Raw genomic sequence first — 55,724 nt, 5'->3', positions numbered from 1 at the left:
ATCCAGCCGATCACCCCGATCCACCCCGAGCTCGCCGAACCACTGCTCGAGGTGCTCGGCGGCACCTACGGCCTGATCGTGTACCAAGAGCAGGTCATGTCGATCGCGCAGAAGCTCGCCGGCTTCACGCTGGCCCAGGCCGATCTGCTCCGCCGTGCGATGGGCAAGAAGAAGAAGAGCGAGCTCGACAAGCAGTACGAGGGCTTCTCGAAGGGCATGCACGACAACGGCTACTCCGAGGCCGCGGTCAAGACGCTCTGGGACATCCTGCTGCCCTTCTCCGACTACGCCTTCAACAAGGCGCACTCGGCGGCCTACGGCGTCATCTCCTACTGGACCGCCTACCTCAAGGCGCACTACCCGGCCGAGTACATGGCGGCCCTGCTCACGAGCGTCGGCGACTCCAAAGACAAGATGGCGCTCTACCTCAGCGAGTGCCGCCGCATGGGCATCAAGGTGCTGCCGCCGGATGTGAATGAGTCGATCGGCTTCTTCACCGCCGTCGGCACCGACATCCGCTTCGGCATGGGCGCGGTGCGGAACGTCGGCATGAACGTGGTCGAGCTGATCAAGGGTGCCCGTGAGGAGAAGGGCCGGTTCACCTCCTTCGGCGACTTCCTGAAGAAGATCCCGCTCGGCGCCACGAACAAGCGCACCGTCGAGTCGCTGATCAAGGCCGGTGCCTTCGACTCGCTCGGGAGCACACGGCGCGCCCTCATCGAGGTGCACGAGGCGATGATCGACAACGCGGTGTCGCAGAAGCGCAACGAGGCCAACGGCCAGGTCGGCTTCGACTTCGACGCGCTCTGGGACGCGCCCGAAGAGGTGCACGACATCCCGGTGCGGCCCGAATGGGCCAAGCGCGACAAGCTGGCGTTCGAGCGCGACATGCTCGGCCTCTACGTGTCGGATCACCCGCTGGCCGGTCTCGAGATCCCGCTGGCCAAGGTGGCGTCGACGAGCATCCTGGATCTGCTGGAGAGCGAGCACACGCAAGACGGCGACCAGGTCACCGTGGCCGGGCTCATCACGAGCGTGCAGCACCGCGTCGCCAAGAACTCGGGCAACCAGTACGGCATGATCACGGTCGAGGACTTCAACGGCGAGATCACCGCCATGTTCATGGGCAAGACCTACCAGGAGTTCGGGCCCGCCCTCACCAACGATGCGATCGTGGTGGTGCGCGGCCGGGTGTCTCTCCGCGACGACGGGATGAACCTGCACGCGTTCAGCCTGTTCACCCCCGACCTGGGGCAGGCGGCCGGCGAATCCGGGCCCCTGCAGATCTCGCTGGCCGAGTTCAAGGCGACGACCGACACGGTTCAGGCGCTGAACGACGTGCTGATCCGGCACTCCGGCGACACCGAGGTGCGGCTGAAGCTGGTGAAGAGCGACAACGTGCGCATCTTCGAGGTGCCGTTCGGGGTGAACGTGACGGCCGACCTGTTCGGGGAGCTCAAGTCGCTGCTCGGGCCGAACTGCCTGGCCTAGCCACCGGGGCCATGGGGAGTTCTCCCCACAGACATTCCGTTCGGAGCATGCGAGGCTTCGGATAGGCTCGATGGACGAACCATTCGAGGGGAAGGGTTTGCGCGCATGGCTGCTGGCTACTGGGGTGCGGATGTCGCAGAACTGCGGGCACTCGCGAAGGACTTCGATCAGAAGGCCGCTCAGCTCACCACGATCGCCGGAATGCTGAACGGCTCGATCAATGCGACCACGGCCTGGAAGGGCCCGGATGCCGTCAGCTTCCGCTCCGAGTGGAACGGCACCTACCGTCAGTCGCTCACGAAGGCGACCGACATCCTCCGCTCCGCGTCGACCGCGCTGGTGAAGAACGCCGACGAGCAGGAGACCGCGAGCACCGACGGCGGCACCTTCGGGGGCGGCAGCGGGCCCGGCGGGAACGGCCCGGGTGGCAACGGCAACGGCGGCGACGGATCGGGTGGCGACGGATCCGGCGGCGATGGCGGCACGCCCACCGTGCCGGGCCTCACCGACGACGAGAACAACCTGCTCCAAGACCTCCTCGAGGGCGGGTACGACCTCGCCACGAACCTCTACGACAGCGCCGCGGTGGTCGACCTGCTCAACCGCCTCCAGCAGCTGCGTCTGCTCGGCTCGTTCAGTTCGCTGGATGCCGCTCTGGACTTCCGTGCCTTCGCCAACGGCTTCAACTCGTTCAACGACTTCCTCGGCGGCCAGAACTGGGGGTCTCTCAGCCAGGGCCTGAGCAACCTGCTAGGCGACAGCGCGATGGCCTCACGGGTCGGGTCGGCCGCCGAGTTCCTCGGCGCCGCCGGCAAGTGGGTCGGCCCGGCCGGCGCGGTTCTCGGTGTGGTGACCGTGGGCGTCGACATCGCCGAGGGCAACTACGTGCGCGCCGGCTACGACGCCGTCTCGACGGGGCTCGGCATCGCGGCCATGGTCACGCCTCCGCCCGCGAACCTCGCACTCGGCATCGCGGCGGGCGGGATGGCGCTCGGCGGCCTGCTCTACGACAACGTGCCCGCCTTCGCCAACGCCGTCGACGCCACAGGGGAGGCCATCGGCGACGCCGCAGAGGCCACGGGCGAGTTCCTCGGCGACGCCGGAGAGGCGATCGCCGACGGCGCCTCCGATTTCGCCGACGGGGTCGCCGACGTCGCCGAAGACCTCTGGCCGTTCTGATGGGCACCCGCATCCGAAGCACTGCCCGCATCTGCATCACCGAGCGCATTTGCACCACCGCCCGCATCCGTGACCGTGCTCTGACCGACCGACCCACCAGGGAGCAGAAATGACCGACATCAGCGGCTGGAACACCGTCCCTTCGGCGCCGACGGCTCCGCCCGCCGCCTCCGCACCCGCGGACGGCTCGGGACGAGAGCGTTCCACGACGCCTCCTCCCAGCGACACGCCCACCTTCGGCGCGGGTGAGGTCGCCTACGCCCTCTCGCTCACCGACGGGGTGGCGCGGATGCAGGCCGAGAAGTTCCTGCAGGTGGCGCCCGATTTCGTCACCGATCAGATCGCCGCCCTGGGCGCCTCGAGCCTGGTCGCGCGAGGCGAACTGCTGATCGAGGGCGACGTGCTCCAGCCGCGCGGCGCCCTCCGCCTGTTCATCGGGGTGCTTCAGAATGCGGTGCGCTGGACCGAGATCGGGCTCGTGAACGACGACGGCGTCGAGGCGGCCCTCTACCTGCAGTCGTCCGAGCTGTCGATCTTCCTGCAGCCGGCGGCGATGAGCACCTGGGTGATGGTGGTGAAGGCTCCCGAGGTCGCCGACGCCGCGATGCTGGAGCAGATCGTCACGAGCAACGTCCCCCGTCACCCGAGCGGCACCGCCTACTTCGGCACCGAGGTCGCCGGTTCGGAGAAGACGCACTTCTTCGTGCGGCCGTCCGCGTCGGGCGACGGGCGCTGGGACCTCGCCGACGTCGAGGCGCCGGGCGATGGCCTGGCCGAGGGAGTCGACACCGCCGCCCTGCGAGACCGACTCCGCACGCTCGTCGAGCTGCCGGCGGCATGAGCATCCCTCCGCAGCCCCAGCCCGCGCCGCGCCGCGAGCTCGTCGAGCCGTTCCCGTGGATGAGCAGCAATCGCATGGAGGGCCGCTACAAGTTCACGCTGAAGTCGCCCACCAGCGAAGCCGTGTTCGGCGCCTTCCTCCTGATCGCCGGGATCGTCTTCGCGGTCATCCTGTTCGGTCGCGGCGAGGGCGGAGCGGTCGTGCTCGGCGTCTTCCTGCTGATCGTCTTCGCCGGCCTCGGCGTGTTCCTGCTCATCATGGCCGCAGCCCGCGGGCGCTGGGTTCGCGCGTATCAGGCAGCCCACGGCCGCAAGCCCTACTGATCGCACCTCGCAGCGCGGGCTCCCGGTGTGGCAGGATGACACCATCATCGTGGATCGAAGGGGAAAGCCATGCCGCAAGGGGAATACACCGTCGAGACGTCGCCATCCGGTCTCAGCCGTCGAACGGTTCTCGCCGGCGCAGCGTGGACCGTGCCGGTGGTCGCTCTGGCTGCCGCCGCACCCGGGGCAGCTGCCAGCGGAGGCGGAGGCCTCACGGTCGCCTTCGATGCCACCCTGATCCAGCTCGACTACCAGCAGACGTTCCTGGCTCTCGTGGTCATCCACAACACCTCCGGCGCCGACATCGAGAACGAGCAGGCCGAGTTCGTGTTCACCGGGATCGACACCGACACCCCGTACGACTTCGTCACGGCCTATCCCACCGAGATCGACTCCTCGCTGGAGGGCTGGAACGACGCCCTCCAACCGCAGAACGACCTGTTCCGTTCGGCCGGCTCCGCCAACGGCTCGTTCACCGTGGTCTCCAACGGCGGCATCAGCATCCCCGCCGGTGGCACGCTCGTGTTCGGGCTGTACTTCTCCCGCCCGGTCGAGTCGTCCGAGTTCCTCTTCTGGACGGTGGCGGGGATCTTCCACATCGGCGCGTTCGACGGCGTTGTGGGGGAGACCCAGGTGGAGCTCCCTCCGCCCGTCTAACAGCCGTTCAATCCTGCGGCGAGACGCGGATGAGGTTGCCGTCGGGGTCGGCGATCACGAAGGTGCGGCCGAACACGTCATCGTGCGGCTCCTCCCGCACGGTCACGCCCTTGGCGCTCCAGCGCTCGAACACCCCGTCGACCCCGCCCTCGTCATCCGCCACCATCAGTCCCACTTCCGAGGTGCGCGGCGTGCCGGGGTGGGCGTGCTCGCTGTGCCCGGTCCAGATCGCGAACAGCACGCCAGGGGCCACCGGGAACGCGATGTAGCGCGGGCTCGTGAAGACGGGCTCGATCTCGAACAGATCGCTGTAGAAGGCCGCCGACGCTGCGGCGTCGCTGACGTACAGGAGGAAGAGGTTGGGGGCGGGCATCGGTCGCCTTTCCGGTCGGGAGCGACGGATGCCGCTGACTCATGCCTCCAGTCAACGCCGATAACACGACAGAACCTGTCATGTTTCAGGAGCAGGATGGGGAGGTGAAATCGGCCCGACTGCTGTCTCTGCTGCTCCTGCTGCAGACCCGTCAGTGCTGGACGACGCCCGAGCTCGCCGAGCGGCTCGAGGTCTCGCGCCGCACGGTCCTGCGCGATGTCGAGGCGCTCTCGACGGCCGGCGTCCCGGTCTACGCCGAACGGGGCCGGCACGGGGGCATCCTGTTGCTGCCCGGTGCGCGGCTGAACGCCTCGCAGCTGGAGCCCGCCGAGCTGGAGGCCCTGTCGCTGGCGGGCCTCGACGGTGCCCAGCAGGAGCAGCTCGGGCTCGCGACCGCCCACGCGATGGCCGAGCGCAAGATCGCGGCCCGGCGGGCGGCGGTGTCCGGGTCGGAGTCGTCGGCCAGACCGTGGTCCGCCGCGCCCGGTCTCGCCGATCTCGTGCTGGTCGACAACGCAGGCTGGCTCGCCGCCGAGTCGAGCACCACCGATGTCGCCGCTCTCGCCCTGGAGCTGCGCGCCCGAACCCGGCTGAGCATCCGGTACAGGTCGAGCGGTGCCGCGCGCGCGAGCCGCCGAACGGTCGACCCATATGGCCTCGTCTCGAAGGCGGGCCGCTGGTACCTCGTCGCCGATTCCCGCGGCGAGGCCCGGCTCTTCGCGCTCGATCGCCTCGTCGCCTTCAAGGCCCTGCCGGAGCCCGTCCAGACCCGCTCCGGCGAGACGCTCCGCTCGGTCTGGGTCGCGCTCCGCGACGGCACCGAGACGCCGGGGGAGTTCGTCGTGACCGCGTGGGTGCGCGAGGACCGCGTCGATCTGGCCCGCCGCATCCTGGGTGTCCGGCTGGAGGTCACGGAGACGGATAAGGAGTCCCGGCCCGGCTGGCGGATCGTGACCATCCGCTATCCCGAGCTCGAGGCGGTGCGCCAGCTGCTGCAGTTCGGCGACCACCTCGAGGTGGTGGCGCCGCCGGAGGCCCGCGCGCGCGTCGCCGAGCTCGCGGCCGATCTCCTGCACCGGCACAGCGCATCCTGAACAGCACCTGCGTGTCACAAATGCTTAGGTCGCTGAATAGCTAGACAATCTATAGTTATCTCGGGAACGTGACCGAGAGGCGATCGATGGGCATTCAGACTTCGTTGGACCGACTGCGCGAGGCCGACCGGATCGTCGAGGCGATGCGGGCGGCAGACGACGTGGCGTTCGAGGCGAGCCGCGAGCCGGGACTGCGCACACTGCGCATCCTCGCCCGGACAGTCGAGGGCGACGACGACGTGGCGGCCATCGCCGCCGTTCACGCCTTCGGGCAGATCGTCGACGAGGATGCCGATCGCGTGCTCACCGGTCTGCTCTCAGACGACCGTGGCTTCCTGCGCGAGCACGCCGCCTGGGTGCTGGGCGCCCGCATCCCGCACTTCGACGCGGTCGGCCGGCTGATCGGCATGGTCGTCGACGGCGGTTTCGGCGGCATGATCGCTCAGCGATCGCTCGAGCAGTGGGCGCAGACGGCACCCGAACACGTCGCGGTCGGCCTCGAAGGAGCGCTGCTGGGCATCCACGAGCCCGGGGCGCGCTACCGGCTGATCGAGACGCTGGGGCTCATCCGCGGCGACGAGCCGGCGCGCCGGCTCGTGCAGGCGGCCCGTGATGTCGGCGAGCACGCGCTGGTACGCTCGGCATCCGTGGCCGGGCTGGGGCAGCGGCCGGGTGCGGCGCGCATCGCCGAAGTGCTCGACGACCTCGCGCGAGGCAGCGACGAGTCCCTCGCCCTGCAGGCCCGGCTGGCGCTGATCGACCTCGCCGGCGGATCCATCCGCACCCGGGCGGGCGAGGGCCCGCTCACGGTGGCCCAGCTCTTCCTGCACGCCGACATCGACGCGGGCCTCAGCGCGGCCGGCAGCGGCGACAACGGGGGAGTGGCGACCCTGCTGGTGCGGCTCGGCGACGCGCTCGTCGCGGGCACCGCCGACGGCCCGGCATCCGATCTACTCGAGACCGGCGCCGACTCGGGCATCCATTCCGACGACGTCGCCCGGGTCATCACGATGTCGCGGGGCTCGGTTCCGGATGCCATCGCGAGCGTCGCCGACATCGCCTCGCACTCCGAGGGCCACCACTTCGGGCGCATCCCGGTGCTCACGCCGACGGTGAGCTCGGCAGCCGCCTGGCCGCAGCGGATCGCCGCCCGGCGCGGCATCCGGCGCATCCTGCGCGCCGCCGGGCGGGTCGACGTGCTGCACCTGCGCATGGCGGAGGTGGGCAGTCTGGCCGCCTCCGACGTCGCCCGCGACCTCGACATCCCGGTGGTGTTCACGGTCGCGCCCGACCCGCACGCCGTGATCCAGTCGATGGACTCGGCCGGGTCGCTCACCCGCGCCACCTTCGGCGCGGCCGACGAGCGCGAGCACTTCTGGTTCCGTGCCCGGCTCGTACAACGGCTCGCCTCGAACGCCAACCACACGGTGCTCTTCCCGCGCCCCGAGCTGCGCCGCGACATGCGCACCCTGGTCGGCATCGACATCGACTCGCACCCCGAGCGGCACACCGTCGTGCCCGAAGGCATCGACCTCGGAGTGGTCGACCGGGCCGTGGGCGAAGCCGAGGCGCATGCGGCCGGGGCCGAGCCGACGGCCGGTCTCGCCTCGCTCCGCTCTCTGCTCGAGACGCTTCCCGAGCACCGCCGCGGGCTGCCGTTGATCGTGAGCGTCGGCCGCTTCCACCGGGTGAAGGGGATGGCGCAGATCGTCGCGTCCTGGCAGAACAGCTCGGCGGCGCAGACGGCGAACCTGCTGATGATCGGCGGTGACCTGGCGAATCCCTCGGTCGACGAACGGGAGCAGCTCGACGCGATCGATGCGGTCGTGCCGTTCGCGCAGCACGCCGAACGAGGGCTGCTGCTGCCCGGGCACCGGCCCAACGACACCGTGGCCCGCTGGGTCGCCGCCGCTCGCACCGGCCTGCCCGGGCTCAACGCCGGGGGCGGCGTCTACGTCTGCGGCAGCCTGAAGGAGGAGTTCGGCATCGCCCTGCTCGAGGCGATGGCCACGGGGCTGCTCGTGGTCGCGCCCGACGGCGGGGGTCCGGCCACCTACGTCGACGACGGTGTCACCGGATTCCTCACCCGAACCTGGAACAGGGAGGCGCTCTCCGCGTCGATCGAGCGCGCGCTGAGCGTGGCCGCCGCCGAGACGACTCCGGATCGGCGGGCGCGGTCCCGTGCCGTGGTCGAGAACGACTTCACCATCCAGGCGATGGCGACCTCGCTCACCGGCGTCTATCGCCAGGTGGTGCGCGAGAGCGCGGACCTCCCCTGGGCGGAGGTGAGCGCGTGACCCTGCTGGTGATCAGCCCCGACTACGCCTCGCACCTGCTCCCGCTCGCCACCATCGCCGGTGCCTGGCACGACCGGGGCGAGCGGGTCGTCGTGGCGACCGGTGAGGCGACCGACGGGATCGTGCGGCGGTTCGGCTACGAACGCGCGCCGCTGCAGCTCGGCCGCGGCTCCAATCCCGGTGTCATCCGGGCCGGCGAGCAACCGCGCGAGGAGGGTGACTCGCTCCGCGGCTTCTTCGAGGCCACCCGGCGCGGCATGCTGGCGACTTTGCGCTACCAGGCCGAGGAGCGCCTCACCGATCTCATGTGGCAGCCCGTGCAGAAGGCGCGCGAGACGATCGCCGTGATCGAGGCGGTGCAGCCCGAGGCCGTCCTGGTCGACCATCTCGCGTTCAGTGCACGCCTGGGCCTGGCCGCCGCCGGAGTTCCCTACGCCGACGTCGTGCTGGGGCACCCCTCCGCCCTGCCGGCCGGTGACGAACTGTACGGTTTCCCGGCCGCGTGGCCGGCCGGTTTCGCCCCCGACCGCGCCGAGCTGGCCGAGCTGCGAGCGATCTGCGCGAGGGTGAGCAACTCGTTCACCGCGGAGTGGAACACCGCCCTGATCGAACTCGATCCCTCGGCATCGCCGTCCCGCTCGGCCTTCGCCGAGACCGGCGACCTGCTGCTGTTCAATTACCCGGCCGAGCTGGCCGACCCCGCGCGCGCCGCGCTACTCCCGCAGCACACCCATCTCGGGTCGATGCCGCGTGACGACTCCGGAGACGCCGAGGTCGACGCCTGGCTGGCCGGGTCGCGCGATCCGTACGTCTACGTCAGCTTCGGCAGCTTCCTCTCGGTGCGCGACGACGTTCTCGCGGTCGTGGCGGCCGCCCTGCGCACGCTGGGCGTGCGGGCGGCGATCGCGACGGGATCGGGCGACCCCGCGCGTCTGGGCGCCATCCCGTCGGACTGGCTCGTGCGCGGGTACCTGCCGCAGGTCGCGCTGCTGCGCGGAGCGGCCGTGGCGGTCACGCACGGCGGCAACAACAGCGTCACCGAGGCTGCCGGCTTCGGGGTTCCGATGCTCGTGCTGCCGTTCTCGACCGACCAGTTCGCGGGGGCCGCGGCTCTCGAGCGCGCCGGTGTGGGAGTGGCGCTCGATCCGAACGCGGTGACACCGGGGGAGGTGCGGGATGCCATCGCGCCCCTGCTCGACGGGGAATTCGCCGGCCGCCTCGAGCTGAACCGGATCGCGGCGGGCCTCGCCCGTACGCCCGGTCCCGAGCGCGCCTTCGAAGCGATCGCCACCCGTCTGCCCGCCCGGGCCTGAGGTGCGGCATCCGGCGCGCGTCCGCCCGCACCGGCGCGCCGGTAGGCTTGAACAGCCATGATCCAGACGATTGACCTCCGCGGCCAGACGCCCACCCGAGCAGAGCTGATCACGCTCGTGCCCCGTGCCGACACCGATGTGTCGGTGGCCTCCGAGGCCGCCGCTGCACTGATCGACGCTGTGCGCGAAGACGGCCTCGTCGCCCTGCGCGACCAGGCCGAGCGCTTCGACAAGGTGGTGCCCGAGCACGTGCGCGTTCCCCGGTCGCAGATCGACGAGGCCGTCGCGGGACTGGATCCCGCGGTGCGCGAGGCCCTCGACGAGGCGATCATCCGCGTGCGCCAGGCCACGGCCGCCCAGATCCCGGATGCCCGGCGCACCACGCTCGACGACGGCGCCGTGGTGGAGCAGCGCTGGCACCCGGTCGAGCGCGTCGGACTCTATGTGCCCGGCGGCAAGGCCGTCTATCCCTCGAGCGTCGTGATGAACGTCGTTCCCGCGCAGCTCGCGGGTGTCGGCTCCATCGCCATCACCTCGCCTCCGCAGAAGGAGTTCGGCGGCCGCGTGCACCCCACCATCCTGGGAGCGGCGGGCCTGCTCGGTGTCGACGAGGTCTATGCCATCGGGGGAGCGGGGGCGATCGGAGCCCTCGCCTACGGGGTCGAGGAGATCGGTCTCGAGGGCGTGCAGGTCATCACCGGGCCGGGCAACGTCTTCGTGGCCGCGGCCAAGCGGCTCGTGCGCGGGGTCGTCGGCATCGACTCCGAGGCCGGGCCCACCGAGATCCTGATCATCGCCGACGAGTCGGCCGATCCGGAGTTCGTCGCCGCCGACCTGGTGAGCCAGGCCGAGCACGACGAGCTCGCCGCGGCCGTGCTGGTCACCGACTCCGAGGCGCTGGCCTCGAACGTGAAGGCCGCACTGGAGCGGGTCGCCGGCGAGACCAAGCACGCCGAGCGCGTGGCCGTGGCCCTGGACGGGCCTCAGTCGGCGATCGTGCTGGTCGACTCGATCGAGATCGCCGCCGCCCTCAGCAACGTCTACGGCCCCGAGCACCTCGAGCTGCAGACGGCCGATCCGGATGCCACCCTCGCGCTCATCCACAACGCCGGCGCGATCTTCGTCGGTGCGTATTCGCCGGTGAGCCTCGGCGACTACCTGGCCGGCTCGAACCACGTGCTGCCGACCGGGGGCCAGTCCCGCTTCTCCTCGGGCCTCGGTGCCTACACCTTCCTCCGCCCCCAGCAGCTCGTGCGCTACGACCGCCCGGCGCTCGAGGCGGTCTCGGCGCGCATCGTCGCCCTCTCCACCGCCGAGAACCTCCCCGCGCACGGCGAGGCGGTCACCGCGCGCTTCGCCCGCTAGCCACCGCATGGCCGCAGCAGCCGTCTCCACCGGTGTCGTCACCGCCCTCGCCGTCTACCCGGTCAAGGGATTGAGCGCTCAGCGGCTGGATTCGGTGCGGCTGAACGCGGGCGAGGGCGTTCCGGGCGACCGGGCCTGGGCGCTCGCCCGGGCCGACGGCATCTACCGTGCGGGAACCCGCCGGCCGGTCCCGAAGGCCGAGTTCCACGTGCTCGTGCGCGACGAACGCCTCGCCGGCCTGCAGACGCGGCTCGACGAGGGCTCCGTGCTCACCGTGTCGGTGGGCGGTCATCCGGTGCTGCGGGCCGATCTCGACACGGGCCGTGGGCGCGGGCAGGCCGAGGAGTTCTTCGCGCGCGTGCTCGACCTGCCGGTGGGCGCCGAACCGGTCGTCGCGCGTGAATCCGGCCGCCGCTTCACCGACGTCTCGGTGGTCTCCGACGCCATGATGAACGCGGTCTCGTTCGTGAACCTCGCCTCGGTTCGGGCCCTGGAAGAGCGGATCGGGTCGCCCGTCGATCCGTTCCGGTTCCGCGCCAACGTGTACGTCGACGGCCTGCCCGCCTGGAGCGAGCGCTCGATCGTGGGCGGCCGCATCCGGGTCGGCGAGGTCGCTCTCGAGGCCACGCTGACCACCAAGCGCTGCGCCGCCACCGAGGTGAACCCCCACGACGCGCGGCGCGATCTGCCCGTTCCCCGACTTCTGCAGCAGCACTTCGGGCACGTTGAGATGGGCGTCTACGGCGAGGTGCGCGAACCCGGCGAGGTGCGGATCGGCGACCCGGTCGTCTGGGACTCCGATGCCTGAGACGGTGCGCGCGATCGTGCACCGGCGGCGGATGCTCACGTCCCGGGTGTGCCGGCTCGAGTTCGTGCGAGCGGATGCGACTCCGTTCGCGCCGGTTCCGCCCGGCGCCCACGTCACGGTGCAGACCCCGGATGGGCACAGCCGCAGCTATTCGGTCACCGACGTCACCGCCGAGGGTGCGCTGGCGATCTCGGTGCTGCGCGAGCCCTCGGGCCGAGGCGGCTCGATCAGCCTCGTCGACGGGTTGACCGAGGGCGACGAGGTGCGGCTCGGTGCACCGGTCGACGCCTTCCCCCTCGCTCCGGCCGACGACTACCTGCTGATCGCCGGGGGTATCGGCATCACGGCGATCCGCTCGCACTATCGGCACCTGATGGCCACCGGTCACACCTCCGTGCGGGTTCTGTACCTGGTTCGCACCCGCCGGGAGGCCGCCTACGTCGAGGAGTTCCGCGCCGATCCGCGGGTCACCGTGCACGAGAGCGCCGCCTCCGGCCGCTTCGACCTCTGGCCGCTGTTCGAGACCCCCTCCGACCAGACGCACGTGTACTGCTGCGCCGGCGAGGCCCTCACCGAACAGGTGCGCCGGCTCACCATGCATTGGCGGCCCTCGAGCATCCACTTCGAGTCGTTCCTCGGTGTCGACGCGGTGGGCGCTCTGGCCGCCCCGTTCGAGGCGGTGTGGCAGCCGAGCGGCCGGCGGGTGGCGGTGGATGCCGGCACGAGCCTGCTGCGTGCCCTGCGCGGGGCGGGCATCCCGGTCGCGAGCTCCTGCGAGTCCGGCACCTGCGGAACCTGCGTGCTCGCGCTGATCGCCGGCGAGGCCGAGCACCGCGATCTCGTGCTGGACCCGGGGGAGCGCGAGTCGCGGATCATCTCCTGCACCTCCCGGGCGGTGGGCTCCGAGATCGTGGTCGGCCCGCTCACACGCTGAGCCCGCTCCCACCCTGAGGTCCCTCCCACCCTGAGGTCCCGGCGAGGCCGATACGATGGAGTCGCCATGTACTGCCCCTACTGCCGCTACCCCGACTCCCGCGTCGTCGACTCGCGCACCACCGACGACGGCCTCGCCATCCGCCGCCGCCGTCAGTGCCCCGACTGCGGTCGCCGCTTCAGCACCACCGAGACCGCCAGCCTCAACGTCATCAAGCGCTCCGGAGTGGTCGAACCCTTCTCGCGCGAGAAGATCGTCAGTGGCGTGCGCAAGGCCTGCCAGGGCCGGCCGGTCACCGACAGCGACCTCGCGGTGCTCGCCCAGCGGGTGGAGGAGACCGTGCGGCTCTCCGGCGCCGCCCAGATCGAGGCGAACGACATCGGGCTCGCCATCCTGCTCCCGCTCCGTGAGCTCGACGAGGTGGCCTACCTGCGCTTCGCCAGCGTCTACCAGGGCTTCGACTCGCTCGACGATTTCGAGGCGGCCATCACGCTGCTCCGGGTCGAGCACGAGCAGGCGGCCGCGGATGCCGGCACGTCGTCCGGCTCGGCCGAGTAGCCGCAACATGTACGACCTGCTGTTCCGGCACGTGCTGGCGAAGATGGATCCCGAGCGCGCCCACCACCTGGCCTTCCGGGTCATCCAGGCCATCCCGCAGCTGAAGCTCGACGGTCTCGCGGCCCGCTTCACCGCCGCGCCCGGCGACACCGACCTCTCGGTGCACGCCCTCGGTCGTCGCTTCCCGACGCCGTTCGGGCTCGCCGCCGGCTTCGACAAAGACGGCAAGGCGATCCGCGGCTTCGGAGCCCTCGGCTTCGGCCACGTCGAGGTGGGCACCATCACGGCGCGCCCGCAGCCCGGGAACCCCACGCCGCGCCTGTTCCGGCTGATCCCGGATCGCGCCGTCGTCAACCGCATGGGCTTCAACAACGGGGGAGCGGCGGCAGCGGCCCTGCGGCTCGCCCGCGTGCGCTCGCTCAAGCACTCCCGCCCGGTGATCGGCGTCAACATCGGCAAGAGCCGCGCGGTCGAGGTGGACGACGCCGTCGAGGACTACCTGCAGAGCGCCCGTGCGCTCGCCCCGATGGCCGACTACCTCGTGGTGAACGTCAGCTCGCCGAACACCCCCGGCCTCCGCGGCCTGCAAGAGCTCGACAAGCTCGCGCCCCTGCTCCGCGCGGTCAAGGCCGAGGCCGGCGCCACGCCGCTCCTGGTGAAGATCGCTCCCGATCTCACCGACGACGAGGTGCGCAAGATCTCCGAGCTCGCGGTCTCGCTGGGTCTGGACGGCATCATCGCCACCAACACCACCCTCTCCCGCGAGGGCCTGACGACGGATGCGACCGTGGTCGAGGCGGCCGGCGCCGGCGGGCTGTCCGGCGCGCCGCTGGCCGAGCGCTCGCTCGCGGTGCTGAAGCTCATCCGCACGGTCGTGCCTGCCGAACTGTGCGTCATCTCGGTCGGCGGTGTCGACACCGCCGCCGACGTGCAACAGCGCCTCGACGCCGGAGCCACCCTCGTTCAGGGCTACACGGCGTTCCTCTACCGAGGCCCCCTCTGGGCCCGCCAGATCAACCGAGGCCTCGCCCGCCTCCGCCGAACCCACCCCTGATCCTCCTCGCGACCCGTCGAAAATGGCCCTAAAACCGAGGTCTCAGGGCCAGAATCGACGGGTCGCGATGAGTTACTTGGGGAACTCGCCGCGCTTGACCTGCGGCTTCGGCAGGCGCAGGCGGCGGAACTGCAGCGCGCGCATGGTGGCGTACCAGCGCACCTTCTCCACCTTGTCGGCACCGAACTTCTCGCGCATCTTCTTGGTGAGGCGGAAGCCCATGAACAGGCAGTCGGCGATCACGATCAGCACGAAGGCGTAGAGCGCGAGCATCACGTACTGCTGCACCAGGGCGTTGGGAACGAGGGTGACGATGATCACCACGAACATCGCGGGGATCAAGAACTCACCCACGGTGAACCGCGCGTCGACGTAGTCGCGCACGTAGCGCTTCTGCACTCCGCGGTCACGAGCCGGGAGGTACTTCTCGTCGCCGTTGGCCATGCCGATCCGCGCCTTGTCGCGCAGTTCCTGCTGGCGGCGGCGGGCATCCTTCGACGCGTCTTTACGGTCGCTCGGCACCAGAGGGCGCAGGTTCGCGGCCTCGCGCTCCTTGCGCGTCGGGGTCGCATGACCCTTGCCGCTGGTCGTCTCCACCACAGGGGTTTCGACGGGAGCTTCGGGAGTGCTGGATTTCTTGGCCACGGTGTCCTCGTTCGTTCGTCTCTTAAGATTACCTGCATGACCGACCAAGCACGCCCTCCGTTCTCCCAGCATCCGGATGCCGCCGCCCGCGAGAACGCCCTGGCCGAGGCGGTCGAGCTCGCGCTGCCCGCCTCGATCGCCGATCTCACCGACCTCGTGCGCATCCCCTCGGTGTCGTGGGCGGCCTTCGATCCGGCCCATGTCCTGCAGAGCGCCGAGGCGGTCGCCGAGCTGTTCCGGGGCACCGGAGTGTTCGACGAGGTGCAGATCAAGCGTGCGTCCACTGGCTCCGCTTCCTCGACAGAGCAGGGCGAGCTCGGCCAGCCCGCCGTTCTGGCCCGCCGGGCCGCCAAGAACGGCCGCCCCACGGTCCTCCTCTACGCCCACCATGACGTGCAGCCGCCCGGCGCCGAGGCCGACTGGGAGTCGCCTGCCTTCGAGCCCACCGTCCGCGGCGACCGCCTCTACGCCCGCGGTGCCGCCGACGACAAGGCCGGCGTGATCTCGCACCTCGCCGCCATCCGAGCACTGCAGCAGATCGCCGGCGCCGACTTCGACCTCGGCATCGTCGCGTTCATCGAGGGGGAGGAGGAGTTCGGATCCCGCTCCTTCGCGCACTTCCTCGACGACAACCGCGACGCCCTGGCCGCCGACGTCATCGTCGTGGCCGACTCCGACAACTGGGACACGGTGACGCCCTCGCTCACCATCAGCCTCCGCGGCAACGTCACCTTCCGGCTCACCGTGTCCACGCTGGCGCACGCCTCGCACTCGGGCATGTTCGGGGGAGCGGTTCCGGATGCGATGCTCGCCGCCATCCGCCTGCTGTCGACGCTGCACGACGAGAACGGATCGGTCGCCGTCGAAGGCCTCACCTCTCGCCCCGTCGACACACCCGAGTACACCGAGCAGACCCTCCGCGACGAGACCGGCCTGCTCGAGGGTGTGCAGCCGATCGGCACCGGCTCGATCCTCTCGCGGCTGTGGGCCGGCCCCTCGATCACCGTCACCGGCATCGACGCCCCCACGGTCGCGAACGCCTCGAACACCCTCATCCCCAGCGTGTCGGTGCGGGTGAGTGCCCGGATCGCCCCGGGTCAGGATGCAGGGGAGGCCTACGAGGCGCTGGTCGCCCACCTCCGTGCGAACGCCCCGTTCGGCGCTCAGGTCGAGATCGACGACGTCGACACCGGCAGCCCGTTCCTGGTCGACACCTCGGGCTGGGCCGTCACGGCGGCCAAAGACGCGATGCGCGACGCCTGGGGCGCCGAGCCGGTCGAGGCCGGCATCGGCGGCTCCATCCCCTTCGTCGCCGACCTGGTGCGGGTGTTCCCCGAGGCGCAGATCCTGGTCACCGGCGTCGAAGACCCGCACACGCGGGCGCACAGCCCCAACGAGTCGCTGCACCTGGGCGTCTTCAAGCGGGCGATCGCCACCGAGGCCCTGCTCTTGCTGAGAATGAACGACCGCAGCGGGAATGAATAGGCAGAACCCCCGGTTGGCGGAGTTAGACTTCCGTCATCCTTCCGACTGAAAAGGAGTGCTCATGAGCGACATCACCCTCGAGAAGACCGGCCTCGAGAAGACCGCTGAGGTTCAGGCCCCCGAGGTCGAGTCTCCCGCCCACAAGGTCGGCATCACCCCCGCTGCCGGCGACAAGGTCCGCAGCCTGCTCGAGCAGGAGGGGCGTGACGATCTGCGTCTGCGCGTGGCCGTGCAGCCCGGCGGATGCTCCGGTCTCATCTACCAGCTCTACTTCGACGAGCGAATGCTCGACGGCGACGGCGTGGTCGACTTCGACGGCGTCGAGGTCATCGTCGACAAGATGAGCACCCCCTACCTGGAGGGCGCCACCATCGACTTCGAAGACACCATCCAGAAGCAGGGTTTCACCATCGACAACCCGAACGCCGGCGGAAGCTGCGCCTGCGGAGATTCCTTCCACTGAATCCAGACCCACTCAGATCCGGATCCGCGTGATCAAGGGCCGCTCCTTCGGGAGCGGCCCTTTTTTCGTCCCCTAACACACCCTCATCCGGTGTGCCTGTGGCAGCGACGAGGAATTCCACACAGTAGGCTAGGAGGAGGTCAAATACACTCAGGTGTAGCTTCCCGAAAGGTCTCTGGTGCGCTCTAACCGACGTCTCCGATGGGCCGCGATTCCAATCGCGGTCGTCATGTCTGTTGTCCTTGCTGGCTGCACGCAAGCTCAGCTCCAGGGCTGGCTGCCGACGGAACCGGGAACGACGAACAACGTCGACAAGGTGATCGGTCTGTGGGTCACGTCCTGGATCGTGCTGCTGATCGTGGGTGTCATCACCTGGGGCCTCACCATCTGGGCGATCGTGGTGTACCGCCGCCGCAAGGGCCAGACCGGTCTGCCGGCGCAGCTGCGCTACAACATGCCGATCGAGATCTTCTACACGATCGTGCCCCTGATCCTCGTGCTCGGCTTCTTCGCCTTCACCGCGAAAGACCAGAGCGAGATCGAAGCAGCCTACGACAACCCGGATGTCACCATCCAGGTCTTCGGCAAGCAGTGGGCCTGGGACTTCAACTACGTCGACGAAGACGTCTACTACGCCGGAGTCCAGGGTCAAGACGACCCCGACGACGCGAACGGCAACCTCGTCGAGTCCGAGCTGCCGGTGCTCTACCTGCCCGTCGGCAAGCAGGTGCACATCCAGCTCGAGTCGCGCGACGTCATCCACTCCTTCTGGGTCATCGACTTCCTCTACAAGAAGGACATGATCCCCGGCAAGACGAACGACATGTACGTCACGCCCGAGCGCGAGGGCACGTTCAGCGGAAAGTGCGCCGAGCTCTGCGGCGAATACCACTCGATGATGCTCTTCAACGTGAAGGTCGTCTCGCAGCAGGAATACGACGACTACATCCAGTCCCTGAAAGACGCCGGTCAGACGGGTCAGCTGGGCCACGAGTACGACCGCAATCAGAATCTCCCGGGCATCGGCAAGCCCGCGGAAGAAGAGTAGGAACGCGACATGACTGCAACCGTCGACGTGGCGCCCGCCGGCGCACCGGCCCCCCTTCCCACACCGTCGAAGACCGTCGGGCGCAAGGGAAACATCCTGGTCAAGTGGATCACCTCCACCGACCACAAGACGATCGGGTACATGTACCTGATCGCCTCGTTCATCTTCTTCTGCCTCGGCGGTGTGATGGCCCTGGTCATCCGCGCCCAGCTGTTCGAGCCCGGTCTCGAGCTGCTGCAGACGAAAGACCAGTACAACCAGCTGTTCACGATGCACGGCACGATCATGTTGCTGATGTTCGCGACGCCGCTGTTCGCGGGCTTCGCCAACGTCATCATGCCGCTGCAGATCGGTGCTCCGGATGTCGCGTTCCCTCGCCTGAACGCGTTCGCCTTCTGGCTCTTCCTCTTCGGTTCGCTGATCGCCGTCTCCGGCTTCCTCACCCCGCAGGGTGCGGCGTCGTTCGGCTGGTTCGCCTATGCCCCGTTGTCATCGACGACGTTCACACCAGGAGACGGCGGAAACCTCTGGGTCTTCGGCCTGGGGCTCTCGGGCTTCGGCACCATCCTCGGTGCGGTGAACTTCATCACCACGATCATCACGCTGCGTGCCCCCGGCATGACGATGTTCCGGATGCCGATCTTCACCTGGAACATTCTGGTCACCTCGATCCTCGTGCTGATGGCCTTCCCGGTGCTGGCCGCCGCGCTGTTCGCCCTCGGTGGCGACCGGGTGTTCGGCATGCACATCTACGACGCGGCCAACGGCGGCGTTCTGCTCTGGCAGCACCTGTTCTGGTTCTTCGGGCATCCGGAGGTCTACATCATCGCGCTGCCGTTCTTCGGTATCGTCTCCGAGGTCTTCCCGGTGTTCAGCCGCAAGCCGATCTTCGGCTACAAGACCCTCATCTACGCGACGATCTCGATCGCAGCGCTCTCGGTCACGGTGTGGGCTCACCACATGTACGTCACCGGTTCGGTGCTGTTGCCGTTCTTCGCCCTGATGACGATGTTGATCGCCGTCCCCACGGGTGTGAAGATCTTCAACTGGATCGGCACGATGTGGCGGGGTTCCGTCACCTTCGAGACGCCGATGATCTGGGCCATCGGCTTCTTGATCACCTTCACCTTCGGTGGTCTGACCGGTGTCATCCTGGCCTCGCCGCCGCTCGACTTCCATGTCTCCGACACCTACTTCGTCGTGGCGCACTTCCACTACGTGGTGTTCGGCACCGTGGTGTTCGCCATGTTCTCGGGCTTCTACTTCTGGTGGCCCAAGTGGACGGGCAAGATGCTCAACGAGCGTCTCGGCCATTGGCACTTCTGGCTGCTGTTCATCGGCTTCCACACCACGTTCCTCATCCAGCACTGGCTGGGCGTGCTCGGTATGCCGCGTCGGTACGCGACCTACCAGCCTGAGGACGGCTTCGCCTGGATGAACCAGCTCTCCACCATCGGTGCCTTCATCCTGGCCGCGTCGCTGATCCCGTTCTTCCTGAACGTGTACATCACGGCCCGCAAGGCGCCCAAGGTCACGGTCAACGACCCGTGGGGTTACGGGCGCTCGCTCGAGTGGGCCACGTCTTGCCCGCCGCCGCGCCACAACTTCACCTCGATCCCGCGCATCCGTTCGGAGTCTCCGGCCTTCGACCTGAACCACCCCGAGGCCGGCATCCCGGTCGGCGTCGGTCCGGCGAAGGATGCTCCGGATGCCCCCACCTACGACGTCTCGCAAGGCAAGGTCAAGTAACCCATGAGAGTCAACACCAACCTCTTCTGGATCCTGTGTGGCTTCATGCTGCTGGCGGATGCCGTCTACATCGTCTGGTCGCTGATCTGGTACGAAGGTCAGATCGAGTGGGTCGGCGCACTCGCCATCGGCCTTGCCGCGATCCTTTCCGCGTTCCTGGCGTTCTACCTCGGTCGTGTGCACAAGGCACAGGGTGCGGAGCTTCCCGAAGACCGCCTCGACTCGAACATCGACGACGGTGACCCGGAGATGGGCTTCTACAGCCCCTGGAGCTGGTGGCCGATCATCCTCGCCGGTGGTGGCGCGCTGATGGTCCTCGGCCTCGCGGTCGGCTTCTGGATCTCGTTCATCGCGGTCGCACTCCTGCTCGTCGCGATCGTCGGCTGGGTCTTCGAGTACTACCGCGGCTACTTCGCCCGCTAGCCGCCCGTCGCACCGCCGGAGGGGCCCTCATCCACACGGATGGTGGCCCCTTCGGCATGCAGGCCCGCTTCGCTCACTCGCGTCCTGCGAAGTGTGCACCTGCGCAACGACGGAATCTCTGCGCCGTCGCAGCCAACGACGGACTGATGGCCCGAATCAAGCCCCAGGCTCCGTCGTTGCCGGGCTCCGCCGTCGCAGAGAGGCCCGCCACTCCGAAGAGTGACGGGCCTCTCTGCAGCACCTCAGGGCAGCGTCAGCAGACGGGCAGGTTCTCGAGGTTGGCGTCGAGGCTGTTCGGGCCGCCGAGCAGCACGATGTGCTTGGGCTTGAGTGCCCGCACCTGGTCGGCAACCTCCTGAGCGACGCAGCTCTTCTGCGTGAGAAGGATCGGCGCACCCTTCACTCCGGCCAGCACGCCGCCGGCAAGCGCGTCGGGGTAGTTGGCGCCCGTGGCGAAGTAGATCGTGTCGACCGGCGACGTGTAGTTCGCCGCGGTGACATTCGCCGACACGATGAACCGGTCGTCGCCCTCGATCCGGTCGACCGCACCAGTAACCGTCTTGATGGAGGCAGCCACTCCGGCGGAGAGGGTGTCTTCGCCACCGAACACCGTCGCGCTCGTGACGCCGCGCGCAGTGAGCAGCGCCTTCTCCGCCGCGCTCAGTTCCGTCGCACCACCGTTGACAAGTAGCACCGGCGTCTTCGCCTTGGCAGCAGCCGGGCTGGCACTCAACGCATCCGGAAACTTCAGGCCCGTGGCGACGTAGAGTTTCGTGGACGGCGTCGCCCCGAACCTCGTGTCGCTGATGAGATTTCGAGACACCTCGAAACGGTCGGCCCCAGCAATGCGGGTGATGCTGGCGCCGGACCGCAGCGCTGTGAGCTCCGCTACAACCGAGGCGTTGATGCTGTTCTCACCGCCGACGACCACGATCTGCTTCGACTCGAGGATGGTGATCATCCGCGACGTCTGCGCGGGGAGGTGGCCGGCTGACGTGAGCAGGAGGGGAGCATCATGTTGAGCTGCCACCGCTGACGCACTCAGCGCATCCGAGAAGTTCTCGCCACTCGCCAAGTAGACGATGCCACCCTTCTTGGTGGGGCCGTACGCAAGCATCTGCAGGGCTAGGTTGGCGGCGACGTCATACCGATCATCACCGTCCATGCGTTGCAGAATGGAGTCCGCTGCGACCACGTCCACCCGGCAGGTCTTCGACTGCACGTCGCCGTGGTTCGTGTCCACGGTCTGGTAGGTGAACTGGTAGCTTCCCTTCTGCGTCGGAGTGCCCTGGTAGCGTCCGGCCCAACCGGGGTTGTAGATCGAGATGCCGGGCGGGAGTGCTCCCCCGATTATGGACACATCGAACGTGCCCTCGTGGCTGTCGAAGAAGTCTTCGGAATAGGCAGTGCCAATCTTCTGCACCGTCGGTGGGCACAGTTGAAGGCCCGGGCTGAGGGCGGATGCCGCCGTGGGCGCGGCGAGGGCAGTGGCGAGGCCGACTGCTGCGGCTGCGATGGCGGCCGCGCGGGAGCGCAGCCTGCGGGTTCTGGAGATGGTGATCATGAGGGTCGCTTTCGATAGTGGGTGGGGATCACGATCGATGCTCCCGCATGCAAAGGACCAGCCGTTATGAGCAGTTCTTACTCAATGGCGCCGGGAACGACGAAGGGCCCGGCACTCCGATGAGTGCCGGGCCCTGAGTGAGGGAGCGGGGTGGGCTAGTGGCCCTTGCCGCCCTCGATCTCGCCGGGGGTGTCGTCGTGGCCGTGACCACCCTGACCGAGCTCGCTCTGCTGCGCAGGAGCGATGCGGTCTTCGAAGAACCAGTTCGACATGCGGGCTCGCAGGCGTGCAGCGCCCGTGATCTTGCCCTGCGCGTTCGGACGAACCATGATCGGCTCGTACACCTCGTAGTCCACCAGTCGCCAGCGCTCGTAGTCGTCGACCTGCTCGTGCACCTCGATGTACTCGCCACCGGGGAGTCGAACGATGCGGCCCGACTCGTAGCCGTGCAGAACGATCTCGCGGTCCTTCTTCATCAGCGCGATGCAGACGCGCTTGGTGACGAAGTAGGCCAAGAACGGACCCAGCACGACCCAGGCCTGCACGACATGGATCACACCTTCGATCGACAGCTGGAAGTGCGTCGCTACAAGGTCGGAGGAGGCCGCCGCCCAGAGACCGGCGTAGAAGGTGACACCGGCCGCACCGATGGCGGTACGGGTGGGCGTGTTACGCGGGCGGTCGAGGATGTGGTGCTCGCGCTTGTCTCCCGTGACCCAGCCTTCGACGAAGGGATAGATCGCAACGAGCAGGAGCAGCAACACCAAGGCCACCACGGGGATGATGATGTTGAACGACCAGGTGTGATTCAGCCAGACGAACTCCAAGCCCGGCGGAATCAGACGCAGTGCTCCGTCGGCGAAGCCGATGTACCAGTCGGGCTGCGTACCCGCCGACACCGGGGAGGGGTCGTACGGGCCGTAGTTCCAGATCGGGTTGATCGTGAAGAACGAAGCCATCAGAACGATGACGCCGAACACCAGGAAGAAGAAACCACCGGCCTTAGCCGCGTACACGGGCAGGATCGGGTAGCCGATCACGTTCTTCTCGGTGCGGCCGGCGCCGGCGAACTGGGTGTGCTTGTGCACGACCACGAACACCAGGTGCAGAGCCAGAGCCGCCACCAGGATCGCCGGGAGCAACAGGATGTGCAGCGTGTAGAAACGCCCCACGATCTGTGTTCCCGGGAACTCCCCGCCGAACAGCAGGAACGACGTCCAGGTGCCGATGACCGGAAGACCCTTGATCAGGCCGTCGATGATCCGCAGACCGTTACCGGAGAGCAGGTCGTCGGGAAGCGAGTAGCCCGTGAAGCCCTCGGCCATCGCCAGCACGAACAGGGTGAAGCCGATCATCCAGTTGAGCTCACGCGGCTTGCGGAACGCTCCCGTGAAGAACACCCGCAGCATGTGCAGGCCGATGGCCGCGATGAACAGCAGCGCCGCCCAGTGGTGGATCTGGCGAACCAGCAGTCCACCGCGCACGTCGAACGAGATGTGCAGTGCCGACTCCATGGCGGCCGACATCTCGACGCCCTTGAGCGGAACCCAGGATCCGTCGTAGTGCGTCTCGACCATCGACGCCTGGAAGAAGAACGTCAGGAACGTGCCCGAGAGGATGATGACGACGAAGCTGTAGAGCGCCACCTCACCGAGCATGAACGACCAGTGGTCGGGGAAGATCTTGCGACCGAACTCCTTGACGACACCCGAGATGCTGGTGCGCTCGTCGAGGTAGTTGGCCGCGGCACCGGTGAAGCCGCCGCCCTTGCGGACCGGGGGAGCCGAAGCATCCGTGGTCTCGCTGTGCTCGATGGTGGTGCTCATGTGCGCTCCCAGAAACTAGGGCCGACGGGCTCGTGGAAGTCGCTCTGCGCGACCAGGTATCCCTCGGAATCGACCTCGATGGGCAACTGCGGCAGCGGCCGCTTGGCCGGTCCGAAGATGACCTCGCACTCGTTCACCACGTCGAAGGTCGACTGGTGGCAGGGGCAGAGCAGGTGGTGCGTCTGCTGCTCGTAGAGTGCCACCGGGCATCCGACGTGCGTGCAGATCTTCGAGTACGCGACGATGCCGTCGTACGACCAGCCCTCGCGACCCTCGCTGATGTTGAGGTCTTTGGGGTTGAGGCGCATGAGCAGCACAGCCGCCTTGGCCTTCTGCTCGAGCTTGTCGTGACGCTCGTTCAGACCCTCGGGGATGATGTGGAAGACCGATCCGATGGTGACATCCGAGGCCTTGACCGGGATGCCGGAGGGGTCGAGCGTCAGACGGTCGCCCTTCTTCCACATGGTGTGGCTGAGCAGCTCCACCGGGTCTTGGTCCTGCGGAGCCAGGCCACGGAAGAGCACCAGACCGGGCAACGGGAAGGCGATGATCGCGCCGATCAGGCTATTCCGGATGAGAGTGCGGCGCCCGAAGCCCGACTCGCGGTCGGCTTCGTCGAAGATCTCGACGGCACGGGCCCGGGTCTCGGGCGTTCCCTGAACGGGGTGGCGCTCGTCGATGCCCTCCTTGTCGTACATCAGGGCCTTGCCCCAGTGCACGGCGCCGAGACCGATGCCGAACAGGCCGAGCGCCGATCCGACTCCGATGAAGAGCGTGTTCAGTCGGATGGCGTTGATGGAGCCGTCTTCGATCGGGAAGGCCATGTAGGCGGCCAGGGCGAAGATGCTTCCGGCGATCGACAGGTAGAAGAGCGTGTAGACCGAGCGGGCGGCCTTCTTGGCTTCTTTCGGGTCGGTGTCGGTGATGCGGTGACGGTGGGGCGGCTCGCCCGGGTTCACGACATCGGAAGCAATGACCGCGGTGCCGGTCGATGTGCCTCGACTAACCTCGACGGCCGACGAATCTGAAGCGGCTGTATCGTGGCCGCTCACCTCGTCATGTGCCATTGTTTTCCCTTTCGAGCTTGCTGTTGTGCTGTGCCGTTGTACAAGGCGTCGCGGACTAGTTCGACTTCGCCGTCAGCCAGACCATCAGACCGATGATCGCGCCGAGCCCGAAGATCCACACGAAGAGGCCCTCCGCCACCGGACCGAGCGAACCGAGCTCGTTTCCACCCGGCGAGGGGTTGTTCTCGATGTACTTCAGGTAGGTGATGATGTCGCGCTTGTCTTCGGGGGAGAGGTTGTCGTCGTTGAAGACCGGCATGTTCTGCGGGCCGGTGAGCATGGCCTCGTAGATGTGGGTGGCCAGCACGCCCTTCAGCTCGGGGGCGAACTTGCCCTCGGTGAGCGCACCGCCGGCGCCGGCGACGTTGTGGCACATGGCGCAGTTGACGCGGAACAGCTCGCCGCCGTTCGCGGCATCGCCGTCGGCCTGCAGGAGGCTCTCGTCGGGGATCGCGGGACCGGGGGAGATCGACGCCACGTAAGCGGCCATCGCGGCGGTCTGCTCATCCGTGAACTGGGCGGGCTTCTGCAGCGCCTGCGGGCCCTGCATCGCCATCGGCATACGACCGGTGCCGACCTGGAAGTTGACGGCCGCGGCACCCACGCCGATCAGGCTGGGACCGTCGGGCGTGCCCGCGAGGTCCATGCCGTGACAGGTGGCGCAGTTCGAGGCGAAGAGCTTCTCGCCCTCCTCGATCACGCTCTGGCTGGCGGCGCTGCTGGTGTCGGCGGATGCGGTGGTCGTGCTGCTAAAGGCGGCGTATCCGCCACCGGTGACGACCAGGCCGATAGCAATCAGCACGACGGTCGCCAGGGGGTGGCGTCTGCCTGCTTTCCTGCTCTTGCGGGCCATTCTCTCTACTCTCTGTTCGAACTGGGCGAAACGACGTCGGCGGATGCCAGGTGGCTGCGTGCTACTTGAGCACGTAGATCACCAGGAACAGGCCGATCCAGACCACGTCGACGAAGTGCCAGTAGTACGACACGACGATGATGGACGTCGCCTCTTTGTGACCGAAGTTCTTGACGGCGAAGACGCGGCCGAGCATCAGCAGCATCGCGATGAGGCCGCCGGTGACGTGCAGGGCGTGGAAGCCGGTGGTGAGGTAGAAGGCCGAACCGTAGGCGTTGCCGTCGATGGTGATGCCCTCGGAGACGAGCGTGGCGTACTCGAGCACCTGGCCGCTGACGAAGATCGCACCGAAGGCGTAGGTGAGGAACATCCACTCGGTGACGCCCCACTTGACGGGGCTCCAGCCGGTGCGCTTGGCCTGACCGCGCTCGGCGGCGAAGACGGCGAACTGGCACCAGAAGGACGAGATCACCAGGATGATCGTGTTGACGAGCGCGAACGGCACATTGAGGATCGTGGCCTGCTCGGCCCATGCACCCGGGTTCGTGGAACGCAGGGTGAAGTAGATGGCGAAGAGGCCTGCGAAGAACATGACCTCGCTGCCGAGCCACACGATGGTTCCCACCGCCACGATGTTGGGGCGCTGAACCATGGTGGCACTCTGAGAATGGGTCAATGAGCTGCTCGTCACTGTTCCATTATGTCTGAATTCACAGGCGATTTTTTGCACATACGCGGCTTCGCCCGGGACTACCGGCGTGTCTCGGGTGATGGCACGGCCCAGGAGGCGGGCCAACCGGCCATAGGATCGCTGCTATGGCTGAAACGCACTCCTGGCCCGACACGATCGCCCGTCTGCTGACCGGAGAGGATCTCTCCATCTCGGAGGCCGCCTGGTCGATGGATCAGGTGATGGAGGGTGCTGTCACCGAGGCTCAACTGGCGGGGTTCCTGGTCGCTCTGCGGGCCAAGGGCGAGACCGTCGACGAGATCGTCGGGTTCCGGGACGCGATCCTGGACCACGCCCTGCCCCTGGACGTCGACCCGATGGCGCTGGACATCGTGGGCACCGGCGGCGATCGTTTCGGAACCGTGAACGTGTCGACGATGGCCTCGATCGTGGCCGCGGCCAGCGGTGTCCCGGTGATCAAGCACGGCAACAAGGCCGCCTCGTCGAAGTCGGGCGCGTCGGACGTGATGCGATCGCTCGGCATCGACGTCGATCTCGAGCCGGCGCGGGTCGCGGAAGTGCTCGCCGAGACCGGGATCACCTTCGCGTTCGCCGCGAAGTTCCACCCCGGCTTTAAGAACGCCGGGGCCGTGCGCGGCCAACTCGGCGTGCCGACCGTGTTCAACTTCCTCGGCCCGCTCTGCAATCCGGCGCGCACCGAGGCCTCCGCGGTGGGCGTCGCCCATCTCGACCGGGTCCCGCTGATCGTGGGCGTCTTCCAGACCCGCGGCGCGACCGCACTGGTGTTCCGGGGCGACGACGGACTGGACGAGCTCACCACCACGGGTCACAGCCACATCTGGGAGGTGTCCCGCGGATCGGTGAAGGAGCACGACCTCAACCCGCGCGACCTGGGCATCCCGCGCGCCTCGATCGACCAGCTCCTGGGCGGCGACGGCGACCACAACGCCCAGGTGGTGCATCGGGTGCTCTCGGGCGATCCCGGCCCCGTACGTGACATCGTCCTCCTGAACGCCGCCGCCGGCCTCGTCGCCTACGACCTCGCCAACGACCCCTCCCAGGTCGACCGCCCCCTCCTGGAGCGCCTGTCCGAAAAGCAGTCCCTAGCAGCCGCAGCAATCGACACAGGCGCCGCAGCCGCCAAGCTGTCCGCCTGGGTAGCCGCCACCCAGCGCTGAGACTAGACCTGGCATCAACGTCCCGGGCCCGATCCAAAGTCTCAGGCCCCACTCGACGACCCAAGGTGAGCGTGTGGCCGAGGGATGCGACCGCCAGGCCGCGTCCCTCGACCGCGCGCTCACATGTCGCGCTGCGCCGGGCAGGGACCGGCGCAGCCCGGTCACGCCGAGCGAAGCCCGGCGCGACCGGCAGCTAGCTCACACCACGTCGTCGTCGACCCAGTCGAGGGTCTTCGTGACGGCCTTCTTCCAGTTGCGGTAGAGGCGGTCGCGCTCGGCCGAGTCGAGCTCGGGGGTCCAGCGCGAGTCCTCCTGCCAGTTGGCACGCAGCTCGTCGAGGTTGGCCCAGAAGCCCACCGCGAGGCCGGCCGCGTAGGCCGCACCGAGCGCCGTGGTCTCCGCCACGACGGGGCGGATGACCGGCACGTCGAGGATGTCGGCCTGGAACTGCATCAGCAGGTTGTTGGCGATCATGCCGCCGTCGACCTTCAGCTCGGTCAGCGGCACACCGGAGTCGGCGTTGACCGCGTCGAGCACCTCTTTCGTCTGGAAGGCCGTGGCCTCCAGGGCCGCCCGGGCGATGTGGCCCTTGTTCACGTAGCGGGTGAGGCCTACGAGGGCGCCTCGAGCATCCGATCGCCAGTAGGGCGCGAACAGACCCGAGAACGCCGGCACGAAGTACGCGCCACCGTTGTCGTCGACGGTCTTGGCCAGGTCTTCCACCTCGGGGGCCGAGGAGATGAGGCCGAGGTTGTCACGCAGCCACTGGATGAGTGAACCGGTGACGGCGATCGACCCCTCCAGCGCATAGTGCGGGACGTCGTCTCCGAGCTTGTAGCCGAGGGTGGTGAGCAGACCGTTCTTCGACTTCACGATCTCGGTGCCGGTGTTGAAGATCAGGAAGTTGCCCGTGCCGTAGGTGTTCTTGGCCTCGCCGGCGTCGAACGCCGCCTGACCGAAGGTGGCCGCTTGCTGGTCGCCGAGGATGCCCGCGACCGGCACTTCCCGCAGCAGCGAGGAGTCGTGCACGGTGCCGTAGACCTCCGACGAGGACTTGATCTCGGGAAGCATCGACTTCGGCACGTTGAAGGCTTCGAGGATGTCGTCACGCCACTCGAGCGTCTCGAGATCCATGAAGAGGGTGCGCGAGGCGTTCGTGACGTCCGTGATGTGCACGCCGCCGTCGACACCTCCGGTGAGGTTCCAAGTGACCCAGCTGTCGGTGGTGCCGAACAGCAGGTCTCCGGCTTCGGCCTTCTCCCGGGCGCCCTCGACGTTCTCCAGGATCCAGACGATCTTCGTGCCTGAGAAGTACGTGGCCAGCGGGAGGCCCACGATGTCTTTGAAGCGCTCGGTGCCGAGGTCGCTGTCGGCCGCCAGGCGGTCGACGATCGACTGCGTGCGGGTGTCCTGCCACACGATGGCGTTGTAGACGGGCTCACCGGTGGTCTTGTCCCAGACGACGGCGGTCTCGCGCTGGTTCGTGATGCCGACGGCCTTCACGTTGTGACGGGTGATGTTGGCCTTGGAGAGGGCCTGGCCGATCACCTCACGGGTGTTATCCCAGATCTCCTTCGGGTTGTGCTCGACCCAGCCCGCCTTCGGGAAGATCTGCTCGTGCTCCTTCTGGCCCTGCGAGACGATCGTGCCGGCATGGTCGAACACGATGGCGCGGGTCGAGGTGGTTCCTTGGTCGATGGCGATGATGTAATCCGTCATGGCAACTCCTTTGTGGGTAGACGAATGGTGACCGGATGGGCGCGGGGCGACCGCGCCGAAAGGAAAGCGGGCCGGTCCACTTCACTGTGGACCGGCCCGCTGGGTGTCAGGTGAGGATCGGCAGGAGCGGAATTGCGAGCAGACCGGCGAGCACACCGCCGATGATCGGGCCCACGACCGGGACCCAGGAGTACGACCAGTCGGACGTGCCTTTGCCCTTGATCGGCAGGATGAAGTGCGCGATACGCGGGCCGAGGTCACGAGCCGGGTTGATCGCGTATCCGGTCGGGCCACCGAGGGAGGCACCGATACCGATCACGAGCAGCGCCACGGGCAGAGCGCCCAGGGCCGCGAGACCGCCGTCGCCCTGACGGCCGCCGCCGAAGCCGATCACCACGAACACCAGCACGAACGTGCCGATGATCTCGGTCACCAGGTTCCAGCCGTAGGACCGGATCGCCGGACCGGTCGAGAACACGCCCAGCTTGTTCGCCGGCTCCGGCTCCTCGTCGAAGTGCTGCTTGTACGCCAGCCACACGAACACCGCACCGATGATCGCACCGATCAGCTGCGCACCGATATAGGCGATCACGGAGAGGAAGTTGACATCGACCGGAGTCGCCGCCGATCCGAACTCCGTCGCGCCGTTGGCGAGCAGGCCCAGCGTGACCGCCGGGTTCAGGTGCGCGCCCGAGGCGTAGGAGACGATCACACCGGCGAAGACCGCGAGGCCCCAGCCGATGTTGACCATCAGGAACCCGCCGTTGAATCCCTTCGTCCGCACCAGCGCCACGTTCGCGACGACGCCGCAGCCGAGCAGGACCAGCAGCGCTGTTCCCACCAGCTCCGACAAGAAATCGATACCGAGATTGTCCACGATGACCTTCCTTCGCACTGTTCGGCCACCCGCTGTGACCTCCGTGGTGAACGGTTGCCCCCACCATAAACCCAGGATGTTGTCAGGTATACGGCTATTTGCGGCGATCCCGCGCGATCTTCGGCGCCGTCCCGCCGGCGCTACCGCCCCGATTGTGAAACGGCGTAGATTTGCCGTGGATGGCCAGGCTCTGGCTCCCGTCGCGGGCGACGAACGTCCGATCGAAGGGGAATTTCAATGAAGAAGCTCATCAACGACCCGAAGAACGTGGTCGACGAGGCCGTCGTGGGGTTCGAGGCCGCGCACGGCGACATCGTCACCGTCTCGCACGATCCGATCTACATCGTGCGGAAAGACGCGCCGGTCTCCGGCAAGGTCGGCATCGTCAGCGGCGGGGGCAGCGGGCACGAGCCGCTGCACGGCGGATTCGTCGGGTTCGGGATGCTCGACGCCGCGGTTCCCGGTCCGGTCTTCACCTCACCGACGCCCGACCCCATCCTGGCGGCCACCAAGGCCGTCGACGGTGGAGCGGGCGTGCTGCACATCGTGAAGAACTACACCGGCGACGTGCTCAACTTCGAGACGGCCGCCGACCTCGCCGCCGCGGAGGACATCGAGGTGCGTTCGGTGATCATCGACGACGACGTGGCCGTGAAGGACTCGCTCTACACGGCCGGGCGTCGCGGCGTGGCCGGAACCGTTCTGGTGGAGAAGATCGCGGGAGCGGCCGCCGAGCGCGGCGACGACCTGGATGCCGTGGTGGCGGTCGCCGAGAAGGTCAATGCGCAGGTGCGCACCATGGGCGTGGCGCTCACCCCCTGCGTGGTTCCGCACGCCGGCGAGCCGAGCTTCGTGCTCGCCGACGACGAGATCGAGATCGGTATCGGCATCCACGGCGAGCCGGGCCGCGAGCGGATCAAGCTCGAGCCGGCCGACGCCATCGTCGACCGCCTGCTGGCGCCCATCCTGGAAGACCTGCCGTTCGCCTCGGGCGACGACGTGCTGCTGCTCGTGAACGGCATGGGCGGCACCCCGCAGGTGGAGCTCTACATCGTGTTCCGCCGCGCGGCCGAGGTGCTGGCCGAGAAGGGCATCACCGTCACGCGCACCCTGGTGGGCAACTTCGTGACCTCGCTGGAGATGCAGGGGGTGTCGATCAGTGTGCTGAAACTCGACGACGAACTGACAGAGTTGTGGGATGCGCCCGTGCAGACCGCGGCGCTGCGCTGGGGAAGGTAGACGAATGAGCTTGGGTATCACCTGGACCACGGACTGGATCCGGCGAACGGCGCAGGTCGTCTCGGAGCACCGGGTCGAACTGGTCACCCTCGACCGTGAGATCGGCGATGGCGACCACGGCGAGAACCTCGACCGGGGATACACCGCCGTGCTCGCCAAACTCGACGACCTGCCGACGGACGCCGTGCCGGGTGATGCCCTGAAGCTGGTCGCCACCACGCTCATCTCCACGGTGGGCGGAGCATCCGGACCGCTGGTGGGCACCGCGTACCTCAAGGCGGCCGCCGCCGTGGGCAAAGAGCCCGAGCTGGACGGCGCCGCGCTGGTCGCCCTGTTGACCGCGGCCCGCGACGGCATCGTGCTGCGCGGCAAGGCCGAGCCCGGGGACAAGACGATGATCGACGCCTGGACTCCGGCGGTCGACGCCTCCGCTGCGGCCCAGGCCGACGGCAAGAGCGAGGCCGAGATCCTGGATGCGGCCGCCACCGCCGCGGAGCAGGGAGCGAAGGCCACCGAACCGCTCGTGGCCCGCAAGGGACGCGCGAGCTACCTGGGGGAGCGGGCGATCGGACACCGCGACCCGGGCGCGCAGTCGTCGTCGCTGATCCTGCGGGCGGCGGCGGATGCCGCGGCCGATGTCGTCGGGAAAGACGCCTGACATGGCGGGCACGGAAGGCAAGGTCGGGATCGTCTTCGTCTCCCACAGCTCGAAGATCGCCGAGGGGCTCGTCGAGCTCGCCGCGCAGATGGCGGGCACCGCGACGCTGGCGGCGGCCGGCGGAACCGACGAGGGCGGGATCGGCACCAGCTTCGACAAGGTGACGGCGGCCGTCGAAGCCGCCGACTCCGGCGCGGGAGTGGCCGTGTTCTGCGACCTCGGTTCGGCCATCCTGACCACCGAGACCGCTCTCGACTTTCTCGACGACGAGGTGCGCGAGCGCGTGCGGATCGTCTCGGCGCCCCTGGTCGAAGGGGGAGTGGCGGCCGCGGTCGCCGCGGAGTCCGGCGCCGGCCTGGCCGAGGTCGTCGCGGCGGGCGAGTCGGCGAATGCCGTTCAGGAGGCGAAGGCGGCGGATGCGGGCGACGGCGACATCGCGGCCGTTCCGGTGTTCGAGGCCGGGCCCGCGGCATCCGGAACACCGTCACGCACGGTGACCGTCGTGAACAAGGACGGGCTGCACGCTCGACCCGCCGCGGAGTTCGTGAAGCTCGCGACGACATTCCCCGCGAAGGTGACCGTGAACGGGAAAGACGCGAAGAGTCTGCTGGGCATCATGTCGCTGGGCCTCACGAAGGGGTCGAGCGTCGAGATCGCGAGTTCTGATCCCGATGGGGCAGACGCCGTGAAGGCGCTGGCCGACCTGATCGAGACCGGTTTCGGCGAGGCCTGAGCCGCGGCGTCAGGCCTCGCCGGCTTCTCCTGCCGGGGGCTTCTACTGCCGGGGCTTCTACTGCTCGGGGTCGAAGCGGGTGAGCACGAAGACGGGGATCGAGCGATCGGTCTTCTGCTGGTACTCGGCGTAGGGCGGGTAGGCGGCGACGGCGCGCTCCCACCAGAGCGCCTTCTCGTCGTCGAACACCTCGCGGGCGCGGTAGTCGTGCTTCTCGGTGCGGTCTTGCAGCTCGACGTGATCGTTCGCCAGCACGTTGAAGTACCAGACCGGATGCTTCGGAGCACCGCCGAGCGAGGCCACCACGGCGTACTCGCCATCGTGCTCGACGCGCATCAGCGGCGTCTTGCGCAGCTTGCCGCTCTTGGCTCCGATGGTGCTCAGGACGATGACGCCCATCCCGTTCAACTCGGTGCCCTCGGTGCCTCCTGAGGCTTCGTAGAGCTCGAGCTGCTCGCGCGCCCAGTCGCTGGTTCCCGGTTCGTATTCCGCATTCAATGGCATGTTTTCTCCAACGGCGAAGAAGCGACGGGTATTCCGTGCGAAAATTGACCTTTCGGGTGGCATCTCCGCCCGAGCATCGGAAGGGTCGTCATCACCACCATGGCAAGCAGTACAGGAACGAAGTGCCCCGTGTGCGGGAAGTCCGTCGCGGTCGGTCTCGTCTCCGGGTCCATGATCCAGCACGACGACAAGAACGCTCAGCGCTGCCGCGGCACGGGCCAGATGCCCGTCGTGCGTGCGCCCCGCGCCGCGGCGACCGGAGGCGGCAGCTCGGCCGCACGTCCGGCCGCCAAGAAGGCCGCCAGCCCGGCCACCAAGGGATCCCTGTCGGTGCGCCGCGTCGAGGTCGACCCCGACATTCTGCGCGAGCGCCAGGAACGCGCCGAGCGCCTGCGTCAGGAGCGCGCCGAGGCGGCTCGTGACCGCAACGAGGTGCACGTGTCGTACTTCGACGAGCCCGGTCGCTGACCGCGGGTAGCGGTGGGGGAGCGCGCCGGCGAGCGGATGCCGTGAGTCGCACCGCCCGACGGCTCGCGCCGCCGTACCTCGACTCGGTGCGCCGGCGCCGGCAGGCCGATCGGCTGCTCGAGTACGTGCCGGCGGCCGCCGGAGGGTACGTCGAACCGATTCTGGACGGCGGAGCCGTGGCCGTGGCACTGCTGGCGCGGCATCCGGAGTGGTCGTTCGTGCTCGGCAGCCCGAACCGCGACCTCGTGACCGTGTGGGCGACGGTGCGTGCTGAGGCGCGCGCGCTCGTGGAGCGTGTCGCGTTCCACGCCGCGAGGCACAGCCCGGCATACTTTCTCGCCGAGCGGGAACTCGCCCTGCAGGCCGGGGATCGTGCGGACGCGACACACGGATCGGAGGTTACGGGTGTCCTGGACGAGCCGATCGGTTCCGATGTCGAGCGCGCCGCTCGCTTCATCTACTTGCGGGGAACGTCGGCGCCCGGCTCTGGAGGTCTGCCCCTCCAGCACTTCGACGACGCGGTTCCCGGACGCGACGAACCGGCCTTCGACGCTGCGGGCCTGCTCGAACTCGCCTCGATCCTGCGCGACCGCGACGTCGAGTTCCTGGTGGGGTCGCCGTTCTCGTTCCTGCCCGCGGTGCGGGAGGACGACGTGGTGTTCCTGGATCCGCCCACCGGGGCATCCGTCGAGGCCCGGGAACTGCGGAGCTTCACCGGCGCCGTGACAGCGAAGGGCGGGGCGCTGCTCCTGCCGGGTTCCTCTGCGGGGTCGCCCGAGGGTCTAGCCGCCTGGCGTGACCTCCGCCGTCTCGATGAACCGGCGGGCCGCTCGGCGGAGGTAGACCTCGGGGTCTGGGGAAACACGCCCCTTCGCCGACTGCTCCTCGTCGAAGACGATCGTCTCCGTCGCCGCGACTGAGCGCGGGCTCGGTGCCGCTGGGCGGATCGGCTGACGCAGGATCGTGCGCTGGCGCTCGGGAGGAACGCGGCGGAGGTCGCTGAGGGAGATCTCGTGGTGCGTGCCGGTGAGGATGTGGCCGGCGCGCTCCGGGAAGGCGTGATGCATCTCGGCGAGGATCTCGCCCTCGTCATCGAACGGGCCGACGTGAAGGGTCTGCACGCACAGCCCTTCTTCCAGGGTCTCGAGCCGCACCGGCGCAGCGGCGCCGGCCTCCCGGGCGGTGAGGATGCTCTGCACCGTTTCGGCGTCGATCCAGTCGGGCACGAGGGACAGCAGGGTCCACTTCCAGCGGCTCTTGTCGCGCTGCGCGGTGAAGACCGCGAGCTCATCCGCCCACCAGAGGGCCTCGAGCGGGGGCACCACGTAGTCCCGGCCGAGATCGTTCTTGCTCGCGAACTTCACGGCGTAGGCGACCGGGTACAGAGCACCGAGGGCGTCCTGGAACCCGGACGCGTTCGGGTCCCCTGATCCGTCGACCATCAGATACCGCCGCGCCGGCAGCTCCAGCGTGCGCAAGGCGTGCGGCAGAGTACTGGCCGTCACCAACTCCATGCGATAGCATGAGCATTACTCATGATGACAGGGGGCGGGATGAACGCGCTGCGGATGCTGCGGGGTGGCACGCCGACACTGCTGAACGTGGCCGTCGATCAGGGGGAGGGGCCGGTGGTCGTGCTCGTGCACGGCATCAACTCCTCCTCGAAGAGCTGGTCGCATCTGGTTCCCTTGCTCTCGCCGCTCTACCGGGTGATCGCGATCGACCTGCTGGGCTTCGGCGGGTCGGTCGCACCCGCCACGGCCACCTTCACGCTCGACGAGCACGTCGCGGCCCTGCACGCCACCATCCGTTCGCTCCGCCTGCGCGGCCGGTTCACGCTCGTGGGGCACAGTCTCGGCTCGCTGATCGCCTCTCGATACGCGGCGGTGCACGGTCGTGAGGTGAGTCAGGTGGTGCTGGTCTCTCCGCCGGTGTACGCCGAGGAGGCGTACCTCACCGACCGGACCGACCGGCTGGCCGTGAAGACCTACCTGCGCTTCTTCCGCTTCCTCCGCACCGACCGGGATCGCACCACCCGCCGGCTCGCCTTTCTCGATCGCATCCTTCCGGGGCCCGGCATCGTGATCGAGGAGCGGTATTGGAGGGCCTTCGCCCAGTCGATGGAGCACTGCATCGAAGGCCAGACGACGCTCACCGACGTGGCCCAGATCCGCGTCGACGTCGACGTGCTCTACGGCGTGCGCGACCGGATCGTGCTGCCCGACAGCATCGAGCGCCTCGCGCGCCTGCAGAACGTGACCGTGCATCCGGTGGCCAAGGGCGAGCACAGTGTGCTGCGGCCGATGGCGCTTCAGATCGCCCGGGTCATCGACTGAGTTCGCGCACGGGCGCGGGGTGCGGGTGCACCGCCGGCTCGGGTGGTGGTTCGCCCGCGGCCGGCTCGATCCGCATGCGTGGCGTGATGAACCGGAATGCCGCCCAGGTCAGAACGCCGACCAGGGCGAAGACCGCGGAGGCCAGCGCCCACGGGGAAGCGAGCGAGGGCACCTGCACCCAGCTCGAGGGCACCGGGAGGATGATCACGACGAACACCGTCAGCACGACCGAGTAGAGCGCGGCCCACGCGGCCTTGGAGGCCGAGAACACGGTGTGTCCGTCGAGGAAGGTGAGCGGGAGGAGCGCGATAACGAGCCCGGTGAGAGCCTCGACCGCGACTCCGGTGAGCACCTCGGCGATCAGCTGGTTGCCGAAATCCGGATGCGCCTGCCAGGCCGGCGCGAAAAGACCGAAGGCGATCCAGCTCACCGAGCCCAGGGCGAGCAGGGAGCAACTGGTGACGATGGTCGTTCGGGCGAGTCGGCCGGCGCGCATCCGGGTGCCGAACTCGACTCCCAGCACCAGACCGAACAGCAGACCGGGCTGCAGATCCGCGAACCGCGAGACCAGCACCGTGGCGACGACGAGGAGGAGGGTCGCCGGCCGGGCCGAGACCGCGATCCTGGCTCCGTACCGCCGCGCGGCATGCAGGCCGCCGCTGGCGATCCCGACTCCGTTCACGATCAGCATCACCAGGGTCAGTGCCAGCGCGAGACGCAGCGAGCGGGCATCGAGGCCGGTCGACGGGTCGGCGAACGCCGACACCAGAGCGGTCACCAGCATGATCGCCACCGGACCCCGTGCGGCCACGGGGCCGACGCGACGCGCGAACTGTTCGCCGGCCGGCGACCGCCGCACCTGTCGGCGGAGGCGGAGCAGGCGAGGCACGCGAGGCGCGATGCGGTGGTAGTTCTCACGGATCGTGGATTGCAGGAGTTCGGCAGGCAAGGCCAGCACCAGCACGAAGCCCGCCACCAGCACCGAGACCGACACGGCGAAGGCGGGGGAGTCAAAGGCGATCGATCCGAACGGCCGGAGCGTCGTCCCGAAGCCCGTGGGCTCGTTCCACCCGTCGGTTTCGGACAGGCCGGGAGCCATTCCGGCCTGCGTCCCGGTGGCCGGATCGGCGGCCACGCCGGATCGCTCCGGGGTCCGGCGCACGTCGTCCGGGGTGCCGACAGGCGCGGGAGCGCCACGGCCCGTGCTCCGGCCGGGTTCGATGCCGGTCGGGGTGCCGGCATCCGCGGCTTCGTCGAGGTCGGAGCCGGCTCGGCCGGGACGGAGCAGTGCGCCCTCACCGTCCCCCGCTGCGCCGCCGTCCACTGCGTCGGGCGCGGCCGAGGCGCCGTCCGCCGGAAGCACCGGTCCGCTGTCGGGCGACGCTGGCGCGCCCGGCGTCTCGCTCGCGGTGCTCCCGGGCGTCGCAGGGTCGACAGGAGTGGCCGGGCCACCCGGATCGACCGGATCCGATGGCACCACCGGGATCACGACCTCGGGCAGCCGGTAGACGAGGGACACGGCAGGAGAGGGTGCGGACGCACGCGCCGCATAGGGCGGGGTCTGGGTGCCGGTGAGGAGCGCGGTGCCGACATCCGCATCCGTCAGCGCCAAGGCGCACGTCCAGCCGCCGCCCTGGTCGGCGACGGTGGAGCACGCCTGCTCGTCGTTGCGGAAGAGGTCGACCAGGGCTCCCGGCGCAGCGGTGCCCGAGGTGACGAAATCGGCAGCATCGGTCGAGATGCCGCCGGACTGGCTCGGGTCCAGGCGAGGCGGGTTCACCGCCCCGAGCAGGCGGACCAGGGTGGTCACCGAATCGGTGACCGTGACCTGGCCGAAGAAGTCGGGCATCGCGTCGGCCGTGCACGTCCACGTGCCGTCATCTTGGACGGTACTCGCACAGAGCGCCGTCCCGGTGGGGTCGGTGACGGTGACCGGATCGCCGAAGGCTCCCAGGCCGGCGAAGACGACGGCGAACACCCCGGCGGAGTCGGAGGAGAAGACCTCGCCGGCAGCGGGCAGGTCTAGCGTCAGCGGCGTGATGCCGTCGGCGCGAGCACTCGGTGCCGCGACCATGCCGACCATGCCAAGCGCGCCGAGCGCGACCGAGACGGCCATCGCCGGCACCGTGACCGCCGTGACGAGCTGCGCGAGCATCCGTCGTTCCATGCATGCGAATATACCGAGTAATGCTCAGTAAAAGAAGGGGTTGGACGAACGGTCCGGAGCGAGGGGTTCAGAACAGGCGGTTCAGAGCGTCCGTCCCGCCCGCGAGGGCGAGGCTGACCACCAGCGCCGCAACCCCGATCAGCAGGGTCGCCAACCCGGTGAGCGCGACCAGGCGGCCGTCGGGCCGACGATCGGGCTGGTGGTGCTCAACGAGCGCCCGGTGCAGGCGCCGGTACCGACGATGGGCGAGAACCAGGATCACGACGGCCAGCACCAGCCCGGCCCCCGTCGGCAGATAGGCCCAGGGGCCGACGACGGCGGGCACGATGCGCACCGCGACGAGGGCACCGCCCGCGAGCGCCAGCGCGGTGCGACGCCAGGCCAGTGCGGTGCGCTCGGGCTGCAATCCGGTGTCGTAGAGAGGGAGCCCCGCGGCCGGCCCGGTCATGCCAGCAGGATGCCGAGCAGCACGAGCACACCGGCCACCACCACGGCGATCCCGAGCGGCAGCGAGAGGGCGGGGGAGGGAAGCGCTCTGCCGTGCCGGAGGGCGCGTTCGGCCAGCATCCAGCCGAGCCACGCCTGCACCGGGGTGGCGACACCGGCCACGATCAGCACCAGGGAGGCGGCCAGCCGGAGCCCTGGCTGGAGGCCGAGTCCCAGTGCTTCGAGTGCGACACCGGCGGCGATCAGCGCGAGGGCGGTACGGATCCAGGCCAGGAAGGTGCGCTCGTTGGCGAGGGTGAACCGCGGATCAGGCTCCTCTCCGCTCGCGAAAACGCGCGCCGGAAAGCGCTGGCGCGCGCTGGGGAGGTCGTGTTCGCTCATCGCTCCCCATTATGGTCATCGGACCGGCGTGACGCGCGCGGACGGCAGGTTCTCCGGCGGGCTCGAGCACCGTCGCGGTCGCCGGCTCGCGGCATCCGCACGCCGATCGCTACGCTGACGGGATGCTCCAAGGATTCAGGGGGACCGGTGGCCCGCGTCACCCGCGTTCGACGCTCGTCATCGGCACCGTGGTGTGCGCCACGGTGCTGCTCACCGGATGCACCGGCGCTGCTCCGGATGCGGGGGCCGGCACGTCGGAAACGGCCACGGCTGCTCCGTCCGGGCCTGGAGCATCCGGAGCAGCGGTCTCGGCTGCCCCGTCATCCGCCGTTCCGGTGGCGGCCTTCGACGCGGTGCTCGCCCTCGTGCTCGAGCGGCTCTCGACCGGCGACGCGGTCGCGGCCTCGAAGCTGTTCAGCGGTCAGCCCGTGACCGACGAAGCGCGGGAGAAGGCCGTACTCGACGCGGCGGCGGCCCGGGCGAGCGAGGTCGGCGCCGATGCCGGCTACGTGTCCCTCGTCTTCACCGACCAGATCGCAGCCAGCAAGCAGGTGCAGCAGAGCCTGCTCGATGCCTGGGCGAGCGGCGCCCAGCCGGCGCCGGCCACCGCACCGGACCTCGCCACCGAGGTGCGCCCGATCCTGGACCGGATCACGAGCGAGCTCGTGCCGGCGCTCGGCGCGGTCGAGCTCTACCGCTCGGACCCCGGATGCGCTGCCGTGCTCGACCAGGCGGCACACACCGCGGCCGCCGGCGCGGCATCCTCGATGTCGTCGTCGGCGATCGACGCGCTGCCGACGGCGATCGCCCACCTCTGCGACTGAGCCCGGCTGCGACTGAGCCGGCCGCGACCGAACCCGGCGGCCGCGCCGGGATCAGGCGCAGGGCCGCAGGGTCGCCACCTTCGGGTCGAGCGAAGCAGGTCCGCCGATCAGGGTGATCTTCGTCGCACCCCACGAACGGATGGCGGCGAGCGTCGTGGCCGGCACGCAATCGCCGTGCACCACCAGCAGGGGCGCCGACTTCGAGGCCGCGAGCACCCCGCCGGCAAGGGCGTCGGGGAAGTTGCCGCCGGTGGCCAGGAACACCTCGCTCGCGGAATCGAAGAAGCGGCTGTTGATGGTCGCCGAGGCCTCGAAGCGGTCTGCCCCGCCCAGCCGGGTGACGTGGCTCGCGCCGTAGGCCGACTTCAGCTGCGCTTCGATCGCGGGGGAGACGGAGTTCGGCCCACCGGTGATGGTGATGTCGGTCACGCCGAGTCTGGTCAGCAGCGCGAGGGTCGGGCCATCCAGCGAGGGGTTCGAACCGGGTACCAGAATGACGGGGGCGTTCTGGCTCGCAGCGGCGCTGGTGGCGCTGAGCGCATCGGGGAAGTTCGCACCGGTGGCCAGGAAGGCCGTCGTGGCGTGCTCGAACCGGCCGCCGACGATGTTGCGGGAGGCTTCGTACCGATCGGCGCCGCCCTGGCGCACGACGTTCGGCGCCAGCGCCTTCAGCTCGGTGAAGACGGCATCGGAAACCGAGTTCGGGCCACCGACGACCACGATCTGGTCAGGGTCGAGACGCTTGATCTCGGCCTTCACGCCGGCCGGCAGCGCGGCCGGCGTGGTGAGCAGCAACGGACCTCCCGCGTTCGAGGCGGCCGCACCGGCGCCGAGGGCATCCGGATAGTTGAGACCGGTCGCCACGTAGACGACGGGCGCCGTGCCGGGGAAGGCGGCCTTGGCGATCTCCACGGCGTTGGAGAAGCGATCGGGCGCCGAGATGCGGCTCGAACTGCCGACCAGGATCGGCGTGTTGTAGATGTGGTAACTCAGGGTCTTCGCCCCGGCCCAGAGCTGGTACGAGCCGGATGCGACGCCGGGGGGCACGCTGACATCGCCCGCGATGGCTCCGGAGCCGTCGGCCGTGAGAGTACCGAGCTGCAGGGCACGAGCGGTGGGGGAGTGCAGCGCCACGGCCACCGTCTCGCCGGCGACGAAGCCGGCTCCGGCCAGTGTGACGGTTGCGCCCGGAATGGCGAGGCCGTCGGAGCTGAGCGTGAGGGTCGGGTCGCCGTTGACCGGTTCGCCGTCGCCCGAGATCAGCAGGTAGCGGCTGCTCGCGCCCGCCACCAGGGCGTCCAGCTCGTCACCGGCGGTCCAGCCCGAAGGGAACGTCACCTGGGCGGTGACCGCCCCTTCGCCGTCGGCGGTCACGACCGCAGGGGTCGCCGAAGAGAACACCCCGGTGTCGGAGAAGCGGGTCGCGTTGGTCAGGGTGACGGTGACCGATTCGCCGGGCCGGAACCCGAGGGCGTTGATCGTCACCAGTGCGCCGGCGGTCAGTGCCCCCGGCGTGTACCAGGTCCAGGCGGTGGGGCTGTGGTAGATCGAGGCCGGGGCGACGGTGCTCACGGTGATCGGCAGGGAGACGGTGGTGCTCGCACCCGCGCCGACGGGCGGACAGGTCAGCTCGATCGTTCCGGTCGCCGGGGCGCCGGCCCCGATGGGGAGGGGAGCGTTGGTGACCGCGTCCACGAACGCCACGCCGCGATCGACCCAGAATCCCTCCCCGAACCCCTGGATGGCCAGCGGGGTGGAGACGGACGTGCCCGAGTCGCGGAAGGCCGCGCCGGTGGGACGCTCGCATCCGGTGTCTCCGACGAAGTCGACCCAGGCGGTGCCGCCCGGCACGACCCACGTCGACTCGAGGTACACGCCGGCCGGCACGGGTGGGGTCGCGGGTGCCGCTGTCGCCGGAGACGCGGCCATCAGGCCGACGGACGCGACGACGAGCGCCGTCGCCGCCGCGATGAACCGAGCACGCCCCGGTGCTCTCGGTTCCGGAGGCGTGGTCGTGGTGTGTCGTGCAGCGTGCAAGTGCGTGTCCCCCCAGTCGGCGCGGCGGTGCGCCACCCCGAGTCTGTCAAAGTCGCGCGGAAGCCAGCATCCCCCGACCGGGGGGAGCGGCAGCGATGGCTAGGGTCGAGGTGTGAACCGCACCGATCGCCTCTACGCCCTGGTCGAGGAACTGCGCGCGGTCGCACCGCAGCCGCGCAGCGCCGCCTGGCTCGCTCACCGTTTCGAGGTGAGCTCGCGCACCATCGAACGCGACCTCTCCGCGCTCCAGCAGTCGGGCGTGCCGATCTGGGCGCAGAACGGCCGCCGGGGCGGGTACGCGATCGACGCGTCGCACACCCTGGCGCCTCTGGGCTTCACGGTCGAAGAGGCCCTGGCCGTCACCGTCGGTCTCGGTATGCTCTCGGGCAGTCCGTTCCGGGATGCCGGCGCATCCGCTCTTCGCAAGGTCAGCGCGGTGATGGACGAACGCCGTCTGCAGCGAACCGCCGAGCTCGCCCGGCGCGTGTACCTTCTCGAGGAGATCGGTGAGGGGGAAGGCGCGGCTCCGGATACTCCGGCGGTGCGGGGCGAGGTTCTGGCCGCCGGGCGGGTGCTGCGCCTGACCTACCGCGATCGAGCGGGCGAGCGGACCGTGCGCGAGGTCGAGCCGCTGGGATTCGTCGGCCGAGGCGGTGACTGGTACCTCATCGCGTGGTGCCGGCTGCGGAACGGGGTGCGAGCGTTTCGCGGTGATCGCATCGCCGAGGCCGAGCCGACGGGCGAGCGTGCGCCCGAGCGGATGCTGAGCGCCGGCGATCTGGACATCGCGTACGGACACCTCCGGCCGGTGGGCCGCGCACGGGGCGATGGGGGAGAGACGGCCTGAGCACCGGCGCGGAACACCGACAGGACGGTGTCGCGAACGCGGCGCAGGATGGTCTGGACCGGGGCATCCGGCCCCTGCGAAAGGACCATCATGGAATTCGCCTCCGTGCGCATCATCACCGACGACGTCGACCGACTCGTCGCCTTCTACGAGCTCGTCACAAAAGTCACCGCCAGTCGACCGGCTCCGGTCTTCGCCGAGTTCCGCACCGCGACCGGTGTGCTCGCGATCGGCAGCACCGCGACGGTGGCGATGCTCGGCGACCGGGCCCCGAAGCCGGCGCACAACGACTCGGTCATCCTGGAGTTCCTGGTCGACGACGTCGATGCCGAGTTCGAGCGGCTGCGCGAGTCGCTTACCGACGTCGTGCTGGAGCCGGCCACCATGCCGTGGGGCAATCGCTCCACGCTCGTCCGCGATCCCGACGGGAATCTGCTGAACCTGTTCTCGCGCCCCGCGGCAGGCTGATCGGGGCTCGCATCGCCGCCTGGCCCTCAGCGGTCAGCGATCTCGCGGCCGTCGTGGTCGTGGTCGTCGTGGCGGGCATGGTCGTGGCGGTGGTGGCCGTCGTCGTGGTGGTGGTCGTCGTCGTCGTCCAGGAGCATCCCGACCGACGTGGCGCAGGCGTCGCCTTTCCACGCCTCGATCCCCTCGCGCACCGCGAAGACGACGATCACGAGCGCGGCGATCGGATCGGCCCACCACCATCCGAAGAGCGTGTTCAGCAGCAGCCCGAGCAGGACGGCCGCGGAGAGGTAGGAGCAGATCAGCGTCTGCTTCGAGTCGGCGATCGCGGTCGCCGAACTCAGCTCACGGCCGGCGCGCCGCTCCGCGAGGGAGAGGAACGGCATGATGACGACGCTGAGCGCGGTCAGCGCGATGCCCACGGTGCTGTGCTCGACGTCGGCCGCCCGGGTGAGGGTGAGCACCGCGCCGGCGCCGACGTAGAGCGCGAGCGCGAAGAACGCGAGCGCGATCACGCGCAAGGTGCCCTTCTCCCAGCGCTCGGGATCCCGGCGGCTGAACTGCCAGGCGACGGCCGCGGCGGAGAGCACTTCGATGGTCGAATCGAGGCCGAATCCGATCAGCGCGCCCGACGAGGCGGCGGTTCCGGCCGCGATCGCGATGACCGCCTCGATCAGGTTGTAGCCGATCGTGACGGCGACGATCAGACGGATGCGCTTCTGCAGGACCGCCTTCCGCTCACGGCCCCGGTGGTCGGCCGTCGTCGTCACGACGTGACCTCGCAGCATCCGGAGACGGTGCAGGCGTCGTCGTTGCACGGGGCGGAGGCGTCGACGGCGAGCACGACCCCCACGAGGTCGTCGAGCGCTTTCGCGAGGTGGGCGTCGGCGATCTCGTAGCGGTGCTGTCTGCCTTCGGGTTCGGCCACGACGATGCCGCAGTCGCGGAGGCACGACAGGTGGTTGGACACGTTCTGGCGGGTCAGCTCGAGCGCCTGAGCGATCTCGGCGGGGTAGGCGGGCCGCTCCAGCAGCAGCATCAGGATGCGCGATCGGGTCGGATCGGCCATGGCTCGGCCGAGCCGGTTCATGACGTCGAGACGAGTGCTGATCGTGAGCATGATCTCGACGATACAGCAGTGGCTGTACTGTTTGACGGCATTTTCGTGACACATCTGGAATGGATGGCCGGAGAGGGCCTATCTTGTGATCGTCGGGCACGGTAACCGTTCGCTGACGTCGTTCACTCCGCCAGGGACGGTGTCGAGGTTCTGAATCGGGAGGCGCTATGGACGTGGATGCTGCTGATGTCGTGCAATCCGTCAGCACGGGCCGGGTTCCCGAAGCACCTCAGGTCGACCGGATACTCGAGGCGGCGCACACCCGCGCACTGCGACACCGCGAGGGGCGCGTCGCCGACTACATCCCCGTGCTCGCGGCGGCCGATCCCGAGGCGTTCGGGGTGTGCGTGGTCGGTGTGGACGGTGTTCGGCACGACATCGGCGACACCCGCATGCGCTTCTCGATCCAGTCGATCTCCAAGGCCTTCGTCTACGCGCTCGTCGTGGAACAGCTCGGCCACGAACGGGTGCTCGAGGTCGTCGGCGTGAACAACACCGGGCTCGCCTTCAACTCGGTCATCGCCATCGAGCTGAACGACGGGCATCCGATGAATCCGATGGTCAACGCGGGGGCCATCGCCACCACGGCTCTGATGCCGGGAGAGGATGCCGACGCGCAGTGGGAGGCCGTGCGCGACGGGCTGTCGCGCTTCGCCGGCCGCCCGCTCGAGCTGGACGACGAGGTCTACCGCTCCGAATCGGAGACGAACCTGCGCAACCGCGCGATCGCCCGGCTGCTCCAGAGCTACGGTCGCATCGACCGCGATCCGGAGGGCGTCGTGGATGTGTACACCCGGCAGTGCGCTCTTTCCGTCGACGCGGGCGATCTCGCCGTGATGGCGGCGACGCTCGCCGACGGCGGGGTGAATCCGGTGACCGGCCAGCGGGTCGTCTCCGCGGACGTCTGCCGGGACACTCTCGCCGTGCTCGCGGCGAACGGTTTGTACGAGGGATCGGGGGAGTGGTTGTTCGAGATCGGCCTGCCCGGCAAGTCGGGTGTGGCGGGCGGCCTCGTCACGATCGCACCGGGAAAGGTCGGCGTGGGAACGTATGCGCCGCGCTTAGACGACGCCGGCAACAGCGTGCGTGGGCAGATCGCCACGGCCTACCTGTCCCGGGCGCTGGGACTGAACATCTTCGCCTCCGCACCATTCGCCTCCGCACCACAGAGGGAGTCCTCATCATGACCGGTCCCGAAACGAGCTCGCCCGCACGAACCTCCTGGGTGCCGATGGTGGGGCTCTTCCTCGCCCAGATCCTGATGTCGTTCAACGTCTCCGCGCTGCCCGTGTCGCTCGGCGGGATGGTGGCCGACTTCGGTGTGCCACCCACCGATGTCAGCACCGCCATCGTCACCTACGGACTGGTCGTCGCGGCCCTCGTCATGGTCGGCGCGAAGATCGGTCAGCGGGTGGGCTGGGTGACGGTCTTCCGGGTCGTTGTGGTGCTCTTCGCCGCGTCGGCACTGACGATGATCCTGGCTCCTTCGGTGGGGTGGGTCATCTTCGCGCAGGCCCTCGCCGGGGCATCCGCCGCGATCATCGTGCCGTCTCTGGTGGCTCTGATCGCCGAGAACTACCGCGGGGCGCAGCAGGCGACGGCGATCGGATCGCTGGGGTCGGCGCGGGCCCTCGCCGGTGTGAGCGCCTTCCTGATCGGCGGCACCCTCGCCACCCTGGTCGGCTGGCGCCAGGTGTTCATCATCGTTCTGGTGCTCGCCGTCGCGGTCTTCATCCTGAGCTTCCGGCTGCACTCGGCGAAGGGCAATCCCGAGGTCAAGATCGACGTCGTCGCCGCTCTCATCATCGGCGCGGGAATCGTGATGCTGACACTCGGCGTCAACAACCTCAACAGCTGGGGTCTGCTCCAGGCGGGGCCCGGCGCGCCCTTCGACGTGGCGGGTCTCTCGCCGGCGCCGATCCTGATCGTGCTCGGCGTGATCGCCGTGCAGCTGTTCTTCACCTGGACCCGGAGGCGCACCAAAGCGGGGAAGGTTCCGCTGGTCAGCCTGTCCGTCTTCGGGTCGTCCCGAGAACGAGCCGCGATCTACGCGATGTTCATCGTCGTGCTGATGGAGGCGGCGCTCAACTTCACCGTGCCGCTCTACATCCAGATCGTGCAGGGCCGAACCCCGTTCGACACCTCCCTGGCGATGCTGCCGTTCAACCTCACCGTCTTCGTGACCGCGACGCTCGTCGTGCGGTTCTACGGCCGCTTCTCGCCGCGAGCCATCGGGATGTTCTCCTTCGTGCTCACGACGATCGCGCTCGTCTGGCTCTCCGTCGTCGTGACGAACAACTGGGAGACGCTGCCGACCATCCTCGGGTTGTTCGTCTTCGGTGTCGGGCAGGGCGCGCTCGTCACCCTCGTGTTCAATGTGCTCGTCACGGCCTCACCGAAGGAACTCGCCGGCGACGTCGGCTCCGTGCGCGGCACCACCCAGAACCTCGCCTCCGCGGTCGGCACAGCCGTCGCCGGCGCACTTCTGGTCGGCATCCTGAGCGCGAACGTAGCCGCCGCTCTCGCCACGACCGTGGACCTGCCGCCCTCGGTCGTGTCGCAGGTCGACCTCGACAGCGTCAACTTCGTGAGCAACGATCGTCTCCGTGACGTGCTGAGCGGAACGGATGCCACGCCGGAGCAGGTCGATTCGGCCATCGCGCTCAACGAAGACGCCCGGCTTCGCGCGCTCAAGATCGGCCTGATCGCTCTGGCCGGCGTCAGCGCCCTGGCCATCATCCCCGCCAGCCGACTGCCCCGGTACCGCGCCGGCGAAGTTCCCGAGTCCGTCGCGACGGGGCAGCGCGAGCCGGTTTGACGATCGACGTGATCGCCCACCACCCTGTCAGGAGCATCCGATGACCACCACCCAGCCCACACCCCCGGAGCAACCCGGCCGTTCCAGCTTCGACAACAGAGCCTTGATCATCCTCGCCGCCGTCGTGGTGGTGCTCGCCTTCGTCGCGGCCTTCCTCGGTGCTCGCCTCGGAGCACCCTCCTATGACGCTCAGGGGGCCACCGTGACGGTGACTGCGTCTGCGACGGCCGCTGCCGATGCCGAATCCGATGGCACCGGTGACGAGACCGACCTCGTCGACCTGGAAGCCGGTGTTCTTCCGGCCGGCAGCGATGTGCGTGCCGGCACCGGAACGCCCGCTGAGGCGTACGGGTCAGACGGCGACCTGTACATCGACATCGACACGGCCGGTCTCTACCTGCATCGCGACGGCGCCTGGGTGAGCGTGGGCAACATCCGCACCGCGGCGGCCAAGAACCTCACCGGCGCTCAGGGCGAGACCGGAGCCCAAGGGGAGGCCGGCGCCGCTGGCGAGGCGGGTGCCCAGGGTGAGGCGGGTGCCGCCGGCGCCGACGGAGCGCCGGGCGCCGACGGAGCCGCGGGGGCCGACGGAACCAGGGTCGCCCTGGCGACGTCGTCGCCGTCAGGATCCTGCACCGGCGATGACATCACCGTTGATACCGTCACGGTCGCCTTCTACCAGTGCGTCGGCGGCACCTGGACCCGGTTCGGACCGGACTGAGGTCGGCCACGCCGGTTTCGGGGGAGCTCCCGCCGTAGGATGTCTGGAACAGTGCCGTTGAGATCACTACCGGGGGAGCGACCTGTGGAACGTACCGTCATCTTCACTCCGGATGCGCCGTGGTCGCCGGGGGGCTCCAGCCAAGCGGTCGCGTACGACGGTCTGCTCTACGTGTCGGGCCAGCTTCCGATCGACCCGGCGACCGGGCAGATGCTGCCTCGACCGCTGAACCCGTTCTTCGGCGGCGGTGATCAAGCGGTCGGCGCTCAGATGAATCAGTGCTTGAGAAATCTGAACGCCATCTGTCTCGCCGCACGGGCCGACCTGTCCAAGGCGCTGAAGCTCACCATCTACACACCCTTGCTGGTCGAGTCCGCCGGCGTCATCGACCGTGTCTACCGTGAGTTCTTCACCGAGGCTCCGCCCGCACGTTCGATGATCGGTGCGAATGTGCTGCAGGGCAATGCCCTCGTACAGATCGATGCGATCGTGCCGCTCAGCTGAGGCCGCGGCAGCACGGTCGGGGGGAGCGGTGAACGAGTGGGCAGGACCTGATGTTGTGAGAACACCTGCTGACGTCACCGTGCGTATTATCCGCATTACTTGACATAATGTGCATTATCAGCGCGCGGGATACGGCTCAGGCGGTCACGTACGTCGCCAGGTGTTCGCCCGTCAGGGTCGATCGAGCGGCGACCAGGTCGGAGGGCATTCCTTCGAAGACGATGCGGCCGCCGTCGTGACCGGCGCCCGGACCGAGATCGATGATCCAGTCGGCGTGGGCCATCACAGCTTGATGATGCTCGATCACGATCACCGACTTGCCGGAGTCGACGAGGCGATCAAGAAGGCCGAGCAGCTGTTCGACATCTGCTAGATGCAGGCCCGTCGTGGGCTCGTCGAGCACGTAGATCTCGCCCTTCTCACCCATGTGGGAGGCGAGCTTCAGGCGTTGACGCTCACCGCCGGACAACGTGGTCAGAGGCTGACCGAGGCTGACGTAGCCGAGCCCCACGTCGTTCAGGCGCTCCAGCACCGTGTGGGCCGCCGGGATACGCGACTCCCCTGTCGCGAAAAACGAGGCAGCCTCACTCACGGGCATCCCGAGCACCTCGTCGATGTTCTTGCCGCCGAAGCGGTATTCCAGCACGGAGGCCTGAAAACGCTTGCCGTCGCACTCCTCGCAGGTGGTGGAGACGCCGGCCATCATCCCCAGATCGGTGTAGATGACCCCGGCTCCGTTGCACGTGGGACAGGCGACGCCGTTCGCCTTCGCGAAGGCCTTGCGGATCGGCTCCAGCATGCCGGTGTACGTGGCCGGATTGCTGCGACGTGACCCTCGGATCGCGCTCTGATCGATGGCGACCACATCGGCTCGGCGCGACACCGAGCCGTGGATCAACGAGCTCTTGCCCGAACCGGCGACTCCGGTGACGACCACCAGCGTGCCGAGCGGGATGTCGACGTCCACCTCGCGCAGATTGTGCGACGTCGCTCCCCTGACCTCCAGCACACCCCGGGGCGAGCGAACGGACGGCTTCAGGCTCGAGCGGTCGTCGAGGTGACGACCCGTCAGCGTATCGCTGGCACGCAGCTGCTCGACGGTGCCCTCGAACACCACCTCTCCCCCGGCGGTGCCGGCACGCGGCCCCAGGTCGACGACGTGGTCGGCGATCGCGATCGCCTCGGGCTTGTGCTCGACCACGAGCACCGTGTTGCCCTTGTCGCGCAACTGCAGCAACAGCCCGTTCATCCGCTGGATGTCGTGCGGGTGCAGGCCGACCGTCGGCTCATCGAACACATAGGTGACATCGGTCAGCGACGACCCCAGGTGCCGGATCATCTTCGTGCGCTGCGCCTCTCCCCCGGAGAGCGTGCCGCTCGGCCGGTCGAGCGAGAGATAGCCCAGGCCGATCTCGACGAACGAGTCGAGGGTGTCGCCCAGCGACTCGAGCAACGGGGCGACCGAGGGCGCGTCGAGCCCTCGCACCCAGGCGGCGAGATCGCTGATCTGCATCGCACACGCTTCGGCGATGCTGATACCGCCGACCTTCGAGGAGCGAGCGCCCGCGTTGAGCCGGGTACCCAGGCAGTCTGGGCAGGTGGTGAACGTCACGGCGCGGTCGACGAAGGCACGGATGTGCGGCTGCATCGCGTCGCGGTCTTTCGAGAGCATCGACTTCTGGAGCTTCGGAACCAGCCCCTCATAGGTCAGGTTCATGTTCTCGACCTTCACCTTGACCTGCTCCTTGTACAGGAAGTCGTTGCGTTCGGTCTCGGTGTAGTCGCGGATCGGCTTGTCGGCGTCGAGGAACCCCGACACCGCGAAGATGCGCACCATCCAGCCATCGGCGGTGTAGCCGGGAACGGTGATGGCGCCCTCGGTGAGCGACTTCGACTCGTCGAAGAGCTGGCTGAGGTCGATGTCGGTGACCTCTCCCCTGCCTTCGCAGCGCGGGCACATCCCGCCCGTGAGGGTGAACTCGCGCACGACGCTGGTCGTGCCGCCGCCCTTCTCGACCGTCATCGCACCGCTCGCCTTCGCCGAGGCGACATTGAAGGAGAACGCGTTCGGCGAGCCGATGTGCGGCTGACCCAGCCGGCTGAACACGATGCGCAGCATCGCGTTCGCATCCGTCGCCGTGCCCACGGTGGAGCGCGGATTGGCCCCCATCCGCTCCTGGTCGACGATGATGGCCGTGGTGAGCCCCTCGAGCACATCGACGTCGGGCCGAGCGAGCGTGGGCATGAAGCCCTGCACGAACGCACTGTAGGTCTCGTTGATCATGCGCTGCGACTCTGCGGCGATGGTGCCGAACACCAATGAACTCTTGCCCGAGCCCGAGACACCGGTGAAAACGGTGAGCCGCCGCTTCGGCAGTTCGACGCTCACGTTCTTGAGATTGTTCTCGCGGGCGCCGGTGACGCGGATCAGATCGTGATTGTCGGCGCGGTGCGGCACCGATGCTGTAGGCGAGGAGTCATCCATGGCGGCCATGCTACTGCCCGCCACCGACGCCGCTCACGATCAGCTCCTGAGGGCGTCTGCGGGTTCGGTGCGGGCCGCCTTCAGCGCCGGGTAGGCGCCGGCGGCCAGTCCGACCAGCCCACCGAGCAGAGTGCTGCCGAGCGCCAGTGCGAGGTCGAGCACCGGAGTCCAGCCGCTCGCGGCGGAGACCGCGACCACGACGGCCACACCCACGGCGGCACCGATCGTGCCACCGAGCGCGCCGGTGATCAGCGACTCGAGAGCGAACTGCGCGGCGATCTGCGGACGCGTGGCCCCGAGCGCGCGCCGCAAGCCGATCTCCCCCGTTCGCTCCGACACCCCGAGCAGCGTCACGTTGGCGATCCCCAGCCCTCCGGCCAGAAGCGTGATCACTCCGATGAGCACGAAGACGGCATCGAGATCGTTTCGCACCCCGCCCTCCAGCGCAGTCGTCGTGGGACTGGCCGCGACGGTGATGTTCTGGGGCTCGGCCGAATCGAGAGCGATCGGCACTTGATGCGACACGAGGTCTGTGGCCCCCACGGCGATCTTCAGAGCCAGGATGCCCGGTGGCGGAAGGTCGGGAAAGTCGCGTTCGGCTGCCGCCAGGGGCACGATCGCGGCTGATTGCAGCTCGCGGCGGGTGTCGACCGACTCGAGTATGCCGATCACGGAATACGCGTGCGAGCCGATGAAGACGGAGGGCCCGCCGGCGAGCGAGTGGATGCCGAGCTTGTCGGCGGCCTCCTTTCCGAGCACGGCCACCCGGTCGGCGCGCTGCTGGTGGCCGCCGTCGAAGAAGCGCCCCTCGGCCAGTCGCCCGTCGAGAGCGCCGAGCAGGTCGCCGTCGGCCGCCCACACGGGCGGTGGCGTGAGCGTGGGCGACGAGGGGTCGTGCACGGGAACCGCGGTCACCGTGCTGTCGCCGAGCGGCACCTCGCCGAGCAGAACGGATGCGTCGACTCCGGCGAGAGCAGACGCGCGGGCGGCGGCGTCCCGCGGAAGGGCGGACGAGGCGTGACCGTCGCCGTCCGCCCCCTTCACCGAGGTGGGTGCCGCCTCGACATGGGTCGCCGCGACGGAATCGAAGTGCGCGGTGAGCTGCCCACCGGCCGTCTGGCCGAGCCCGATGGTCAGCACGAGCGCGCCGATGCCGACCATCGTGCCGAGCACGGTGATCAGCAGCCGTGAAGGCTTGGACCCCACGCCTTCCAGGGCCTCGCCGATCAAGGCCGTCGGGCCGAATCGCGTCCGGCCCGTCACGGCGTCGCACCGAGCTCGGTCAACTTTCCGTCGGCCAGGCCGATCCGGCGTCTCGCCCGCTCTGCGACGGCGGCGTCGTGCGTGATCACCACGAGGGTCAGACCGTCGGCGTTCAGCTCGTCGAAGAGCGTCAGGATGGCGTCGGCGTTGACCCGGTCGAGGTTGCCCGTGGGCTCATCGGCCAGCAGCACCTTCGCTCCGCCGCAGACCGAGCGCGCGATGGCCACCCGCTGACGCTCGCCGCCGGACAGCGTGGCCGGGCTGAAGGCGAGGCGGTGCGAGAGGCCGACGCGATCCAGCGCCTCGCTCGCGCGGCGCAGCCTCTCGCTGCGGGGAACGGAACCGTAGACGAAGGCGAGCAGCACGTTGCCGAGCACGCTCCGGCCGGGAAGCAGGTGGAACGACTGGAACACGAATCCGATGCTCGACCCGCGCAGCGCCGACCTCCGCCGATCGCGGAGCGAGGAGGTGGCGACACCATCGAAGTAGTACTCCCCCGCCGACGGGCGATCCAAGAGGCCCAAGATGTTGAGCATGGTCGATTTGCCGGCACCCGACGAGCCGGTGATCGCGAGGTGGTCTCCGGGGCGGATGGTCAGATCGACCTCCGACAGCGCGGTCACCGGGCCGCCCTGGGGCTGGCCTTCTTGCGCCGACCCGAACCGGCGCGAAACGCCACGCAGTTCGATCACAGGCGCCACCTCGGCGGTGGTCGTCACCGTCCCACCACGACGTTCGCACCTGCGGCGACCCGAGGGTCGGCCGAGGTCACCTCGACGAAGCCTCCGGCCGAGAGCCCTGCCGTGACCGGAACCAGCTCGGTCTGTGCGCGCCCGGTGGCGGCATCCTCGCCCACGACGAGTTCGACCCTGGCCTCCCCGCCCGCACCCGCCGTCAACGCGGCGACGGGTGCCGCCAGCACCTCACCGCTGGTGGACTGCACCGGGATGCTCACTTTCACATTGCTGCCCTTGAGTGCCTCGACCGCCTCGGGCGTGAGCTCCTGGGGCTTCAGCAGCACTCGATACCGTTTCTGCGCTCCCTCGGTGCCGCTTCCGCCGGACGCGTCTGGCTTCTGCACGTCGACCGACGTGATGGTGGCGCCGTATTCGCTGCCGCTCGCGGCGGTGAAGCGCGCGGTCATACCCGGCTTCAGAAGGGCGGCGTCGGTCTCGGATGCGGAGCCCGCCAGCTCGAGTTCCGCCCCCGAGACCGACATGGCCGCACCTTGCAGCACGGATCCGCGCTCGGCGCTCACCGCATCCACTCGCCTGGGAAGGGAGGCCAGGTAGACCACCTCGCCGGCGGGGAGCACGGTGAGAGCCGCTTCCTGCGCCTTCACGAGCGCATCCTGGGCATCGGAGAGCTGCGCCCGGGCCGCCTCCACCGCGCTCTGCTCGGCCGAGACCCGCGGCGTGGCCAGCAGCTCATCGCGGCGGGCGTAAGCCAGATCGAGGGCGTCCTGGCCGCGGCCGATCGCCGCGGGGTCGCCCGCCTGCTGCGCCTCGGCGAGAGCCCGTTGCGCTTCGCGCACGGCGTTGTCGGCTTCGACACGCTGCGACGAGCTCGCACCCGCCTGGGCGGTGTCGAGCGCCGCCGCGGCCTGGTCCAGGCCCGCTTGCGCACTGCGAACGGCCTCCTGGGCCGCGATGACACGATCCTCCGCATCGGGTGAGGCCGACGGTGCGGGGTATCCGGCGTTGCGGTAGAGGGTGTCCAGAGCAGCTGCCGTGGCCGCGTCGAACAGGTCGGAGCTCGCGTCGCCCGGGTCGATACCGAGCGACGCCAGGCCCGTTTTGAGCTGCAGCACGTCCGGGCCCGATAACCCCGCGTACAGCGAGCGATAGACGGGGAGGTCGCCCGGCAGCACGATCAGCGGGCGACCGGACACCTCCAGCGCAACCGACCCGGCCACGAGAGTCGCGCCCACCTCGGGCACGTGCCCGGTGACCACAGCCGGACCTTGCAGCCCGGTGGTGTCGACTTTCACCTCGACGGCGCCCGCGTAGGTCACGTCGGCGCGGCTGGTGATCGTGTTCTCGATCACGCGCTTCTCGATCGGCGCGGTGATGGCTCCGGCCTCCGGTGCTCGAGCCTCGGCGGCGAGGTCGACCGGGGAGACCACGAATCTGCTCACCAGGATTCCTCCCCCGAGCGCGAGCACGGCGACGACCGCCATCAGGGCGACCAGCCGAGCGCCTCGCCACCCGCCCCGCACTTCACTGGGCGCCGAGGCGCGCCACGAGCGCATCGAGCCTGTCCTTGTTCTCGTCGACGAATTCCTGCTCGATCCGGGTCTGCTCCCGCTGCAGCGTCTCGGCGTATCCGGTGTCACGTGCACAGTCGAAGTCGGCGACCGCCGTGGCGATCTCCTCCTCCTGCAGGGCGGCCAGGGCTGCCGGATCGAGATCGGACGGCTGCCCGGCTTGTAGGCCGTCACCTGTCTTCTGCAGTTCGCCCATCCGGTCGGAGAAGTGGGACAACGGATCGTCTTTGTGCTCGAAACCCGGGTAGCCCGCGCTCGCGAGACAGGAGGACCACTCCTCTTCCTCGGCCTGGACCGCCGGGGACGAGTGCGCCTTCTCGTACAGAGCGCCCATCTCTTCGGTCAGGCTCGCGTACTCCGGGTCATCAGCGGGGTCGGAGAACAACCCGTGCTCGTGCTGCGCCGCGCCCATGCAGCCCGCGTCGTGCCAGTCGTAGTTCGAGGCGTCGCCGACCTCGGCGGATGCGTCGTCTCCGGAAGCATCCGGGTCGACGAGCGGCGCGCCCCAGAGGGCATCGTTGTACGCGGTCTGCTCGGTCGGACTGAGCGAGTCGATGTACTGCTGATTCGGATCGACGTATTCGCCCGACGGAGCGCCCGTGAGGCCTGAGATGTCGGTCGTGATTCCGTACCCGTTGGTCTTGGCGAACTCCTCGCTCCCCCACTCCATTTCAGGGTCCATGACTAAGGTCGTGGTCGAGTTCAGGTCCGGCTTGTAGTCGAAGCCCTGCTCTTTCATACAGACGGCCACCGCATCCTGCACGGCCGCATCGGAGGCCTTCTGCGCCGCATCGTCGGGCTTCGGGTACAGCGCCGCGTAATACGGATCGAGCGGGCTCGCGGGCTTCGCGCTCCCCGAAGCCGAGGGGTCGGCTCCGAAGGCCGAGCATCCGCTCATCAGCCCGACCACGATCAAGGCAGCCGGAAACACCATCAGCGTGTGTCGAGTTATCGATGACATGTTCGTTCTTTCTGCCCGCACCCCCGAAGGTGACGTTTCTTCGGTTTCGATGCTAGATGGCGCCACCGACACGAGGCCGCCGGACGCAACATGCTCACGGTGAACTCTCATCCGCGGGCTCACAGGCACTAGATTGTCGACTACTACGAACATGTGCGCCGTGAACGGCCACCAGGGGAATCAGAGGATTGACATGAGCACGACCAACACACCCGGCACCACGAGCTTCTGGCTCTTCGACTCCGACATCACCGCCGCGGCCGGCCGCCTGCTCAAGGCCGGACTGTGGATCCGCGCGATCCTCTCCCTCGTGCTGGGAGTGGTCATCCTGATCCTGGCCCTGAACAACCCCGACGCCATCGTGTTCACCATCGCGTTGCTGTTCGCGATCTACTTCTGGATCACCGGCCTCGTGCGCGTCGTGACCGGGATCGTGAACAACTCGGTGTCCGGCGGCATGCGGGCGCTCAGCATCCTCCTCGGCGTGCTGCTGATCGTCGCGGGCGTCATCGCCATCCGCAACCCCGAGGTCTCGCTGCTCGCGCTCGCGCTGGTGATCGGCTTCTCCTGGATCATCGAGGGCGTGCTCGCCGTGATCGAGACAG

54 protein-coding genes (1 of these 54 running past the window's edge) are annotated in these 55,724 nt (G+C 68.8%); 32 read left to right on the top strand and 22 right to left on the bottom strand.

Translation table 11 applies throughout. The annotated features are described in order from the left end of the window. The 5 genes from dnaE to Q0D75_RS06475 form a co-directional block, all read left to right on the top strand. Window positions 1-1,491: the 3' portion of a DNA polymerase III subunit alpha gene (gene dnaE / locus Q0D75_RS06495; protein ID WP_291050640.1), read on the top strand. It extends 2,025 nt beyond the left edge of the window; only the last 1,491 of its 3,516 coding nucleotides appear in the window; its start codon lies off the left edge, out of view; the stop codon is at window positions 1,489-1,491. 105 nt (window positions 1,492-1,596) lie between these two features. Continuing rightward, complete coding sequence (locus tag Q0D75_RS06490; protein ID WP_291050638.1) at window positions 1,597-2,670, top strand: WXG100 family type VII secretion target; 1,074 nt, start codon at window positions 1,597-1,599, stop codon at window positions 2,668-2,670. A 109-nt stretch (window positions 2,671-2,779) separates the two neighbouring features. After that, window positions 2,780-3,511, top strand: coding sequence for a hypothetical protein (locus Q0D75_RS06485; RefSeq protein WP_291050636.1), 732 nt, complete (start codon window positions 2,780-2,782; stop codon window positions 3,509-3,511). After that, on the top strand, window positions 3,508-3,834 hold the full coding sequence (locus tag Q0D75_RS06480) for a hypothetical protein (protein WP_291050634.1): 327 nt from the start codon (window positions 3,508-3,510) through the stop codon (window positions 3,832-3,834). Before Q0D75_RS06485 ends, Q0D75_RS06480 begins: the two co-directional genes overlap by 4 nt. 69 nt (window positions 3,835-3,903) lie before the next feature. Further along, window positions 3,904-4,491 (top strand): hypothetical protein, encoded by a 588-nt coding sequence (locus Q0D75_RS06475; RefSeq protein WP_291050631.1) that lies wholly within the window; start codon window positions 3,904-3,906, stop codon window positions 4,489-4,491. Between the two features lie 7 nt (window positions 4,492-4,498). Here the strand turns inward: Q0D75_RS06475 and Q0D75_RS06470 are convergent, their stop codons facing one another. Further along, the gene (locus tag Q0D75_RS06470; RefSeq protein WP_291050629.1) at window positions 4,499-4,864 is read right to left on the bottom strand and encodes a VOC family protein; all 366 of its coding nucleotides are present in this window, start codon (window positions 4,862-4,864) and stop codon (window positions 4,499-4,501) included. Window positions 4,865-4,968: 104 nt separating this feature from the next. On the opposite strand from Q0D75_RS06470, the gene Q0D75_RS06465 reads away from it, so the two are divergent. The 8 genes from Q0D75_RS06465 to Q0D75_RS06430 all read left to right on the top strand — a co-directional run bounded on the left by Q0D75_RS06465 (window position 4,969) and on the right by Q0D75_RS06430 (window position 14,287). Next, complete coding sequence (locus tag Q0D75_RS06465; protein ID WP_291050626.1) at window positions 4,969-5,958, top strand: WYL domain-containing protein; 990 nt, start codon at window positions 4,969-4,971, stop codon at window positions 5,956-5,958. A gap of 86 nt (window positions 5,959-6,044) precedes the next feature. Beyond that, complete coding sequence (locus Q0D75_RS06460; RefSeq protein WP_291050623.1) at window positions 6,045-8,255, top strand: glycosyltransferase family 4 protein; 2,211 nt, start codon at window positions 6,045-6,047, stop codon at window positions 8,253-8,255. Beyond that, the gene (locus tag Q0D75_RS06455) at window positions 8,252-9,568 is read left to right on the top strand and encodes a glycosyltransferase (RefSeq protein ID WP_291050621.1); all 1,317 of its coding nucleotides are present in this window, start codon (window positions 8,252-8,254) and stop codon (window positions 9,566-9,568) included. The genes Q0D75_RS06460 and Q0D75_RS06455 overlap by 4 nt, the downstream gene beginning before the upstream one ends. Window positions 9,569-9,625: 57 nt before the next feature. Beyond that, entirely contained in the window at window positions 9,626-10,933 is a 1,308-nt protein-coding gene (gene hisD, locus Q0D75_RS06450) for a histidinol dehydrogenase (RefSeq protein ID WP_291050619.1), read from the top strand. Between the two features lie 7 nt (window positions 10,934-10,940). Continuing rightward, the gene (locus tag Q0D75_RS06445; protein ID WP_291050616.1) at window positions 10,941-11,741 is read left to right on the top strand and encodes an MOSC domain-containing protein; all 801 of its coding nucleotides are present in this window, start codon (window positions 10,941-10,943) and stop codon (window positions 11,739-11,741) included. Next, a complete protein-coding gene (locus Q0D75_RS06440; protein ID WP_291050613.1) occupies window positions 11,734-12,675 on the top strand; it encodes a PDR/VanB family oxidoreductase in 942 nt (313 codons plus the stop codon). The genes Q0D75_RS06445 and Q0D75_RS06440 overlap by 8 nt, the downstream gene beginning before the upstream one ends. A gap of 66 nt (window positions 12,676-12,741) precedes the next feature. Then, the gene (gene nrdR / locus Q0D75_RS06435; RefSeq protein WP_291050610.1) at window positions 12,742-13,233 is read left to right on the top strand and encodes a transcriptional regulator NrdR; all 492 of its coding nucleotides are present in this window, start codon (window positions 12,742-12,744) and stop codon (window positions 13,231-13,233) included. A 7-nt stretch (window positions 13,234-13,240) separates the two neighbouring features. After that, window positions 13,241-14,287, top strand: coding sequence for a quinone-dependent dihydroorotate dehydrogenase (locus Q0D75_RS06430; RefSeq protein ID WP_291050607.1), 1,047 nt, complete (start codon window positions 13,241-13,243; stop codon window positions 14,285-14,287). Window positions 14,288-14,359: 72 nt separating this feature from the next. Here the strand turns inward: Q0D75_RS06430 and Q0D75_RS06425 are convergent, their stop codons facing one another. After that, window positions 14,360-14,932: a DUF3043 domain-containing protein gene (locus Q0D75_RS06425; protein WP_291050605.1), complete on the bottom strand. Its 573-nt coding sequence runs from the start codon at window positions 14,930-14,932 to the stop codon at window positions 14,360-14,362. 36 nt (window positions 14,933-14,968) lie between these two features. Between Q0D75_RS06425 and Q0D75_RS06420 the strand changes: the two genes are divergently transcribed. From Q0D75_RS06420 to Q0D75_RS06400, 5 genes are all read left to right on the top strand, one after another. Beyond that, a complete protein-coding gene (locus tag Q0D75_RS06420; protein WP_291050602.1) occupies window positions 14,969-16,417 on the top strand; it encodes a dipeptidase in 1,449 nt (482 codons plus the stop codon). 61 nt (window positions 16,418-16,478) lie between these two features. Continuing rightward, window positions 16,479-16,880 carry an iron-sulfur cluster assembly accessory protein gene (locus tag Q0D75_RS06415; protein WP_291050599.1) on the top strand — a complete coding sequence of 134 codons (402 nt, stop codon included), beginning with the start codon at window positions 16,479-16,481 and terminating at the stop codon, window positions 16,878-16,880. 178 nt (window positions 16,881-17,058) lie between these two features. Beyond that, on the top strand, window positions 17,059-17,928 hold the full coding sequence (coxB, locus tag Q0D75_RS06410) for a cytochrome c oxidase subunit II (protein WP_291050596.1): 870 nt from the start codon (window positions 17,059-17,061) through the stop codon (window positions 17,926-17,928). Between the two features lie 9 nt (window positions 17,929-17,937). Beyond that, entirely contained in the window at window positions 17,938-19,677 is a 1,740-nt protein-coding gene (ctaD, locus tag Q0D75_RS06405; protein WP_291050593.1) for a cytochrome c oxidase subunit I, read from the top strand. Window positions 19,678-19,680: 3 nt separating this feature from the next. Next, entirely contained in the window at window positions 19,681-20,100 is a 420-nt protein-coding gene (locus tag Q0D75_RS06400; protein WP_291050591.1) for a cytochrome c oxidase subunit 4, read from the top strand. Window positions 20,101-20,353: 253 nt separating this feature from the next. Here Q0D75_RS06400 and Q0D75_RS06395 read toward each other — a convergent pair whose 3' ends face one another. The 5 genes from Q0D75_RS06395 to Q0D75_RS06375 all read right to left on the bottom strand — a co-directional run bounded on the left by Q0D75_RS06395 (window position 20,354) and on the right by Q0D75_RS06375 (window position 26,101). Next, the gene (locus Q0D75_RS06395; RefSeq protein WP_291050588.1) at window positions 20,354-21,664 is read right to left on the bottom strand and encodes a cell wall-binding repeat-containing protein; all 1,311 of its coding nucleotides are present in this window, start codon (window positions 21,662-21,664) and stop codon (window positions 20,354-20,356) included. A gap of 155 nt (window positions 21,665-21,819) precedes the next feature. After that, on the bottom strand, window positions 21,820-23,490 hold the full coding sequence (locus tag Q0D75_RS06390) for a ubiquinol-cytochrome c reductase cytochrome b subunit (protein WP_291050585.1): 1,671 nt from the start codon (window positions 23,488-23,490) through the stop codon (window positions 21,820-21,822). Continuing rightward, a complete protein-coding gene (locus tag Q0D75_RS06385; RefSeq protein ID WP_291050582.1) occupies window positions 23,487-24,557 on the bottom strand; it encodes a Rieske 2Fe-2S domain-containing protein in 1,071 nt (356 codons plus the stop codon). The genes Q0D75_RS06390 and Q0D75_RS06385 overlap by 4 nt, the downstream gene beginning before the upstream one ends. A gap of 55 nt (window positions 24,558-24,612) precedes the next feature. Next, on the bottom strand, window positions 24,613-25,410 hold the full coding sequence (locus Q0D75_RS06380) for a c-type cytochrome (protein WP_291050579.1): 798 nt from the start codon (window positions 25,408-25,410) through the stop codon (window positions 24,613-24,615). A gap of 61 nt (window positions 25,411-25,471) precedes the next feature. After that, entirely contained in the window at window positions 25,472-26,101 is a 630-nt protein-coding gene (locus Q0D75_RS06375) for a heme-copper oxidase subunit III (RefSeq protein WP_291050576.1), read from the bottom strand. Window positions 26,102-26,226: 125 nt separating this feature from the next. On the opposite strand from Q0D75_RS06375, the gene trpD reads away from it, so the two are divergent. Next, complete coding sequence (gene trpD, locus Q0D75_RS06370; RefSeq protein ID WP_291050573.1) at window positions 26,227-27,279, top strand: anthranilate phosphoribosyltransferase; 1,053 nt, start codon at window positions 26,227-26,229, stop codon at window positions 27,277-27,279. Between the two features lie 198 nt (window positions 27,280-27,477). Here trpD and glpK read toward each other — a convergent pair whose 3' ends face one another. Together glpK and Q0D75_RS06360 are read right to left on the bottom strand one after the other, a co-directional pair. After that, complete coding sequence (gene glpK, locus Q0D75_RS06365; protein WP_291050570.1) at window positions 27,478-28,998, bottom strand: glycerol kinase GlpK; 1,521 nt, start codon at window positions 28,996-28,998, stop codon at window positions 27,478-27,480. A gap of 106 nt (window positions 28,999-29,104) precedes the next feature. After that, window positions 29,105-29,878, bottom strand: a complete 774-nt coding sequence (locus Q0D75_RS06360) for an MIP/aquaporin family protein (protein ID WP_291050751.1) — start codon at window positions 29,876-29,878, stop codon at window positions 29,105-29,107. Window positions 29,879-30,112: 234 nt separating this feature from the next. Here Q0D75_RS06360 and dhaK point away from each other — a divergent pair, with 234 nt between their 5' ends. The 3 genes from dhaK to dhaM are packed head-to-tail and all read left to right on the top strand — an operon-like array spanning window position 30,113 to window position 32,505. Beyond that, window positions 30,113-31,114 carry a dihydroxyacetone kinase subunit DhaK gene (gene dhaK, locus Q0D75_RS06355; protein ID WP_291050569.1) on the top strand — a complete coding sequence of 334 codons (1,002 nt, stop codon included), beginning with the start codon at window positions 30,113-30,115 and terminating at the stop codon, window positions 31,112-31,114. 4 nt (window positions 31,115-31,118) lie between these two features. Next, window positions 31,119-31,772: a dihydroxyacetone kinase subunit DhaL gene (dhaL, locus tag Q0D75_RS06350; protein WP_291050567.1), complete on the top strand. Its 654-nt coding sequence runs from the start codon at window positions 31,119-31,121 to the stop codon at window positions 31,770-31,772. A 1-nt stretch (window position 31,773) separates the two neighbouring features. Next, window positions 31,774-32,505 (top strand): dihydroxyacetone kinase phosphoryl donor subunit DhaM, encoded by a 732-nt coding sequence (dhaM, locus tag Q0D75_RS06345; protein WP_291050564.1) that lies wholly within the window; start codon window positions 31,774-31,776, stop codon window positions 32,503-32,505. Window positions 32,506-32,562: 57 nt separating this feature from the next. On the opposite strand, the gene Q0D75_RS06340 is transcribed toward dhaM, so the two are convergent. Next, window positions 32,563-33,009, bottom strand: coding sequence for a nitroreductase family deazaflavin-dependent oxidoreductase (locus Q0D75_RS06340; RefSeq protein WP_291050562.1), 447 nt, complete (start codon window positions 33,007-33,009; stop codon window positions 32,563-32,565). Window positions 33,010-33,180: 171 nt separating this feature from the next. Here Q0D75_RS06340 and Q0D75_RS06335 point away from each other — a divergent pair, with 171 nt between their 5' ends. Beyond that, window positions 33,181-33,477 (top strand): hypothetical protein, encoded by a 297-nt coding sequence (locus Q0D75_RS06335; RefSeq protein WP_291050560.1) that lies wholly within the window; start codon window positions 33,181-33,183, stop codon window positions 33,475-33,477. Window positions 33,478-34,259: 782 nt separating this feature from the next. Here Q0D75_RS06335 and Q0D75_RS06330 read toward each other — a convergent pair. After that, window positions 34,260-34,982, bottom strand: coding sequence for a GyrI-like domain-containing protein (locus Q0D75_RS06330; protein WP_291050558.1), 723 nt, complete (start codon window positions 34,980-34,982; stop codon window positions 34,260-34,262). A 30-nt stretch (window positions 34,983-35,012) separates the two neighbouring features. On the opposite strand from Q0D75_RS06330, the gene Q0D75_RS06325 reads away from it, so the two are divergent. Continuing rightward, on the top strand, window positions 35,013-35,813 hold the full coding sequence (locus tag Q0D75_RS06325) for an alpha/beta hydrolase (protein WP_291050556.1): 801 nt from the start codon (window positions 35,013-35,015) through the stop codon (window positions 35,811-35,813). Here Q0D75_RS06325 and Q0D75_RS06320 read toward each other — a convergent pair. The 3 genes from Q0D75_RS06320 to Q0D75_RS06310 form a co-directional block, all read right to left on the bottom strand. Then, complete coding sequence (locus Q0D75_RS06320) at window positions 35,803-37,980, bottom strand: hypothetical protein (RefSeq protein WP_291050553.1); 2,178 nt, start codon at window positions 37,978-37,980, stop codon at window positions 35,803-35,805. The genes Q0D75_RS06325 and Q0D75_RS06320 overlap by 11 nt on opposite strands. A 67-nt stretch (window positions 37,981-38,047) precedes the next feature. Further along, window positions 38,048-38,428: a DUF202 domain-containing protein gene (locus tag Q0D75_RS06315; RefSeq protein ID WP_291050550.1), complete on the bottom strand. Its 381-nt coding sequence runs from the start codon at window positions 38,426-38,428 to the stop codon at window positions 38,048-38,050. After that, window positions 38,425-38,808 (bottom strand): DUF202 domain-containing protein, encoded by a 384-nt coding sequence (locus Q0D75_RS06310; protein ID WP_291050547.1) that lies wholly within the window; start codon window positions 38,806-38,808, stop codon window positions 38,425-38,427. Before Q0D75_RS06310 ends, Q0D75_RS06315 begins: the two co-directional genes overlap by 4 nt. Before the next feature lie 122 nt (window positions 38,809-38,930). Here Q0D75_RS06310 and aroQ point away from each other — a divergent pair, with 122 nt between their 5' ends. Beyond that, window positions 38,931-39,632 (top strand): gamma subclass chorismate mutase AroQ, encoded by a 702-nt coding sequence (aroQ, locus tag Q0D75_RS06305; RefSeq protein ID WP_291050544.1) that lies wholly within the window; start codon window positions 38,931-38,933, stop codon window positions 39,630-39,632. Window positions 39,633-39,683: 51 nt separating this feature from the next. On the opposite strand, the gene Q0D75_RS06300 is transcribed toward aroQ, so the two are convergent. Beyond that, window positions 39,684-41,561 (bottom strand): cell wall-binding repeat-containing protein, encoded by a 1,878-nt coding sequence (locus Q0D75_RS06300; RefSeq protein WP_291050542.1) that lies wholly within the window; start codon window positions 41,559-41,561, stop codon window positions 39,684-39,686. Between the two features lie 220 nt (window positions 41,562-41,781). Between Q0D75_RS06300 and Q0D75_RS06295 the strand changes: the two genes are divergently transcribed. Both Q0D75_RS06295 and Q0D75_RS06290 read left to right on the top strand, forming a co-directional pair. Further along, complete coding sequence (locus Q0D75_RS06295) at window positions 41,782-42,516, top strand: WYL domain-containing protein (protein ID WP_291050540.1); 735 nt, start codon at window positions 41,782-41,784, stop codon at window positions 42,514-42,516. 90 nt (window positions 42,517-42,606) lie between these two features. Beyond that, the gene (locus tag Q0D75_RS06290; RefSeq protein ID WP_291050537.1) at window positions 42,607-42,984 is read left to right on the top strand and encodes a VOC family protein; all 378 of its coding nucleotides are present in this window, start codon (window positions 42,607-42,609) and stop codon (window positions 42,982-42,984) included. A gap of 26 nt (window positions 42,985-43,010) precedes the next feature. On the opposite strand, the gene Q0D75_RS06285 is transcribed toward Q0D75_RS06290, so the two are convergent. Together Q0D75_RS06285 and Q0D75_RS06280 are read right to left on the bottom strand one after the other, a co-directional pair. Further along, window positions 43,011-43,769: a cation transporter gene (locus Q0D75_RS06285; protein ID WP_291050534.1), complete on the bottom strand. Its 759-nt coding sequence runs from the start codon at window positions 43,767-43,769 to the stop codon at window positions 43,011-43,013. Then, on the bottom strand, window positions 43,748-44,101 hold the full coding sequence (locus tag Q0D75_RS06280) for a metalloregulator ArsR/SmtB family transcription factor (RefSeq protein WP_291050532.1): 354 nt from the start codon (window positions 44,099-44,101) through the stop codon (window positions 43,748-43,750). Before Q0D75_RS06280 ends, Q0D75_RS06285 begins: the two co-directional genes overlap by 22 nt. Before the next feature lie 167 nt (window positions 44,102-44,268). Here Q0D75_RS06280 and glsA point away from each other — a divergent pair, with 167 nt between their 5' ends. The 4 genes from glsA (at window position 44,269) to Q0D75_RS06260 (ending at window position 48,144) form a co-directional block, all read left to right on the top strand. Further along, window positions 44,269-45,288: a glutaminase A gene (gene glsA / locus Q0D75_RS06275; protein ID WP_291050529.1), complete on the top strand. Its 1,020-nt coding sequence runs from the start codon at window positions 44,269-44,271 to the stop codon at window positions 45,286-45,288. Further along, window positions 45,285-46,919, top strand: a complete 1,635-nt coding sequence (locus Q0D75_RS06270) for an MFS transporter (protein ID WP_291050527.1) — start codon at window positions 45,285-45,287, stop codon at window positions 46,917-46,919. Before glsA ends, Q0D75_RS06270 begins: the two co-directional genes overlap by 4 nt. A gap of 40 nt (window positions 46,920-46,959) precedes the next feature. Continuing rightward, window positions 46,960-47,640: a hypothetical protein gene (locus tag Q0D75_RS06265; RefSeq protein ID WP_291050525.1), complete on the top strand. Its 681-nt coding sequence runs from the start codon at window positions 46,960-46,962 to the stop codon at window positions 47,638-47,640. Window positions 47,641-47,724: 84 nt separating this feature from the next. Next, the gene (locus tag Q0D75_RS06260; RefSeq protein WP_291050522.1) at window positions 47,725-48,144 is read left to right on the top strand and encodes a Rid family hydrolase; all 420 of its coding nucleotides are present in this window, start codon (window positions 47,725-47,727) and stop codon (window positions 48,142-48,144) included. Between the two features lie 136 nt (window positions 48,145-48,280). Here Q0D75_RS06260 and Q0D75_RS06255 read toward each other — a convergent pair whose 3' ends face one another. From Q0D75_RS06255 to Q0D75_RS06235, 5 genes are read right to left on the bottom strand one after another with little or no spacing between them, the layout of a single operon-like run. After that, window positions 48,281-50,629, bottom strand: a complete 2,349-nt coding sequence (locus Q0D75_RS06255) for an excinuclease ABC subunit UvrA (RefSeq protein ID WP_291050519.1) — start codon at window positions 50,627-50,629, stop codon at window positions 48,281-48,283. A gap of 39 nt (window positions 50,630-50,668) precedes the next feature. Next, complete coding sequence (locus Q0D75_RS06250) at window positions 50,669-51,835, bottom strand: ABC transporter permease (protein ID WP_291050516.1); 1,167 nt, start codon at window positions 51,833-51,835, stop codon at window positions 50,669-50,671. Between the two features lie 53 nt (window positions 51,836-51,888). Beyond that, the gene (locus tag Q0D75_RS06245; protein ID WP_291050513.1) at window positions 51,889-52,611 is read right to left on the bottom strand and encodes an ABC transporter ATP-binding protein; all 723 of its coding nucleotides are present in this window, start codon (window positions 52,609-52,611) and stop codon (window positions 51,889-51,891) included. Next, the gene (locus Q0D75_RS06240; RefSeq protein WP_291050510.1) at window positions 52,608-54,143 is read right to left on the bottom strand and encodes a hypothetical protein; all 1,536 of its coding nucleotides are present in this window, start codon (window positions 54,141-54,143) and stop codon (window positions 52,608-52,610) included. Before Q0D75_RS06240 ends, Q0D75_RS06245 begins: the two co-directional genes overlap by 4 nt. Then, on the bottom strand, window positions 54,112-55,092 hold the full coding sequence (locus Q0D75_RS06235; RefSeq protein ID WP_291050508.1) for a hypothetical protein: 981 nt from the start codon (window positions 55,090-55,092) through the stop codon (window positions 54,112-54,114). Before Q0D75_RS06235 ends, Q0D75_RS06240 begins: the two co-directional genes overlap by 32 nt. A 220-nt stretch (window positions 55,093-55,312) precedes the next feature. Between Q0D75_RS06235 and Q0D75_RS06230 the strand changes: the two genes are divergently transcribed. Then, on the top strand, window positions 55,313-55,724 hold a 412-nt coding region (locus Q0D75_RS06230; protein WP_291050506.1), incomplete at its 3' end, for a DUF308 domain-containing protein.

The sequence above is a fragment of the Herbiconiux sp. genome, from assembly GCF_023264855.1.
Lineage (GTDB): Bacteria > Actinomycetota > Actinomycetes > Actinomycetales > Microbacteriaceae > Herbiconiux.
Note: the sequence above shows the minus strand (reverse complement) of the source record. Positions and strands in the feature narration are given on the sequence as shown.

Excerpts from the sequence above, each read along its gene's own strand:
- dhaK (WP_291050569.1), top strand. The coding sequence starts at position 30,113 with ATGAAGAAGCTCATCAACGACCCGAAGAACGTGGTCGACGAGGCCGTC.
- Q0D75_RS06265 (WP_291050525.1), top strand. The coding sequence starts at position 46,960 with ATGACCACCACCCAGCCCACACCCCCGGAGCAACCCGGCCGTTCCAGC.
- Q0D75_RS06335 (WP_291050560.1), top strand. The coding sequence starts at position 33,181 with ATGATCCAGCACGACGACAAGAACGCTCAGCGCTGCCGCGGCACGGGC.
- Q0D75_RS06445 (WP_291050616.1), top strand. The coding sequence starts at position 10,941 with ATGGCCGCAGCAGCCGTCTCCACCGGTGTCGTCACCGCCCTCGCCGTC.
- Q0D75_RS06240 (WP_291050510.1), bottom strand. The coding sequence starts at position 54,143 with ATGCGCTCGTGGCGCGCCTCGGCGCCCAGTGAAGTGCGGGGCGGGTGG.
- Q0D75_RS06490 (WP_291050638.1), top strand. The coding sequence starts at position 1,597 with ATGGCTGCTGGCTACTGGGGTGCGGATGTCGCAGAACTGCGGGCACTC.
- nrdR (WP_291050610.1), top strand. The coding sequence starts at position 12,742 with ATGTACTGCCCCTACTGCCGCTACCCCGACTCCCGCGTCGTCGACTCG.
- aroQ (WP_291050544.1), top strand. The coding sequence starts at position 38,931 with ATGCTCCAAGGATTCAGGGGGACCGGTGGCCCGCGTCACCCGCGTTCG.
- glpK (WP_291050570.1), bottom strand. The coding sequence starts at position 28,998 with ATGACGGATTACATCATCGCCATCGACCAAGGAACCACCTCGACCCGC.
- Q0D75_RS06290 (WP_291050537.1), top strand. The coding sequence starts at position 42,607 with ATGGAATTCGCCTCCGTGCGCATCATCACCGACGACGTCGACCGACTC.
- Q0D75_RS06475 (WP_291050631.1), top strand. The coding sequence starts at position 3,904 with ATGCCGCAAGGGGAATACACCGTCGAGACGTCGCCATCCGGTCTCAGC.
- dhaL (WP_291050567.1), top strand. The coding sequence starts at position 31,119 with ATGAGCTTGGGTATCACCTGGACCACGGACTGGATCCGGCGAACGGCG.
- Q0D75_RS06300 (WP_291050542.1), bottom strand. The coding sequence starts at position 41,561 with ATGGCCGCGTCTCCGGCGACAGCGGCACCCGCGACCCCACCCGTGCCG.
- Q0D75_RS06430 (WP_291050607.1), top strand. The coding sequence starts at position 13,241 with ATGTACGACCTGCTGTTCCGGCACGTGCTGGCGAAGATGGATCCCGAG.
- Q0D75_RS06480 (WP_291050634.1), top strand. The coding sequence starts at position 3,508 with ATGAGCATCCCTCCGCAGCCCCAGCCCGCGCCGCGCCGCGAGCTCGTC.
- Q0D75_RS06325 (WP_291050556.1), top strand. The coding sequence starts at position 35,013 with ATGATGACAGGGGGCGGGATGAACGCGCTGCGGATGCTGCGGGGTGGC.
- dhaM (WP_291050564.1), top strand. The coding sequence starts at position 31,774 with ATGGCGGGCACGGAAGGCAAGGTCGGGATCGTCTTCGTCTCCCACAGC.
- Q0D75_RS06285 (WP_291050534.1), bottom strand. The coding sequence starts at position 43,769 with ATGCTGCGAGGTCACGTCGTGACGACGACGGCCGACCACCGGGGCCGT.
- Q0D75_RS06270 (WP_291050527.1), top strand. The coding sequence starts at position 45,285 with ATGACCGGTCCCGAAACGAGCTCGCCCGCACGAACCTCCTGGGTGCCG.
- Q0D75_RS06400 (WP_291050591.1), top strand. The coding sequence starts at position 19,681 with ATGAGAGTCAACACCAACCTCTTCTGGATCCTGTGTGGCTTCATGCTG.
- Q0D75_RS06415 (WP_291050599.1), top strand. The coding sequence starts at position 16,479 with ATGAGCGACATCACCCTCGAGAAGACCGGCCTCGAGAAGACCGCTGAG.
- Q0D75_RS06395 (WP_291050588.1), bottom strand. The coding sequence starts at position 21,664 with ATGATCACCATCTCCAGAACCCGCAGGCTGCGCTCCCGCGCGGCCGCC.
- Q0D75_RS06385 (WP_291050582.1), bottom strand. The coding sequence starts at position 24,557 with ATGGCACATGACGAGGTGAGCGGCCACGATACAGCCGCTTCAGATTCG.
- Q0D75_RS06460 (WP_291050623.1), top strand. The coding sequence starts at position 6,045 with ATGGGCATTCAGACTTCGTTGGACCGACTGCGCGAGGCCGACCGGATC.
- Q0D75_RS06235 (WP_291050508.1), bottom strand. The coding sequence starts at position 55,092 with ATGGTGTTTCCGGCTGCCTTGATCGTGGTCGGGCTGATGAGCGGATGC.
- Q0D75_RS06420 (WP_291050602.1), top strand. The coding sequence starts at position 14,969 with ATGACCGACCAAGCACGCCCTCCGTTCTCCCAGCATCCGGATGCCGCC.
- hisD (WP_291050619.1), top strand. The coding sequence starts at position 9,626 with ATGATCCAGACGATTGACCTCCGCGGCCAGACGCCCACCCGAGCAGAG.
- Q0D75_RS06310 (WP_291050547.1), bottom strand. The coding sequence starts at position 38,808 with ATGAGCGAACACGACCTCCCCAGCGCGCGCCAGCGCTTTCCGGCGCGC.
- ctaD (WP_291050593.1), top strand. The coding sequence starts at position 17,938 with ATGACTGCAACCGTCGACGTGGCGCCCGCCGGCGCACCGGCCCCCCTT.
- Q0D75_RS06470 (WP_291050629.1), bottom strand. The coding sequence starts at position 4,864 with ATGCCCGCCCCCAACCTCTTCCTCCTGTACGTCAGCGACGCCGCAGCG.
- Q0D75_RS06280 (WP_291050532.1), bottom strand. The coding sequence starts at position 44,101 with ATGCTCACGATCAGCACTCGTCTCGACGTCATGAACCGGCTCGGCCGA.
- Q0D75_RS06485 (WP_291050636.1), top strand. The coding sequence starts at position 2,780 with ATGACCGACATCAGCGGCTGGAACACCGTCCCTTCGGCGCCGACGGCT.
- trpD (WP_291050573.1), top strand. The coding sequence starts at position 26,227 with ATGGCTGAAACGCACTCCTGGCCCGACACGATCGCCCGTCTGCTGACC.
- Q0D75_RS06255 (WP_291050519.1), bottom strand. The coding sequence starts at position 50,629 with ATGGATGACTCCTCGCCTACAGCATCGGTGCCGCACCGCGCCGACAAT.
- Q0D75_RS06380 (WP_291050579.1), bottom strand. The coding sequence starts at position 25,410 with ATGGCCCGCAAGAGCAGGAAAGCAGGCAGACGCCACCCCCTGGCGACC.
- Q0D75_RS06320 (WP_291050553.1), bottom strand. The coding sequence starts at position 37,980 with ATGGAACGACGGATGCTCGCGCAGCTCGTCACGGCGGTCACGGTGCCG.
- Q0D75_RS06390 (WP_291050585.1), bottom strand. The coding sequence starts at position 23,490 with ATGAGCACCACCATCGAGCACAGCGAGACCACGGATGCTTCGGCTCCC.
- glsA (WP_291050529.1), top strand. The coding sequence starts at position 44,269 with ATGGACGTGGATGCTGCTGATGTCGTGCAATCCGTCAGCACGGGCCGG.
- Q0D75_RS06315 (WP_291050550.1), bottom strand. The coding sequence starts at position 38,428 with ATGACCGGGCCGGCCGCGGGGCTCCCTCTCTACGACACCGGATTGCAG.
- Q0D75_RS06440 (WP_291050613.1), top strand. The coding sequence starts at position 11,734 with ATGCCTGAGACGGTGCGCGCGATCGTGCACCGGCGGCGGATGCTCACG.
- Q0D75_RS06340 (WP_291050562.1), bottom strand. The coding sequence starts at position 33,009 with ATGCCATTGAATGCGGAATACGAACCGGGAACCAGCGACTGGGCGCGC.